Genomic DNA, 57,671 nt, shown 5'->3' on the forward strand with positions numbered 1-57,671 from the left:
CTTGCCGATCGAAGCGCCCGCCTTGGCGAACTCCTCATCGGGAATGCGCGACCGCGTGCCGGCACCGGCCTCCACAACCACCTCAAGACCCAGGCCAGCCAGCCGCTTCACCGTATCGGGCGAGGCCGCGACGCGCGGCTCGTTCGCATCGAGCTCACGAGGGATGAAAACCGTCTGTCCCACCGCATGATCCTTTCGGCTGGAACCTGTTTGCGCAAAATGTCGGCCGGGGCGTCCGGCGACGTCAAAGGCAATGGGGTTTTGGAAAGACTATCGCAGAATGAAGGCGCCGAGGGCCATGATCAGGACGAACAGGACAGTCGCCGAGAAGAAGCCGCCCGCGAAGAAACCGAAAGCCATCGCCAGAAGTATGGCGCCGCAGAAGAGCGATCCGTATTTGGCCAGCATGAGGAAGCCCGCATAGGTGCGGTCGTGCTCGGCATAGTCCATCTTCGCGCCCAGTTCGACAGGACCGGTCGGCGTGTGCTCAGCCATAGGAATACCCCTTCGAAGACATCTTTCAGGCACATAGCGAAAAGCCGCGCCGAGAGCAATGGCGCTATTGCCGCATCGCAGCCGACAACTTCCTCAAGGGAAATTTGAAACAAAGCCGCCCTGCCTTCGGCAGAATCGCCGAACCGCTCCGGCTGCTTGTTTTCGCGCAATCGCGGACGAAGCCGGCTGGCGCGTCAACCGTGCTGGCCGGCTTCAGCCGGCGAGGTGGGGAAACAATCCAAGCAGGCCGGCTATGATCAGATACAGCGCGACGATGTAGTTCAGCAGCCTTGGCATGACCAGGATCAGCACGCCGGCGATCAGCGAGATGAGCGGAGTGAGCGCGAGGGTGGAGATGGTCATATGGGCTTCCTTTCGGCGCTGGCCTGCTGAAGGAGACAAAGCTTCTCATTTGCGCGGACGATTGGCGCCAGCGCGTCAACCAAACGTCGCAGCGACCGAAAAGCTCCATCGGCCCGCGACATTGGCGCAGTGCCGGGGTGCGCGGATGAGCGACATCAGGCGGCTTCGCGGAAATATTTTGCCGTCGGCAGGATGGTCAGCGGCGCCAGTTCGCCCGCGCCCGGCGTTTCGAACAGCATACGCTGCTCCATCGGCGTCGAGCGGAAGAACGGGAAGCGGGAGAAGGAGCGCTCGCGGATCTCTTCGACGTTGGCCCGATAGAGCACGACCTTGTAGTTCAGGCCTGGATAGTCGCGCAATTCACCGATCTGCTCGGAGCAATAGATGCGGCGATAGAAGCCAGCATGCTCGGGGCGGATGGTGGAAAGGCAGTAAGGCGCGTCGAAATAGAAGCAGGCCATGCCGGCAAGACGAAGCGTCAGATAGGGGATCTGGGGATAGGCCCTCGACCAGTCCGGATCGGCCGCAAAGCGGCTCGGATCGGCGAAATGCGCGCCGGCGGCCAGCATCGGCCGCAATATGTCGCCATAGACCGTGGTGGACGGCGATTGCGGTGTCGCGCTGCACGCATGGTGGATGCGTAACGTGCTGACCAGCTCGCCATCGATGTAGATGCCGAATTTCGAGCAGTTCTCGGCTTCGTCGAGGTCGTCATGGATAATATGATCCGGATTCTCCGGAACCATGTCGCTCAAGCGATAGGATTTGTAGCGCAACCGATAGATATCCTCGAGGTCCTCGCCCTTGTCGCAACGGCGATACTCGGTGCGCTCCAGCATTGCCGAAATATTTCTGGCAAAGCTCGACATATTGTCGGAGGAGTTTTCTTCGCTCACGCTTGCCACTTGGCGAAGCGCCGTCAACTTCGCATCCATGAACTAACCCCGTAAATGCCGCCGTGTCTCAACACTACGACGGCACCACGGTATGTAAAGATGAAAATGAGCCGAACGCTCTTTACTGATCGTTAACGTTAACTACCAGCCAAATTTTACTAAAATCAGAACGTTCCGCAGCCGCGTCAGCCGCGAGCCGCCCGTCTGGCACTCTTGATCTCCTTGGCGAAAGGCCAAACCGTGCTCGACATGGTCTCGATACCGGAGGCACTGAGCGCCGAACCGAACAGGAAGCCCTGCACAAGATCCGGCTTGACCTCCAAAGCGAGGATCTTGAGCTGCTCGAAGGTCTCAACGCCTTCGACGGTGACCGAAAGCCCAAGCGGCCGCGACAGATTGACAATGCCCTTCAGCAGCTCCAGCGAGCGCTTGCTCTGGGTGACGTCCATCAGGAAAGAGCGGTCGATCTTGATCTTGTCGAGCGGCAGCTTGTGCAGATAGCTCAGGCTCGAATAGCCGGTACCGAAATCGTCGAGTGCGATGCGCACACCGATCTGCTTCAGTTCCTCGATATATTGGCGTGTCAGCGACTTGTCGTCGAGCAGCGCCGTTTCGGTGACCTCGATCTCCAGCCGGCCGGCGGCAAGGCCGGAGCTGGCCAGCGCGTCGCGAACCTTCTGGATGACGTCCCGGTTGCGAAAATCCTTGGCGGAGAGATTGACCGAGACGCTGGTGTGGTCCGGCCACTTGGCGCATTCGGTGCAGGCTGCCTGCAGCACGAAGGTGCTGATCTCGGAAATGATGCCCATTTCCTCCGCCAGCGGAATGAAGACGCCGGGTGAAATCGGCCCGAGATCGGGATGGTCCCAGCGGCACAGCGCCTCGCAGCTGGCTATGCGCATCGTGTTCATCGCCACGATCGGCTGGTAGACGACGCGCAGGGCCTTGCCTTCCACCGCGCTGCGAAGGTCCGCCTTCATCAGCTGGCGGTTGCGGAAAGCGGCGTCCATGGCGGCCTCGAACAGCCGCCAGCCGTTCTTGCCGAGCTCCTTGGCCTTATAGAGCGCCAGGTCCGCCTTGACGATCATGGCGTCGACGTCGGTATCCCTGACCCGCGACAGCACGGCACCGCCGCTGGCCTGGATACGCAGCCCATGGCCGGCGACGTCCACCTCCCCTTGCAGGGCGGCGAATATCACGTCGAGCTGGCTGGCCAGATGGCTCTCATCCTCGATGCGGTCGAAGAAGATCATGAATTCATCGCCGCCGAAACGGCTGACGGTCAAGCCTGGCCCGGCAATGGCCGCAAGCCGCTCGGCGACCGCGTAGATCAGGCCGTCGCCGATCGGGTGCCCGAGCGTGTCGTTGACGCTCTTGAAATCGTCGAGGTCGAGCACGGCCAGGCCGCAGAGGCGGTCGCGGTCGCCCGACGCCATGGCCTCGCCGACCTGTTCGTGGAAATAGGCGCGGTTGGGCAGGCCGGTGAGACTGTCGTAGCGTGCCATGAAGCGGATCTTGTCTTCCGCCTCGACGCGCGCCGTCACGTCCTCGAAGGTGATGACCCCCAGCTCCTGGCTGCCTTCGCGGGCGGAGAATTCGTAGTGCTGGCCGTTGGCGAGCGAAACGAGCACCTTGCGGTCGCGGCCCTCGCGCAGCGCCCGCGTCAGCTGTGCTTCGATGTAGCGGCAGTCCTTCGGCGCCAGCATGCCGCCGGCGACACCGCGCATCAGCAAGCCATGGATCGAGCGCCCGAGCAGCGCATCGGCCGACTTCAGCGACATCAGATGCGCGGCCTCGGCGTTGGCGACCGCCACCCGGCCGTCCGGGCCAAGCATGACCAGACCGTGCGACATGGTGTTCAGCGCGCGATTGAACCGCTGGGCGAGGCGGTTCGCCTTCTTTTCCTCGGACAAAGCGGCGAAAAGCACCTCGCGGACAAGGTCGGCGAAGCGCTTGATGGCGAACAGGAACGGCGCCGAAAGCAGGCCGAGAATGAAATGATAAGGGTCCCCGCGCAGGATGAAACCCAGCGAAATGGGCCAGGTCATGGTCATGATGAAAATCATCACCATCCTGGGCGAGCCATAATTGCGGCCGGCGATCGACGTGGCGGAGGCGAGCGTCACGCAGACGGCCGCGATCTCGGCGAAGCCGTCATAGGCAAGATAAATGCCGACGAGGCAGAACGTGCCCAGCATGAAACCGTGCATCGAGCCGTAGAGGATGTAGTCGTTCTCGCGGCGGCGCGCTTCTTCCCAGCTCCTGGGCGACGGTGCATTCCGGTATTTTCGGATGTTGCGCAGGCGCAGGAAAGCAACCGTCAGAAAACCAACCGTCACGGCGAGATAGGCCGGATCCCTGGTCTTCCAGTAAACGAGCACCACCAGCAGGGTCTGGGCAAAGAATCCGATCGACAGCGTCAGGCCGTCGCGAAACAAGGTTTCCACGAACGGTATGTAGACGTCGACAGGGATCTCGTTCTTTTTTCTCAGATTCAACGCCTGAATCCCAACCCTGGGGAGTCAAGCAGTGTCATATTCGCCTTAAGAAAGATTTAGAACGGCCGCTTTGCCCGTGCCGTCAAGGCGGGTGACGTTACGGAATGTAGTGAAACTCAAGTTCAGGTAAACAAGCCGTATCCATCACTCGGCGGCTTGGAGTTCTCCCCTCGCCGATATGCCGGACAGGCGCTCGAGCAGCCTTTGGCGCTCACCGGCCGCCTTTTGAGCGCTGGCTTGCCTGACATGGCCGTAGCCGCGGATGAGTGCCGGCACCGAGATGAGGGCCGTGGCGGCCTCGATGTTGCCCGGCGCCAGCGAGTTGGCGACGCGTTGCAGGTCGGCCTCATATTGCGCCAGCAACTGCCGCTCCATGCGCCGTTCGGCGGAATAGCCGAACAGGTCGAACGGCGTCCCGCGCAGGCCTTTCATCGCCGCCAGCATGCGGAACCCCTTCATCATCCAGGGGCCGAAGCTCGATTTCCTCGGTTTGCCGTCATTGCCGCGACGGCCCAGGATGGGCGGCGCCAAATGGAATTCGAGTTTTTCGTAACTCTGGAACTGCTTGCCGAGCTCGGCGGCGAAGGAGCCGTCGGTATAGAGCCGCGCCACCTCGTATTCGTCCTTGATCGCCATCAGCTTGAACAGGTTCCTGGCCGCCGCTTCGGTCACGGCGGTCGAACCGGGCGCGGCCTTGGCTTCGACCGCGCGCAGGGCAGCGATCCTGCCGGCGTAGCGCTTACCATAGGCGGCGTTCTGATAGGCGGAGAGGAAAGCGACCCGGCGGGCAATGATCTCGTCCAGCGTCTGGGCAATCGTGGCGGCTTGGCCGTCCTTGCCCGGCTGGGCGACGAGGCCACGCACGAAATCCGGCTGATGCGCGGCGCGGCGGCCCCAGCGGAAGGCCGCGATGTTCATCCCCACCGCCTCGCCGTTCAATTCGATCGCCTTTTCGACGGCTTGCGCCGAGAGCGGCAGACCGCCATGCTGGAAGGCGAAGCCGAGCATGAACATGTTGGCGCCCAGCGAATTGCCGAACAGGGATGTGGCGGTGCGGGTGGCGTCGAAGAAATGCGCCTTGTCGTCGCCGGCAGCAGTGCGGATCGCCCTCTTCAGGCGCTCGATGGGCAGCGAGAAATCGGCCGAGCGGGCAAACTCGCCCGGCATGATCTCGGCGGTGTTGGCGAGGAAGATGGTGTGGCCCTCGCGCACCGCGGCCAGAACCTTCTTGGCGCCCGACACGACGAGATCGCAGCCGAGCACGAGATCGGCCTTGCCGGCCGAGACACGGATGGCGTGGATGTCATCGGGCGTGCGGGCGATGCGGACATGGGTAAACACCGAGCCGCCCTTCTGGGCAAGGCCGGCCATGTCGATCATGCCGCAGCCCTTGCCTTCGAGATGAGCCGCCATGCCGAGTACGGCGCCGACGGTGACGACGCCGGTGCCGCCGACGCCGTCGATGATCGCCGCCCAGCCCTGTTCGCCGAGCGGGAATTCGGCGGCTGCTGGAACGCCGTCGAGCGGATCGGTCTTGCCGGCGATGCCTTCGGCCTTGCGGATCCTGGCGCCATGCACGGTGACGAAGGACGGGCAGAAGCCATTGACGCAGGAAAAATCCTTGTTGCAGCTCGACTGGTCTATCCGGCGCTTGCGGCCGAACTCGGTCTCCACCGGCTGGATGGAGACGCAGTTCGACTGGACGCCGCAGTCGCCGCAGCCCTCGCAGACCAGTTCGTTGATGAAGACCCGCTTGTCGGGATCGGGAAAGGTGCCGCGCTTGCGGCGACGGCGTTTTTCGGCGGCGCAGGTCTGGTCGTAGAGCAGGATCGATACACCGCTGACGCCACGCAGCTCGCGCTGGACGAGATCGAGATCGTCGCGGTGATGGATGGTGGCGCCGGCCGGGAACTCGACCTTGCCGGCATATTTGTCGGGCTCGTCGGTGACGATGGCGATGCGCTCGACGCCTTCGGCCCGCACCTGCCTGGCGATCATGTCCACCGTCAGGCCGCCTTCATGCGGCTGGCCGCCGGTCATGGCCACCGCATCGTTGTAGAGGATCTTGTAGGTGATATTGGCGCCCGACGACAGCGCGAAGCGGATCGCCAGCGTGCCGGAGTGATTGTAGGTGCCGTCGCCCAGATTCTGGAAAATGTGGTCGCGCTTGGAAAAGGGCGCCTGGCCGACCCACTGCGCCCCCTCGCCGCCCATCGCGGTGAAGCCGACGGTATTCCTGTCCATCCACAGCGCCATGAAATGGCAGCCTATGCCGGCCGCGGCGATCGAGCCGTCCGGCACCTTGGTGGAGGAATTGTGCGGACAGCCGGAACAGAAGAAGGGGGTGCGGGAGCCGATATCCGACGCGTCTGCGAGCATGGCCTGGAACTGGCGCAGCTTCGCCACCCGCGCTGAAATCTCTTCCGACGGTCCGATGGTTTTCACGATCCTCTCGCCAAGGGCAATGGCGATCTCGTTGGGGTCGAGCGCGCCCTTGGCCGGAAACAGCCAGTCGCCGCGCTCGTCCTTCTTGCCGACGATGACGGGCTGCGTGGCGGTGCCGTAAAGGTTCTCGCGAAGCTGCACCTCGATCAGCGAACGCTTCTCCTCGACGACGACGATGGTGTCGAGGCCGTGCGCGAAGTCGGCAATGTGCTGGAAATCGAGCGGCCAGGGGCAACCCACCTTGAACAGCCGCACGCCGATGCGGTTGGCGGCCGCCTCGTCGATGCCGATATCCTCCAGCGCCTGGCGCACGTCGAGATAGCTCTTGCCGATGGTGGCGATGCCGATCCTGGGGTTGCGGCCGCCCGAATAGACGATCTTGTTCAGCCCGTTGGCATGGATGAAGGCGGACGCCGCGGCCCGCTTGTACTCATGCAGCCGCTCCTCCTGGCCGAGCATGTCGATCTCGTGGCGGATGTTGAGGCCGCCGGGCGGCATGTCGAATTCGGGGATGACGATGTTCAGCCGCTCGATCGAGGCATCGACCGAGGCCGTCGATTCGATGTTGTCCTTGACGCATTTGATAGCCGCCCATGTGCCGGCGAAGCGCGACATGGCAAAGCCGTAGAGCCCGTAATCGATTATCTCCTGGACGCCGGCCGGATTGAGGATCGGCACCATGGAGTCGACGAACAGGAATTCGGTAGCATGCGCGTTGGTCGAGGATTCGGCCATGTGGTCGTCGCCCATCAAAGCGAGCACGCCGCCATGTTTCGACGAGCCGGCCAGATTGGCGTGGCGGAAGACGTCGCCGGAGCGATCGACTCCCGGACCCTTGCCGTACCAGACCGAAAAAACGCCGTCATGGGTGCCCTCGCCCAGCAGTTCCGTCTGCTGCGATCCCCAGCAGGCGGTGGCGGCGAGTTCCTCGTTAAGGCCGGGCTGGAAGACGATGTCGGCCTGGGCGAGCTGTTTTTTCGCCTTCCACAGCTGCATGTCGAGGCCGCCCAGCGGCGAACCGCGATAGCCGGAGACGAAGCCGGCCGTGTTCAGGCCCGCGCGGCGGTCGCGCTCGCGCTGCATCAGCAGCATGCGAATGACCGCCTGCGCGCCGGACAGGAAGATGCGCTCCTTCCCCAGGTCGAACTTGTCGTCGAGCGCGACGTCGTGCAGCGTCATCAGGCATTTCCTCTGCGGAGGCCGCGTGGGCGGCAGGCAGCCAGCGTCGGGATCGGATGACGCATCCTTTCTCCCCTTGCAAGACAGGTCAAACGAAATCGGACGTGCCAGGCAACGCGCAACGAACGATCCGCCGTCATCTCTTGCCTGGTATGAAATCGCTCCGCGAGCAACGTCCGGCGCACGAAAATTTCGCTTTTCTTCGGGCTTGGCGGCGAGCGTCAGGTGCCCTTGGAACAGTCCGGCTTCGGCTCGCCCGGCAGCTTGCCGTCGGGATGGCCGACGAGATCGGGATTGGCGGTGTAGAGTTGGTCGATGACGAGCGGCCGGTCGGGCAGGATGGACTGGTCTTCGGTGGACATCAGCGTGGTGTCGATCTTCTGCAGGACCGCGCCGTCGGAGCCCTTGATGCTGATGGCAATCGTATAGGGCTTGTTCTTGACGACGCAGGTCAAAGCCGGGCTCTCCAACGTCACCTTGTCGAGCTTGGGCCAGACCTTCTGCTCGACCACCAACGGCGCACCGCCGGCCGGATCCTGGAAGCTGGCGACCGCGACCTGGCCCTCTCCCATCGGCTGCAAGGGCCGCAGCGTCACGACATAGGTCGCCCGGGCGAGACGGTAGTTGAAGACGAATATCTTGCCTGAAATCTCGAACAACCTGCCTTCACCGTCCTTGCCGGTGTCGCGGCAGGCGCCGAGCGCCATCGCCGCGATCAGCGCCATGCCGAGCAGGGCTGAACGAGAGCTAATCCTGGACATTGTTGACCTCATTGGCCGCCCTGCGGCGGCGATAGTGACGGCTTGCCTTCTGGCGGTTGCCGCAGACCGCCATGTCGCACCAAAGGCGGCTGGAATTGCGGCTCCGGTCAACGAACAACCAGGAGCAATTGGGACAGATCCTGAGCCTCGCGACGGTGTCCTCGCGCAGCAGCGACAGGGCGGAAACCGCCAGTGCCGCCTCGAAAGCGATCGGCGTTGCCGGATCGCCGAACGGTTTTCCGGGCGTTGCGATCTCGGTCCGGCTGCCGGCAAGACCGTCAGCGCAGGCTCCCAGCAAGCCGGAGAGATGATCGGTAGCGACGGCGCCCTTCGACACGGCGTGGCGAAACAACCGGTCCGTCGCCTCGCGGATCGCCAGCACGACAGGCGCGATTGCAGCCGGCGCGAAGACCGCCAGCCGCCTGCCGCCAAGCTCGGCGGCGCGAAAGCCGCTTGCCGCGTCCGCGAAGCGGGCGATCTCGCGCCGATCATCAAAACGGTCGAAGGTCCTCTCCGGATCGGCGCGCAGCACGACGGTGTTCGCCGTGTCGAGCGCGAGCAGGCCGCCGGTGAAGCGGTGGGGGATCCAGGATACCGTCATGGCCGAAATCTAACCGATAAATCGCGTTTGACAAGTTAGAATCGCCGATGCAAGTCTTGCTCAGGGGTGGTATCGCCGCTCTTTGTTGGAGCGCTTCGTTGTCCCAAAACCGCCGTGTACTTTGGGCGACATGCTCCGAGGGTTTCGCATGCTGTATTTCTTCCAGCAGGTCCTGAACGGGCTGCATTCGGGGGCGCTCTATGCGCTGCTGGCGTTCGGCTATGTGCTGACCAACGGCATCCTGCACCGCACCAACCTGGCCTATGGCGCGCTGTTCGCCTTTTGCGGGCAGACGATGATCCTGACCGCCGCCTTCGGCTACCAGGTGCTGTGGCTGACGCTGACGGCGGCGGTGGGGCTCGGCGTCGCGGCGGCTTTCCTCTATGCCGCGCTCATAAGCCACGTCCTGTCGCGCAGCGTCTTCGAACCGCTGGCCGACCGCTCGCCCAACGCGATCGTGGTGACCACGCTCGGCATCTTGCTGGTTTTGTCGGAAGCAAGCCGCATTGCCGCCGACACGCATGATCTGTGGCTGCCGCCTATGCTGGCGCAGCCTGTCGTTTTCGCACAGAATGCCGGCTTCAAGGCGACATTGACGCTGATCCAACTGCTCGACTGCGCCGTGGTGCTGGCCGCGGTAGCGCTTGCGGCATGGGCCTTTGCCCATTCGAATTTCGGCCGGCGCTGGCGCGCCGTCTCCGACGATCCCAAGGCGGCCGCCATGTGCGGTGTCGACGTGCGCGCCGTGTTCCGCCACGCCGTGCTTTTCGGTGGCTTTTGCGCCGCGCTCGCCGGCGTCATGGCCGGCCTCTACTACGGCAATGTCAGTTTCGGATCCGGCCTTGTCTACGGGCTGAAGATCCTGTTCGTGACGGCGGTCGGCGGCTATCTCTCGCCGCCGCGGGCGGCCCTGGGCGCTGCCGCTTTCGGCATGGCCGAATCGCTATGGGCCGGCTATTTCCCCGTGGAATGGCGCGACGCGTGGATGTACCTGTTCCTCGTCGCCATGCTGGTGCTGATCGGCGCCGGTCGCGACCAGACCAAGATCGCGTGATCCGCATCAGACTTTGGTTGCATGACGCGCGCCTCCAATAGCTTGTTTCGGGTGCGAAACGGTCGCCTTTAATGCTTTGATTTTTACCCGCGAACCCTGCCGGCGGCCGGTTCCGGTTTTCCGAGCCGTGCGCCGCCGGCCGGCGCTTTGTCCGCTCCCTCGTCTCACAACCGCGTTGCCGGCGTCGCTCCTGTGTTGACCCGTCCTGCCACGCACGGCATACGGTTAGGCCACAGCGGCGCGGCGTAAAATAACGGGGAGCCGTCGCGCCTCGGACAACAAGGGAGGAATGCATGGCAGGGCTTCTCGCTCTATCCAGGGCGATCGATCGCGTGAACGAGTTCATCGGCAAATGGATATCGTGGCTGATCCTGCTGGCGATCCTGGTGAGCGCCGCCAACGCGACCATCCGCAAGGTGTTCGACATCTCATCGAATGCGTGGCTGGAGCTGCAATGGTACCTGTTCGGCGCCGCCTTCATGCTGGCGGCGGCCTATACGCTGAAGCAGAACGACCATATCCGCATCGACATCGTCTACGGCCTGTTCCCGCGCCGCGTGCAGCACTGGATCGACCTTCTCGGCCACGTCTTCTTCCTGATGCCGTTCGTGACGCTGATGGTGATCTATTTCGTCCCCTACGTGTCGCTTTCGTTCCGCAGCGGCGAAATGTCGAACAATTCCGGCGGGCTGATCATCTGGCCGGCAAAGGCGATCCTCCTGGTCGGCTTCTTCCTGCTGGCGCTGCAGGGCATCTCCGAAATCATCAAGAAGATCGCCATCATGCGCGGCGACATGGACGACCCCACTCCGTTCATATCCGCGCATGAGCAGGCGGAACTCGAAGCCAAGGCACTGGCAGACGAGGCTAAGGCGCTTGGCGAGGTACGCTCGTGATCGAGTTCATCGCCCAGAACATGGCGCCGATCATGTTCGCCTCGCTGGTCCTCTTCCTGCTGATCGGCTATCCCGTCGCTTTCTCGCTCGCCGCCAACGGGCTTTTGTTCTTCTTCATCGGCGTGCTGGTCTCGCCCTATTCGGGCGGCTCGATCAACCTCGCCTGGCCGCTGCTGCATGCCTTGCCGGATAATTTCTACGGCAGTCGGGTGATGTCGAACGACACGCTGCTGGCGATTCCGTTCTTCACCTTCATGGGCATCGTGCTCGAGCGATCGGGCATGGCGGAAGACCTGCTCGATACGATCGGCCAGTTGTTCGGGCCGATCCGCGGCGGGCTTGCCTATGCCGTGATCTTCGTCGGCGCGCTGCTGGCCGCCACGACCGGCGTGGTGGCCGCATCCGTGATCGCCATGGGGCTGATCTCGCTGCCGATCATGCTGCGCTACGGCTATGATCGCCGGCTGGCGTCCGGCGTCATCGCCGCTTCCGGAACGCTCGCTCAGATCATCCCGCCGTCACTGGTGCTGATCGTGCTCGCCGACCAGCTCGGCCGCTCGGTCGGCGACATGTATGCGGGCGCGCTGATCCCCGGCATCGTGCTGACCAGCCTCTACATGCTCTATATCCTGGTCATGACGATCGTGCGGCCGAATTCGATGCCGGCGCTGCCGCTGGAAGCACGCACGCTCGGCCACGGCGTCGTGTCGCTGCTGGTGGCGCTGCTGGCAACGGTGGCGATCTCCTACGCGGCCTACCGCTATCTCGCACCGACCCACGGCGACAATGCCGACATTCTCGGCGCCAGCATCGGCGTGGCCGTGATCTATATCGTTGCGATCGCCGACCAGCGCCTGAAAATCAACATGATGTCGCGGCTGGCGCAGCAGGTCGTGATCGTGCTGATCCCGCCATTGGCGTTGATCTTCCTGGTGCTGGGCACCATTTTTCTTGGCATCGCCACTCCAACCGAGGGCGGCGCCATGGGCGCTGTCGGCGCGCTGGCAATGGCGGCGATCAAAGGTCGGCTGTCGCTCGACGTGGTCAAGCAGGCGCTCGCTTCGACGACAAGGCTGTCGTCCTTCGTGCTGTTCATCCTGATCGGCGCGCGCGTCTTCTCCCTCACCTTCTACGGCGTCAACGGCCATATCTGGGTCGAGCATCTCTTGACCTCGCTGCCGGGCGGCGAGGTCGGCTTCCTGATCGGCGTCAACATCCTGGTCTTCGTGCTTGCCTTCTTCCTCGATTTCTTCGAGCTGGCCTTCATCATCGTGCCGCTGCTGGCGCCGGCCGCCGACAAGCTCGGCATCGACCTGATCTGGTTCGGCGTGCTCCTGGGCGTGAACATGCAGACCAGCTTCATGCATCCGCCCTTCGGCTTCGCGCTGTTCTACCTGCGCTCGGTCGCCGCCCGGGTGCCCTATCTCGACCGCTTGACCGGCAAGCAGATCGCGCCGGTGACAACGGGCCAGATCTATTGGGGCGCCGTGCCGTTCGTCTGCATCCAGGTGATCATGATCGGGCTCACCATCGCCTTCCCGCAAATGGTGATGCACTACAAGGGCACAGCGGTCGATTCCGGTACGATCGACTATACGGTGCCGGGGGTGCCGGGACTGACGCCGCTCGGCACGCCGCCGGCCGGGACCGGCACCGCGCCCGGCAACGGCGCCGCGCCGCCCGCCGCGCCTGCCGCGCCCGACTTGTCGCAGCCGCCGAACTTCGGCGACACGACGCCCGCCAAACCGGCGGCACCACAGCCGGACCTGTCGAAGCCGCCGAGCTTCAACTGATGCCGGAGGTCGCAAAACCATGAAAGCGGTGCGGCTGGAATCGGTTGGCAGCATCACGCTGCGCGAGGTCGCCAAGCCCGTTCCCGGGCCTGACGATCTGCTGGTGCGCATCGAGGCCTGTGGGGTCTGCGGCACCGACCGGCATCTTTTCCACGGCGAGTTTCCCTGCAGACCGCCAGTGACGCCCGGACATGAGTTCTCCGGTATCGTCGAGGCGATGGGACCTTCCGTGAGCGGCTTCTCGATCGGCGACCGCGTCACCGGTGATCCCAACATCGCTTGCGGACGCTGCCGCCATTGCCATGCCGGCCGCGTCAATTTGTGCAGCAATCTCAATGCCATCGGCATCCATCGCGACGGCGGCTTCGCCGACTACGTCGTGCTGCCGCAGAAACAGGCCTTCATCCTGCCCGCGGACTTGAAGCCAACGCATGGCGCCTTCTGCGAGCCGCTCGGCTGCTGCCTGCATGGCATCGACCTGGCCCAGATCAGACCGGGCTCCTCTGTCGCCATACTTGGCGGCGGCGTGATCGGCCTGCTCACCGTGCAACTGGCAAGGCTTGCGGGAGCGACCACCATCATCCTGTCGACGCGCCAGGCTTCGCGGCGCGCGCTGGCGAAAGAGCTCGGCGCGACGGCAACGGTCGACGCAAGCGCAGCCGACGTCATCGATGCCATCGCCGGTCCAGCCGGACTGGTGCCCGGCGGCGTCGACGTGGTGCTCGAATGTGCCGGTGTCCAGGAAACGGTCGAGCAGTCGCTGCGGCTGGCGAGGGCCGGCGGCACGGTCGTCATTGTCGGCGTGGTGCCGCAAGGCATGAAGGCGGCGTTCGAGCCCTTCGATCTTCTGTTTCGCGAGTTGAAGGTTCTCGGCTCCTTCCTCAATCCCTACACGCACCGCCGCGCCGCCGAGCTGATCGCTTCGGGCGCGATCGAGATCGACCGGCTGATCTCCCGGCAGGTGCCGCTGGAAGAGGCGGCCACGGTGATCGCCAACCCGCCTGCCGTCGGCGAGGTCAAGGTGGTGGTGGTGCCGGGCGGAGCCTAAAGTCTTGCAACGTTGGCCACTGGCGAGACCGTCGATGACAGCTCCCCTCTCCCCGTCACTCTACGGGGAGAGGATGCCGGCAGGCAGGTGAGAGGCAGCGCCAATGGTGGATGGATAAGACACGAGGGTTGGCCTTCAGCCCCTAAAGCGCGTCGCGCTGAAACGGATTCAGGCGACGCGCTTCAAGTCTCTGTTTGATGCATGTCGATGTCCCGGAACCGCTGCACGCTTCTGGGCGACATGCATTAGACCTAAGCCCGGGCGATTCAATCGCCGAAGCCGGCGCTGCCCCTCATCCCCCTGCCGGGACCTTCTCCCCGTGTAGTGACGGGGAGAAGGGACCAATCCCTACCTACAGCTTGCCGTTGCGCTGCTGGACCATCATGAAGGTGTCGTAATTATACTCGGCCACCTGCGCCCAGAGATAATGCTCCTTACGGAAGCCCTTGATGGATTCCCAGATCTTCTTGAACGGGGCGTTCGAGGCTTCCATTTCGGCATAGACCTCATTGGCCTTCTCGAAGCAGGCGGCCATGATCTCCTGGCTGAACGGACGCAGTTTGGCGCCGCCTGCCACCAGCCGCTTCACCGCCGCAGGATTGAGGTAGTCGTATTTCTGCAGCATGTTGGCATCGGCGGCTTGCGCGGCGGTATGCAGCAGCGACTTGTAAGTCGGCGAAAGTTCTTCGTATTTCGCCTTGTTGAACATCAGGTGGACGGTCGGACCGCCTTCCCACCAGCCTGGATAGTAGTAGTAGGGCGCGACCTTATAGAAGCCGAGCTTCTCGTCGTCATAGGGGCCGACCCATTCGGCTGCGTCGATGGTGCCCTTTTCGAGCGCCGGGTAGATGTCGCCACCGGCGATCTGCTGCGGCACGACGCCGAGCTTCTGCACAACCTTGCCGGCGAAGCCGCCGATGCGCATCTTGAGGCCGGAAAGGTCGGCCACCGTGTTGATCTCCTTGCGGAACCAGCCGCCCATCTGCACGCCGGTATTGCCGCCAGGCAGGCCGAACAAGCCTTGCGTGGCGAGAAATTCGTTGAACAGGTCGATGCCGCCGCCATGATAGTGCCAGGCATTCATGCCGCGCGCGTTGAGCGAGAACGGAACCGCCGCGCCTAGCGCCCAGGTCGGGTCCTTGCCCCAGTAATAGTATGCCACCGTGTGGCAGGCCTCGACCGTGCCGGCGGTGGTGGCATCGGCCGCCTGAAGGCCGGGCACCAGTTCGCCAGCGGCGAAGACCTGTATCTGGAAATTGCCGTCGGTAGCTTCCGAAAGCATCTTGGAGAAGACCTCGGCGCCGCCATAGATCGTGTCGAGCGATTTGGGAAAGGACGACGCCAGCCGCCACGTCACCTTTGGATTGGACTGGGCTATGGCCGGCGCGGCGAGCGTGGCGGCGGCCGCGGCGGCGCCAACGCCGGTCGTCCCGGCCTTGCGGATGAATGAACGACGATCCATGAAGTCCTCCCTTTTGGATCAACAAAACCGACGTGCGGGGATGCTTGATGCCCCCGCACGGCTGGGCGAAACAATACACGGGCAAGGAGTCGAGTCCAGCGTGGCGGCCCGATTTGACGGCGTGTGCGCAGGGCCTTGCAACTATAGTCTAACGGGCCGTTTGGTGGCCCATCCGACAGACCGAAACTTGTCATGGAAAAATGTGCTGGGATCGCCTATTTTGAAGCCAGGATTCCCCGGCCCAGATGGAAAACAAAGCCAAAATGCAGCAGCCGCTCGTCGCCATATCGACCGACGTCCGTCAATTCGACAACTACACCTGGCATGCCGCCCCACAGCAATATCTGGAGGCGGCGATCGCCGGCGCCGGCGTGTTCCCGGTGCTGGTGCCTTCGTTCGGCGAGCGCCTCGATTTCGATGAGCTGCTGTCGTCGGTCGACGGCGTCATGCTGACCGGCTCGAAATCCAACGTGAACCCCTCGCTCTATGGCGGCGATGCCAGCGAGGCGAACGGCCCCTATGACCCGGCACGCGATGCCACCACCTTGCCGCTGATCCGCAAGGCGATCGAGCGTGGCGTGCCGCTGCTTGCCATCTGCCGCGGCATCCAGGAGCTGAACGTGGCGCTGGGCGGCACGCTGGGCACCGAGATCCAGGAGCGTGAAGGCTCGCTCGACCACCGCGCGCCGGTGAGCGATATCCAGGACGAACGTTTCGCGATTCACCAGACCGTTTCGATCAAGGCGGGCAGCTGTCTCGCCGGCGTGTTCGGCGCCGGGGCCATCAAAGTCAACTCGTTGCACCGCCAGGCAATCGACCGGCTTGGTTCAAAGCTCGATATCGAGGCTGTCGCCGCTGACGGCACGGTCGAGGCGGTCTCCGTAAAGAATGCCCGCGCTTTCGCGGTGGGCGTCCAGTGGCATCCCGAATACTGGGTCAAGTCGGACAGCAACTCGGCCAAGATCTTCCGCGCCTTCGGCGATGCGGTTCGCCTGCATGCGGCTGCCAAAGCCGGCGCCCGCGCGGCGGCGGAATAATCAGTCGTCGGTGCTCGGGTCCCAGGCCGCCGCCAGCGACAGCAGCGGCAGCGCGGGGGCGTAGGATTCGAAGCCGTCGCCATCGGCGACCGCGAAGGTGACGATCGGATCGACGCCGTTGGCGCTGAAGGCGACCGTGCCGTCCTCCTGCTCGCGCCAGAATTTCGCCCGCTCTATGCCTGGCATGAGCCGGCGGCAGTTCGGAGCCACCGTCAAAAGCGACAGGCCGTCCGAGACGGTGGCGCCGCGTTTGATTGCGCAAACCCCCTCATCACCATTGGCGACCAGCCTGTAGGTGTCGGGCGGCGCGGCCTCTTCAGCCACGCTTTCGCCAGTGCCGCCATGAAACAGCTGAACGCCGCCAAACAGGGCGGCGGCTCCGATCAGTGCGGAAAGCGTTTTCATGCTGACCCTCATCCATGCGTACGGACAGGATGAAGAATGATTTCAAAGGGTTAAGCTGACGTTAATAAATATGGCAGCCCGACCGCTCAGCCGCGCGCCTTCACATGCGCCGTCTCGGGCACGGGTGTGATCGACCGGCGCTCGCTGAACCAGGACACCAGATTGTCGACGCAAAGATCCGCCATGGCGCGACGTGTGTGCTCCGAGGCCGAGCCGACATGCGGCAACAGGCTGGCATTGGTCGCGTCAAGCAGCGCCTGTGGCACGTTCGGCTCGTCGGCGAAGACATCGAGCCCGGCGGCCGCGATAGTGCCCTTGGCCAGGGCTGTCGCAAGCGCCGCCTCGTCCACCGTGCTGCCGCGCCCGATATTGACGAAGACGCCGTTGGCGCCAAGCGCCGACAGGATCTCGGCATCGACCGCCTTTTCCGTCGAGGCGCCGCCCGGGACCACCGAAATCAGTGTGTCGACTGCTTCGGCGAGGCCCTTCAGCGTCGGGTGGTAGGGATAGGACAGGCCCTCGACCCGGCGCCGATTGTGATAGGCGACGGGCAATCCGAACGCCTCCAGCCGGCGGGCAATGGCGAGCCCGATACGGCCCATGCCGAAAATGCCGGCGCTGCGGCCGCGCAAGGTAAGCCGGCTCAGGGGATAGTTGCCCTTGCGCTGCCAGCTGCCGTCGCGCAGCCAGGTTTCGGCGCGCGGCAGGTCGCGCACGGTGTTGATCAGCAGGCCGATGGCGGTGTCGGCGACCTCCTCGGTCAGCACATCCGGCGTGTTGGTGACCATGATGCCATGATCGCCAGCGTGGCGGGCATCGACCGAATCATAGCCGACGCCGAAACTGGCGATGATCTCAAGCTTCGGCAATGCATCCATGAGGGCCGCGCTGATGCCGCCGAACGAGGCGATGGCGCGCACGTTGTCACGCATCTCATCGGTGACCAGGGAGGGGTCGGCGCGCTCGATCCCGACACGCCTGAATGTCCGGTCGATGCGTTCGACCGCATGGTCGTTGAAATGCCCCGGCACCAGGATGGCGACGGCTTGCAGTTGCTCGGGCTTTGTCATACGCGCTCCACCGGCTTGCCGGTCGACTGTCGCACATGCAGTTCCGGCTTGATCAGTTCCTGCGAGGGCCGCACCGTCTGCCCGTTCAGCTTGTCGAGAAGGGCGCTGGCGGCGCGGCGGCCAACCTCGCGCTGACCGTTCCATACCGTGGTCAGCGCCGGCGTGGCGATTGCCGCCTCCTCGAGATCGTCGTAGCCGGTGACCGATATGTCCAGGCCGGGCACCAGGCCGGCGCGCGCGATGCCGTTCATCAGGCCGATGGCGACGAGGTCGTTCCAGCAGCAGGCGGCTGTCGGCTTGTCCTTCAGGGCCAGGAACTGTCCGGCGGCCTCGAAGCCGGCCTGTTTGGTGCGCGGGCCGGGGATGCGCCAGGCCGGCCGCACTTCCAGCCCGGCGGCCTCCATGGCGTTGACATAGCCCTGGTAGCGGTCGCGGCCGGTCGAGGTCTGGTCGGTGCCGCCGATCATGGCGATGCGCTTGTGGCCGAGCGAAATCAGGTGATTGGTGGCAAGCCCGGTGCCATAGGCATCGTCGCCGCGAAACACCGGCACGTCGGCGCCCTCGACGGTGCGCGCGATCAGCACCGCCGGCAGGCCGTTTTCCTCGGCCATCAGAATATCCGAGGCCGGAGTGCCGATGGCCGGCGACATGATGACCCCGTCGGCGCCCAGCTGCAAAAGCGTGTCGATGAAGGTGCGCTGCTTCTCGAGCTGGTCGTAGTGATTGGACAGGATGAAGGTCTGGCGGCTGCGGTCGAGCTCGCTTTCGATCGAGCGCAGGATCTCGGCGAAGAACGGGTTCATGATGTCGTGCACGACGACGCCGACAATGCCTGACCGCGAGGTGCGCAGGCTGGCGGCGCGGCGGTTGTAGATGTAGCCGATGGCGCGGGCATGCTCCTTGATGCGGTCGCGAGTGCCGCCTGCGACCAGCGGGCTGTCGCGCAGCGCCAGCGATACCGTGGCCGTGGACACGCCGAGCGCGTCCGCGATCGTCGACAGCTTGATCTTCTGTGCCAGCCTTCCGCTCCCCGCCGTTTTTTTAAACTGTTTAAAGGCGGCCTTATGCCATCCTTCGGGGTTAAATCAAAGTTTTTTTGCCAGCGCTTCCGCCTCGACGTCCAGCACCGCGCGATTGCGCAAGCGCAGCCGGTGCTCGCGATGGACGATGTAGAGACCACTGGCGACGATGACGGCGGCGCCGACGAGCGTCCAGCGGTCGGGGAACTGCTTGAAGACGATGAGCCCGGAAAGGATCATCCACACCATCTGCGAATAGGGATAGGGGGCGAGCGCGGTGGTGGTGGCCATGCGATAGGCCTGCACCAGAAGCCAGTGACCGACGCCGCCGAACACGCCGAGCATGAGCAGGATGAACCAGTGCCAGCCATCGTGCGGCAGGGAAAACGAGAACGGCAGCATGGGCAGGAGCACCACCGCCGGGGCCAGCGCCGAAAACAGGATGAGGCTTTCCGATGTCTCGGTCGCCGACATGCGTCGGGTCATGATCACATAGAAGCAGTTCGACAGCATCGAGCCGAGCGCGAAGAGGTGTCCGATGCCGAAAACGCCGACTCCCGGCCTTGTGATGATCAGAACCCCGGCGAAAGCGGCCAGGATCGCCAGCCACCGCCGCCAGCCCGCCCATTCGCCAAGCAGCGGCCCGGCAAGTGCGGTGATGACCATCGGCCCGAAGAAATAGATCGACGTCGTCTCGGCCAGTTGCAGGGACCGCAGCGCCAGCACGTTGAAGATGGTCGAGCCGAACAGGAACAGCCCGCGCAGGACATGTGCCGGCAGGTTGACCGGACGGAACCGCGCCGGTTCGCGCCAGCCGCGCAACAGCGCGCCGACCAGCACGACATGCACGGCAAAGCGCACCCAGGCGACGACAAGCGCGGAGACGCCGGCCAGGACGAGATATTTGCTGCTGGTGTCGAGAAAGGTGAAGAAGACATAGGTGGACAGCATGCACAGGATCGCCACCGGCGGCGTCGCGCTTTCTGAAGATGTTTGGGGAGCACTCACTTGCAGGCCGAATGGAAAGCTGGGCTGAGGCCCACCTTTGCGGCAATTGCGGGCGTGCGGCAAGCCAAAAGCGGCTGGCACAACAAGACGCGCCGACAGGCTCAGGCCGGCGCCATCAGGGGTGCATGCGAGCACCCTTGGTGATCTTGTCGACCGTCTTCTTGTCGGCGCGCAATGCAATGCCGGCGATCCTGGCATCGTCGGGTGCGAACTGGGCGAATACCGCGCGGTTGGCCGCGTCAAAGCCGGTCGAGAACATTTCCTCGACATAAAGCGAGGTGGTCACACCCCGCTCCAGGGCGCGGCGGTGGATTGCGCCGAGTGTCGTCTGGTCGGCGCACAGCACGATGACCGGCTGGATCGACAGCGGGTTGTAGACATTGCCGGCGCGGTCACGATAGGGCTCGCCGATGATATCGGGGAACTGCGCGACGACGCCGCTGGTCAGGAAAGCGGTGACGTTGAGTTTTTGCCAGACCGGCAGATCATCCCTGAGCACGATTACAAATTTCGTATCGAACATGAGACAGTGACCATTCGGGGGTTATGCCCTTTCTAGGCGAAAGGAAGCGATGTCGCTCGATCTAGGCAGTCAGGCGTTCCAGGGTCTTGGACGTTTGTGCGCGGAGGCTGCGGAAAACTGCATCATTGCTGCCCGCGATCCTGCCGGCATGGAGCGCATCGAGGCGCGGTTCCACGGCAGCGCCTTCGACCTGCATCGCCACGACACCTATGCGATCGGGGTAACGCTGCAAGGCGTGCAGAGCTTTCGCTATCGCGGTGCGGTGCGGCATAGCCTGCCCGGCCAGATCATCGTCCTGCATCCCGACGAACTGCACGATGGCGGCGCCGGAACCGAGGACGGGCTGCGCTACAGGATCCTCTATCTGGAACCGTCACTGATGCTGGACTGCCTCGGCGGCGCATCTCTGCCTTTCGTCAGGGAGGCCGTGGTGGCGGACGAACGCCTGCGCGCGACCTTGCTTTCGGCGCTGGGTCCACTGGAAGAGGAACTCGACGAGCTGTTCGTCGCCGACTTCCTGGCGCAAATGATGCAAGGGCTCGCCAGCCATGCCGGCCAGCCGGCGAGAGCGGTGCGGGGAACGGCTTGGCGGGCGGCCGCGCTGGCGCGCGACTATCTCACGGAAAACTCTGCCCGGCCCGTGCGATCCGACGAGCTGGAGGCGGTTACCGGGTTCGACCGCTATGCCTTGTCCAGGCATTTCCGTGCCGCTTTCTCCACCAGCCCGCATCGTTTCCTTTTGATGCGCCGGCTTCAGCGCGCGCGGCGTATGATCGCCGTCGGCGAGCCGCTGGCGCAGATCGCGGCCGAAGCCGGTTTCAGCGACCAAAGCCATTTCAACAGGCAATTCAAGAAGGCATTCGGCATGACGCCGGGACGCTGGTGTTCGCTGATCCGCGGGTCCGCCGCGGCCTGATCGCCGGAATCGGCGGTCAGTCGTCCAACTCGGCGTCCTCATCGATCAAGGCCAGTTCCTCGTTCGAGAGATTGGCCTCGATGCGGGCAAGAAATTTGAACAGCGCCTTCTGTTCCTTCTTGTCGAGGCCCTTCAGCGCCTGCTTCTCGGTCTTCTTGACGGACTTTTCGATGGCGCGGATGGTCTCGCGGCCGGTGTCGGTGAGGAAGATATGCGCCTGGCGGGCATCGGCGTCGGAGGCGCGCTTTTGCAGGAAGCCCTGTGCCTGCAGCCGGTTGATGGTCTTGGTTATGGTGGGCGGCCGCACGCCGAGACGCCCGGCCAGATTGCCCGGCGTCTGGCCATCCTCGCGGTCGAGCGCCAGCATGATCTGGTCCTGGCCGGCATAGAAGCCGTGCGCCAGCAGCCGCGCCGCAAGCGCTGTTCTTGCCAGCCTTGCCGCCGAATGCAGCCGGCTCATTGTCGCAGTCTTGTCCGCCTTGGCCATGGTCATCCCTCTTCGGCCATACCGGTGCGGGCAGCATAGACGCAGCCGGCCGGTTGGCAATCGACGATCAAAAAGATTCCGGCGCCTGAAACAGCTTTGCCGGCAAGCATTGCGGTGTCCGCCGTGGCTAATGCCAGATGATTATTTCAGTTAGATGACAAACGACTTTTCGCGAAAGCGATTGCGGTGGATCGGCTCGGCATGATCGTCCACAGGCTCCTTTTGCGCACGAATATCGCACAGTCCGCGGGGCGTCGCGCTCCGGCCGTTTCGAGGAGACCTTGGCCTATGGTTCGGGCCGCAGCCATTTGCGGTTTGCCTCGTGCAAAAGCCAGCCGCACATCCTATATGGAACCGACAATCCCTTTCGAGGCCGAGATCTTTCAAGGCCCATCCATTCGAGGCAAGCCATGAGCGACGCACAGACGCAGATTCCCGTAACTGTTCTGACCGGCTATCTCGGCGCCGGCAAGACGACGCTGCTGAACCGCATCCTGTCGGAAAACCACGGCAGGCGCTACGCCGTGATCGTCAACGAATTCGGCGAGATCGGCATCGACAACGACCTGATCGTGGAATCCGACGAGGAAATCTACGAGATGAACAATGGCTGCGTCTGCTGCACGGTGCGTGGCGACCTGATCCGCGTGGTCGAAGGCCTGATGCGCCGGCCCGGCCGCTTCGACGCCATTGTGGTGGAGACCACGGGTCTCGCCGATCCGGTGCCGGTGGCGCAGACCTTCTTCATGGACGACGACGTGCGCTCCAAGACCAAGCTCGACGCGGTGGTGGCGCTGGTCGACGCCAAGCACCTGCCGCTCAGGCTGAAGGATTCCAAAGAAGCCGAGGACCAGATCGCCTTCGCCGACGTCGTGGTGCTCAACAAGACCGACCTCGTCACATCAGAAGAACTGGCCAAGGTCGAAGCGACGATCCGCGCCATCAACCCGGCGGCAAGGATTCATCGCACCACCCGCGCTGGCGTGGCGCTGTCGGAAGTGCTCGACCGCGGCGCCTTCGACCTGTCCAAGGCGCTGGAGAACGACCCGCATTTCCTCGAGGCGCATGACGACCACCATGATCATCACCATCACGATCATGACGGGCACGATCACGACCACGATGGGCACCACCATCACGCGCACCCCTCCGACATCCATGACGTGACGGTGCAGTCGGTTTCGCTGCGCGGGGGCGAGATGGATCCGAAGAAATTTTTCCCCTGGATCGAGAAGGTCACCCAGATTGAGGGACCGAACATCCTGCGCCTGAAAGGCATCATCGCCTTGAAGGGCGACGACGAGCGCTACGTCATCCAGGGCGTGCACATGATCATCGAGGGCGACCACCAGCGCGCCTGGAAAGACGGCGAGAAGCATGAGAGCCGGCTGGTGTTCATCGGCCGCGAACTGGACGCCGAACGGCTGAGGAAGAGCTTCGAGGCCTGCCAGGCCTAAGTCTCGGTGGCGGCGTGCGCTGCTCGCGGCTTGCGGGTGAAGGCGGCGGCATTCTGCTCATCATCGATGCCAAGGGCGAGCGGGCCTCAACGTGGCATGTCGGCTATGGCGCCGAGCGCCTCACCGGATCGGATCCGACCCTGGTGATGCCATGACATCATTCGCAGCCGATCTTCGAGCCAAGGGGCTGCTTTTGACGCCCGCCTCCTCATCACTTTGCTGATCCTGACGGTTGTCGGAACCGCAAACGTCGAGTAAGCCGCCTCTGCAATTTCATTCAGCCCACAAAGAAGCTCATGCCAACCGTCGCCCCGCTTGATCTCGAAGGCCATTGCGTCGCCGCCGTCTTCCTTGGCGACGTGCCGCATTTCGCGATGGCCGACGGCACCGTCCATCGGCTCGACAATGGCCACAAGACGGTGCAGGCCAATGACGGGCTGCTCGCAGCTTTCCATGACGCGGCCAACGACCGGCTGCTCACCGGCGGCGAGGATGGCAAGGTGTTCGCCGTCAAAGCCGGCGGTGACGTGAGCGAACTCGCCAGCGCGGGCAAGAAGTGGGTCACCAGCGTCGCCGCTGGCCCGCAAGGCGCCATCGCCTATGCTACAGGCAAGACCGCCTATGTGCGCTTTGCCGACGGCCGGACAAAAGAGTTCGCCCATCCGCGTTCGGTCGAGGGGCTGGCCTTCTCGCCCAAGGGCATGCGCTTCGGCGTCGCGCGCTACAATGGCGCGACGCTGCATTTCCCGGCCGCCGAGGGCAAGCCGGTGGAGCTCGAATGGGCCGGCGCCCATACCGGCATCACCTTCTCGCCGGATGGCGCCTTCCTCGTCACCACCATGCAGGAAAACGCATTGCACGGCTGGAAGCTGGCGGACGGCAAGCACATGCGCATGAGCGGCTATCCCGCCAAGGTCAAAAGCCTGTCATGGAGCGTGAAAGGCAAGTGGCTGGCGAGTTCCGGCGCGCCGGCGGCGATCGTCTGGCCGTTTTCAGGCAAGGACGGGCCGATGGGCAAGGCGCCGCTGGAACTCGGCACGCGCGGCAACGCGATGGTGACCTCAGTCGCCTGCCATCCAAGCCAGGATGTCGTCGCCATCGGCTATGAGGACGGCATGGTGATGGCGGTGCGTTTTTCCGACGCCAAGGAGGTGCTGTTGCGCCGCCCCGGCAAGGGTGCCATCACCTCGATGATGTGGGACAGGGAGGAACGCCGCATCGCTTTCGGCAGTGCCGCCGGCGACTGCGGCGTTATCGACATCACGGGTTAAGGGAGTAGGGGAGTAGGGGAACAACGAGCGAGGACAGGAAGTGCCGTTGTGGGCACTGACGTCTTTCCACGGCCCTGCCCTACTGCGCTACTGCCTTATTCCCCACCAGAGGGGTTTTTCGTGCACAGCAGCGACTCGTCGAAAACGTCCATTGGCGGCGTCAGCCGCGACCGCATTGCGGCATTGCGCGACACCGAGGGCGCCGCCTTCCGCAAGGCGCGGCCGAAATCGCAGGCCAAGGCCGGCAACGGCATGCCCGGCTTCTTCGGCGGGGTGCCGATGCACTGGATGAACGACTGGCCGACGCCGTTTCCGATCCTGGTCGAGAGCGCCAGAGGCGCTACGATCACCGACATCGACGGCAACAGGCTCGACGATTTCTGCCTCGGCGACACCGGATCGATGTTCGGCCATTCGCCGCCGGCGGTAGCGCGCGCCATCCGACGGCAGGCCGGGCGCGGCCTGACATACATGCTGCCTTCGGAAGATGCGCTCGCCATCGGACCGCTGTTGCAAAAGCGCTTCGGCCTGCCGTTCTGGCAGATCGCCACGACGGCGACCGATGCCAACCGCTTCGCGCTGCGCGTTGCCCGCGCCGTCGCCGGGCGAGAAAAGATCTTGGTCTTCAACGGCTGCTATCACGGCTCGGTCGACGAGACGATGGTGCGGCTGATCGACGGCAAGCCAGCCAATCGGCCGGGATTGGCCGGCGAATTCCGCGACCTGACCCGCACCGCCAAGATCATCGAGTTCAACGACGTTGCCGCGCTGGAGGCGGCGCTCAGGGACCAGGATGTCGCCTGCGTCATCACCGAACCGGTGCTGACCAATTCCTGCATGGTGCTGGCCGATCCCGGTTTCCACGAGGCGTTGCGAAAGCTGACGCGCGCGGCGGGCACGCTGCTTCTGATCGACGAGACGCATACGATCTCGACCGGCCCAGGCGGCTATACCGGGAAATACGGACTGGAGCCGGATTTCTTCGTGTTGGGCAAGCCGATCGCCGGCGGCGTGCCGGCAAGCGTCTGGGGCATGAGCGACGAGGTCGCCTCGCGCTACGCCGACTACAACAGGGCGAAAGAGCCGGGTTATTCCGGCATGGGGACGACGCTCTCGGCCAACCCGTTGCAATTCGCGGCCATGCGCGCCGCCCTCGAAGAGGTGATGACCAAAGAAAATTATGACCGCATGGAGCATCTGGCGCGGCGGCTCGATGCCGGGCTGACCGCGGTCATCGACCGCTACCGCCTGCCATGGCATGTCGCTCGCGTCGGTGCCCGCGTCGAATTCATCTGCGCGCCCGGCCCGCTGCGCACTGGTGCCGAGGCGGAAGCCGCGCATGCGCCGGAACTCGAAGCCGCCATCCATGTCGCGCTGGTCAATCGCGGCGTGCTGATTGCGCCCTTCCACAACATGATGCTGATCTCGCCGGCGACGTCAGGCGCCCAAGTCAACCGGCTGATCACCGCCTTCGGCGCGGTTGCGGCGGAGCTTGCGGCATGAGAAAAGCGGCCATGGATAGTGCCACCGTGACCTCACCTTCCGGCTCCTCGCCCACCGAAGCGCAGGCCTTTCTCGACGCCCATCCCGAGATCGAAGCCTTCGACATCGTGCTGACCGATGCCAACGGCGTCGGCCGCGGCAAGATCGTGCGCCGGCACGAGCTGAAAGCCATCTTCGAAGGCGGCCGGCACATGCCGATCTCGATCCTCGGCCTCGACATCACCGGCGAGGACGTGCACGAAACCGGACTGATCTGGACCACCGGCGACGGCGATCTGCGCGCCTGGCCGATTCCTGGCACGCTGGTGCCGCTCCACGGCACCAACCCGCCGCGCGGCCAGGTGCTGATGGCGATGTATCATCTCGACGGCGCGCCGATGGCATCGGACCCACGGCTGGCGCTGGCAAGGCAGGTCGACATATTGGCGTCCAAGGGGTTGTACCCGGCCGGCGCCTTCGAGCTCGAATTTTTTCTCCTCGCCAACGAGCGCGACAGCGACGGCAAGGTGCAGCCGGCGCGCGCCGTGCTGGACGGCCGCGTCTCGGGCAAGACCGAGGTCTACTCGGTCGACCATCTGCACGGCATGGAGCCGCTGTTCTCCGACATCTATGCCGCGGCCAAGGCACAGGGCATTCCGGCGGAGACCGTGATCTCCGAATATGCGCCCGGCCAGTACGAGTTGACGCTCAACTACCGCAAGGACGTGATGCGGGCGGCTGACGACCTCGTCATGCTGAAACGGCTGGTGCGGGCGCAGGCGCGTCGCCATGGCGTCACCGCTTGCTTCATGGCCAAGCCGATCGAGAAATATGCCGGCTCCGGCATGCATTTCCACGTCTCGCTGCAGGACAAGTCTGGCCGAAACGTTTTTTCGGAGGCCGGCGGCGAGAGCTGGTCGCTGCCGCTGCTGCGCGGGCTGGGCGGCCTGATCCAGACCATGGCGGAATCGATGCTGGTGTTTGCGCCGCACGCCAATTCCTGGCGGCGCTTCGTCTCGCAATCCTATGCGCCGGTGGCTCCGACCTGGGGCGTCAACAACCGGTCGGTGGCGCTGCGCGTGCCGGCGGGCGACGCCAGGAACCGGCGCATCGAGCATCGGCCGTCGGGCGTCGACGCCAACCCGTATCTGATCGCGGCAACCGTGCTTGCCGGCATCGTCAAGGGGCTCGACGAAGGCCTCGATCCTGGCCCCGAGACGACCGGAAACGGTTATGAGGCGGCGGTGACGCGCACGACCATGCCGGTCGACTGGCGCGCCGCCATCGAAGCGGCCAAGGCGTCCAGCTTCCTAAAAGGCGCGCTTGGCGAAGACCTGCACCGCACCTTCGTGGCGATCAAGCAGTCCGAATACCTGCGCGTGGCGCGCACGGTCAGCGAGCTGGACTATCACCTCTATCTGCACGAGGTCTGATGCCATGGTGATTCGCGCGGCGATCACTTTTTCGCCGCCGCCCTCAAATTAGGTGGCGCAGCGCCGTTTCGGAACATATCATGAACGTATGAGCGCGCTCACCATCCGCGAAAAGCTTGCGATCCTGTCCGATGCGGCCAAATATGACGCTTCCTGCGCCTCATCAGGCGCGGCGAAAAAGGATTCGCTGAAATCCGGCGGCATCGGCTCCACCGAAGGCATGGGCATCTGCCATTCCTACGCACCCGATGGCCGCTGCATTTCGCTGTTGAAAGTCCTGCTCACCAATTTTTGCATCTATGATTGCAGCTATTGCATCAACCGCTCTTCCTCCAATGTGCGCCGCGCCCGCTTCAGCATCGACGAAGTGGTCAAGCTGACCATGGATTTCTACCGACGCAACTATATCGAGGGCTTGTTCCTGTCCTCAGGCGTCATCCGCTCGCCTGATGAAACCATGGGCGAGATGGTCGAAGTGGCGCGGAAGCTGCGGCTGGAAGAGAAGTTCTCGGGTTATATTCACCTGAAAACCATCCCGGAAACTTCGACGGAACTGATCGAGAAGGCAGGGCTCTATGCCGACCGGCTGTCGATCAATGTCGAGCTCCCCACCGATGAGGGTGTGAAGCGACTGGCGCCCGAAAAGAAGCCGGAAACCATCCGCCTTTCCATGGCCAGGCTGCGCCGGAAGATGGAAGAAAAAGCCGAGCCGACGCTGACCAAAAAGCGCGAACGTTTCGCGCCGGGCGGCCAGTCGACGCAGATGATCATCGGCGCCGACAAGACCTCGGACGACGGCATCCTGCACACCAGCGCCCGACTCTACGGCAGCTACCACCTGCGGCGGGTCTATTATTCGGCCTTCAGCCCGATCCCGGATTCCTCGTCGTCGCTGCCGCTGCAGAAGCCTCCGTTGATGCGCGAACACCGACTTTACCAGGCCGACTGGCTGATGCGGTTCTATGGGTTCTCGCAGCCCGAAATCCTGGCCGGCAGCCGCGACGGCATGCTTGACCTCACGATCGACCCGAAGCTTGCCTGGGCGCTGCGCAACCGAGGACGCTTTCCGGTCGACGTCAACCGCGCCGATCGCGAGGTGCTGCTGCGCGTTCCAGGTCTCGGCGCCAAGGTGGTCGCAAAAATCCTGGAGACCCGCCGCCACCGACGGCTGCGGCTCGAGGATGTCGGCCGGCTCTGCCATTCCATCGCCAAGCTCCGGCCCTTCATCGTCGCAGAAGGCTGGTCGCCAGGCGCGCTGACCGACGAGGCCGGCCTGCGCGGCAAGATCGTGCAATCCTGCGAACAACTGGCGCTGTTTTGACCATGCAGCCCGGTGAACTCGATCTCACCCGCCACAGCGTTTGGCTCGAAAGCGAGACCGACTTCGCCGGCTGGCGCGACGCGGCGCGAGGGCTGGCACTGAACGAGGTCAGGCCCGAGGACATCAGCTGGCATGTCGCAGCCGGTTCCGATCGGCCCTTGAGCGATTTGCCAAACGTGCCGCAGGGCGCACAACTCGTGGTTCCGCGCGATTTCATCGGCCATGCCGAAACCGCCTTCTGCCATTCCGACCCCGGCCGGTTTGCCTTTCTCTACCGGCTGCTGTGGCGGTTGCGCACTGAACCCAAGCTTCTGGCGATTGCATCGGATCCCGACATCAGGCGGCTTGAGACTATGGAAAAGGCGGTGCGGCGCGACAGCCACAAGATGCATGCCTTCGTCCGCTTCCGAAAGATCGGTGATGGCGACGAAGAGCACTACGTCGCCTGGTTCGAGCCCGATCATTACATCGTCGAGCGCAATGCCGATTTCTTCGTGCGGCGTTTCACCGGCATGCACTGGACGATTCTGACGCCCTATGCATCCGCAGACTGGGATGGCGAGAGGCTCGCGATCGGGCCGGGGGCGGTCAAGGGCGATGCGCCCACGCAGGACGACACCGAAGCCCTGTGGCGCACCTATTTCGAGAACATCTTCAACCCGGCGCGGCTCAAGGTGAAAGCCATGCAGAAGGAGATGCCGAAGAAATATTGGCGGAACCTTCCCGAGGCCTCGCTCATTCCTGATTTGATCGCAGGAGCGGACAAGGCCGCTATAGCCATGATTGCCAGAATGCCGACGGCACCCGCGCCGCACCACGTCAAGATTCAGGCGCGGCATTGGCCAAAGCGTCAGCCGGTCGACCTCCCGGAGGACGACGACGCCAAGACGATTGCCGAACTGCGCGAAGCGGCGAAAGGCTGCCGTCGCTGTCCGCTCTGGCGTGACGCGACGCAGACCGTGTTCGGCGAAGGGCCTGACGGCGCCAAGGTGATTTTCGTCGGCGAGCAGCCCGGCGATCAGGAAGATCTCGCCGGCGCTCCTTTCGTCGGCCCGGCCGGAAGGGTGCTCGACGCCATACTGAACGACGCCGGAGTCGACCGCCAAAAAGTCTACGTCACCAACGCGGTCAAGCATTTCAAGTTCGAGCCGCGCGGCAAGCGTCGCATCCATTCCAAGCCGAACGCGGGTGAGGTTCAGGCGTGCCGCTGGTGGCTCGACCAGGAGTTCGGACTGATCAAACCGAACCTTGCCGTGGCGCTTGGCGCAACGGCGGCATTGTCGCTGCTGGGCAAGGCGGTTCCGGTGACGAAGATGCGCGGCCGGGCGATCGAGCGGGAAGATGGCATGCGTGTGTTCATCACCATCCATCCCTCCTTCATCCTGCGCATCCGTGACCGTGCGGACAAGGAGGCCGAGCGCGAACGGTTCCTTGACGACATGAAGCAGGTGAAGCGGCTGATGGCTGCCTGATCCGAGCGATTAACGGATCAGGATCGCCCGGAGATCGTTGACATTGGTGCCGGTCGGGCCAGGAACGAACAGATCGCCGACCGCGTTGAAAGCCGTCCAGGCGTTGTTGCCTGCCAGCATCGCCTTGGCGTCGATGCCGACCGCGCGCATGCGCGAGACCGTGGAACCATCGGCGAAGGCGCCGGCATTGTCCTCCGAGCCGTCGATGCCGTCGGTGTCGGCGGCCAGGGCGTCGATGCCTTTGACATCATTGATGCCGATGGCGAAGGCGAGCAGGAATTCGGAGTTGCGGCCGCCTTTCCCCTTGGCACGCAGCGTCACCGTGGTCTCACCGCCGGACAGGATCAGCACCGGCTTTGAGAAAGGCCGGTTGCGTGTCGCCACTTCGCGCGCGATGGCGGCGTGAACCCCGCCCACCTCGCGGGCTTCGCCTTCGATGGCATCTGAGAGAATGACAGCCTCGATGCACTGTCGGCCCGCTTCCGCTGCGGCTGCTTCGAGCGACACGCCGGCGGAGGCGATCAGATGCACCTCGTTGCGCGAAAAGCGCTCATCCCCGGGAACTGGTGCATCGGCGGCCGGTGAATTGATATGCGCCATGACTGAGGCCGGCAGGTTCATGCCGTAGGCTGATATCGAGGCCAGCGCATCCGCCCGGCTGCCGGTATCGGGAACGGTCGGGCCGGAGGCGACCAGCGCCGGATTGTCGCCGGGAATATCGGAAACCACCAGCGACACCATTTTTGCCGGCCAGGCGGCGGCGGCCAGCCGGCCTCCCTTGATGGTGGAAAGATGCTTGCGGATGGTGTTCATCGCCGCGATCGGCGCGCCCGACGCCAGCAGCGCCTCGTTGACGGCGATCTCGTCGGCCAATGTCAGGCCGGTTGCGGGTGACGGCAGCAGCGCCGAACCGCCGCCGGAAATCAGCGCCACGACCAGATCGTCTGATGTCAGCCCTTGCACCTTCTCAAGCAGCCGCCGCGAAGCTTCGAGCCCGGCGGCGTCCGGCACCGGATGCGCCGCCTCGATGACCTCGATGCGCTCGCATTTCGCGCCATAGCCGTAGCGGGTGACGACCAGTCCTTCGATCGGGCCGTCCCATGCTTTCTCGAAGGCCGCCGCCATCTGCGCCGAGCCCTTGCCGGCGCCGATGACGATGGTGCGGCCCTTGGGCCTGACCGGCAAATGATCGCGGATGGTGCGCTCCGGATCGGCGGCGGCGACGGCCGCGTCGAAGATTGAAACGAGAAAGGATTTGGGGTCGAACAAGGTCATCCTCTGGCGCCATCGGCGTCTTTCGAATTGAGCAACCGTCGGCGCTGCCCCTCACCGTCTCCCCGTAAAGAGACGGGGAGAGAGGGTCGCCGGCGCTGGTGAGCATTCCTTCTCCCCGTCACTATACGGGGAGAAGGTGCCGTCAGGCGGATGAGGGGCGGCGTCAACGTCACGATTTTTCCTCGGGTGGCAGCGAAAACTCGCGCTTGTCGATGCCCAAATGATCACACAGAGCATCGACCACCACGCCATGATCCTCGCGCTCTGGCAGGCCCGATACAGCGATGACGCCGATGACGCCGGCGCCCTTCACAGTCACAGGGAAGCCGCCGCCAGCCAGCACGTAGTCGGCACTATCCAGCCCCTCACCGATCTTGAAAGTACGATCGGGACGCTGCTGTTCCAGCACCATGCGGTAGGTGCTTTTCAGGAACCGCCTGACGACATTGATCTTGCGCCGCGCCCAGTCGGGGTTGGAAGCGTTCGAGCCCGGCATTGCGGCATAGAACAGCGGCCGGTCGAAGGTCCTGATATCGACGATGATCGGGAGTTTTTCGGCGAGCGCCCGGTCGCGGATCGCGGCGCCGATACTGAACGCGACCGCCTCGTCGAAGGCGGGAAAGACAAGGACTTCCTCCTGTCTCTTGATCAGAGCGATGTCTTCGGCAACGGCCATGTCGTTCCCCTGTCAACGTCGCCGCACGCTTTGACCGATGGTTGCCGCTGGGTCAAGGAACTTGTCGACACATCCTAAATCGCTATGTCGCTCTTGGCAGCCCGTCCCGACACATAGACTTCGCGCACGGCGCGGTCATCGCCCAGCGTCTGCAAAAGAAAGAGTTCCTGCGCCAGCGTCTCGGTGGTCTCCATCCTTAGCCGCATTGCCGGCGTCGCTCTGGCATCCAGCACAACGATATCGGCGTCGGTGCCTTCATCCAGCGTGCCAATCTTGTCGGCCACCGACAGCGCTTCGGCATTGCCGCGCGTGACCTGCCAGAAGGACTGGAACGGGTTCAGCTTCTCGCCGTTCAGCGCGATCACCTTGTAGCCCTCGTCCATGGTGCGAAGCATGGAATAGTTGGTGCCGCCGCCGACATCGGTGGCGGCGGCGATGCGGAGGGCTTTATCGCGGGTGCGGTAGCGCTGATAATCGAAGAGGCCGGAGCCGAGAAACAGGTTCGAGGTCGGGCAGAACACGGCTACGGAGCCTGAGTCCGAAAGCGCGTCCGCCTCCCGCTCCGACAGATGGATACAATGGCCGAGCAGGCTCTTTCCCCCCAACAGCCCGTAATGCTCGTAGACGTCGGTGTAATCGCGCGACCAGGGATAGAGCTCTTGCGTGAAGGCGATCTCGGCATGGTTTTCAGACAAATGCGTCTGGATATGCAGGTCGGGATGTTCGCGGCATAGTGCGCCGGCCATCTCCATCTGCTCCGGCGACGAGGTGATCGCGAAGCGAGGGGTGATGGCATAAAGTTGCCGGCCCTTGCCGTGCCACTCCCTGATCAGCGCCTTGCTGTCGTGATAGCCCGATTGCGGCGTGTCGAGCACGCCATCGGGCGCATTGCGATCCATCATCACCTTGCCGGCGATGTTGAGCATGTTGCGGTCATGCGATTCGGCGAAGAAGGCTTCGGCGGACGCCTTGTGCACCGAGCAGTAGGCGACCACCGTCGTCGTGCCGTGGCGCACCATCTCGTCGAGGAACAGCCGTGCGACGCGCCGGCCATGCTGCGCGTTGGCGAATTTCGTCTCCTCCGGGAAGGTGTAGGCGTTCAGCCAGTCGAGCAGTTCGGCGCCGTAGGAGGCGATGATCTGCATCTGCGGGAAATGCACATGGGCATCGATGAAGCCCGGCAGCAGCAGATGCGGCCGGTGATCAATCCTTCTCGCTGTCTCGCCTGCCTGCCTTTCAACATCGGCGTAAGCGCCGGCGGCGACGATCCTGCCGTCGCGGATCAGCAGGCCGCCATCCTCCTCGTAGCGCCAGGCGGAATGATCATCGATGGTTTCGGGCCAGCGCACGAAGGACAGCGTGCGGCCACGCAGAAGCGTCGATGTCATGCTTATTTCCCCGCGCCTTCGAACCAGGCCACCAGCAGCGCCCGCTCCTTGTCTGTGATCTGGCTGACATTGGCGGGCGGCATGGCATGGCTGCGGCCGGCCTGCAGATAGATCTCGCGGGCATGCTCGGCGATGTTGGCGTCGGTATCCAGCATCACGCCCTTGGGCGCATGGTAGATGCCCTCATAGACCGGCTCTTGGGCATGGCACATCGAGCAGCGGCCGAGCACGGTGTCGCGCACCGCCGGGAAATGGGCCGAGGCGACATAGATTTGCGCCGAGGCGGACGCCTTCGGTTCGCCGGTCAGCACCTTCGGCACGGTGGACAGCCAGACGATAACGAGGAACAGGACAAGGGCGCCCAGCCAGGTCCAGTGCGGGTTGCCGGCGCGCTTGTGAACGGTGTTGAAGTAATGGCGGATCAGCACGCCGATGATGAACACCAGAGAGGCGATGATCCAGTTGAACTCAGTGCCGAACGCCAGGGGATAATGGTTCGACAGCATCAGGAACAACACCGGCAGCGTCAGATAGTTGTTGTGGAGCGAGCGCTGCTTGGCGATCTTGCCGTATTTCGGATCCGGCTTGCGGCCGGCGATGAGGTCGGCGACGACGATCTTCTGGTTGGGGATGATGACCATGAAGACATTGGCCGACATGATCGTGGCGGTGATGGCGCCCAGATGCAGGAAAGCGGCGCGGCCGGTGAACAGATGGGTCAGCCCCCAGGCGATGAACACCAGCACGCAATAGAGCACCAGCATGAGGCCGGTATCGCTCTTGCCCAGCGGCGAACGGCAGAGCAGGTCATAGACCACCCAGCCGACGCCGATCGTCGCCATCGACAGGAGGATGCCGACCGGTACAGACATCGGCAGCACGTTGGGATCGATCAGGAACAGGTCGGCCCCGGCATAGTAGACCACGCACAGCATGGCGAAGCCGGACAGCCAGGTGGCGTAGGATTCCCATTTGAACCAGGTGAGGTGTTCCGGCATCTCGGCCGGCGCCACCAGGTATTTCTGGATGTGGTAGAAGCCGCCGCCATGCACCTGCCACTCCTCGCCGAAGGCGCCGGCAGGCATGCCCGGTCGCTGGCGCAAACCGAGATCGAGCGCGACGAAATAGAAGGACGAGCCGATCCAGGCGATGCCGGTGATGACGTGCAGCCAGCGCACGGCAAAGCTCAGCCAGTCCCAGAAAATAGCGAAATCCATCATTGAAGTCGTCCCTGCCGATGAAGCGACTTTACGGTGTGGCGCGCAAACGGAAAGAGGCGAGGTGTGCGATGACTTTCAAAAAAAATTGGAAAATACTAGGTTGCTCCCACGCCGCTTGATTGAAAGCCACTGAACCGCATGGCCTATCTCGACAACATCGCCGTCTTCGTCCGCGTGGTCGAGCTCGGCAATCTGTCGGCGGCCGGGCGCGACATGCGCATTTCGCCGGCGGTTGCTTCCAACCGCATCAAGGAGTTGGAGAAGCACCTTGGTGTGCGGCTGTTCAACCGCACGACACGACAATTGATGCCGACCGAGCATGGCACGGTGTTCTACACCGGCGCCAAGCAGGTGCTGGAAGCGATCACCGAGGCGGAGGCCGCGGTCTCGGCCCTTTCCGGCCAGCCGCGCGGCACCATCCGCGTGACCGCGCCGCTCGGCCTCGGCCGCCGCCTGGTCGCCTCGGGCATTCCCGATTTCCACGACAAATATCCTGATATCGAGGTGCGGCTGAGGCTCTCGGACCACAATGTCGATATCATGAAAGAGGGCATCGACGTCGCCTTCCGGCTCGGTATCATCGAGGATTCCAGCCTCAGGATGCGCGGCATCATGGAATGCGAGCGGGTGCTGGTCGCAGCGCCCAAATATCTGGAGGCGCGCGGAGAGCCGGCCGAGCCGCAAGAACTGATCAGCAGGAAGCACGATTGCCTGATGCTGCGCTATTCCGGCGCGCGCGAATATGTCTGGACCTTGCAGACGCCGAACGGGCCGCAGAAATTCGAGGTGCACGGGCCTTATGATACGGACGATGGCGACGTGCTGACCGGCTGGGCGCTGTCGGGACGCGGCATCATCAACAAGCCGCGCTTCGAGGTCGAGCCGTTCATCCGCGACCGGCGGCTGAAGATCATCCTGGCCGCCACGCCGCCGACGCCGGTGCAGTTCGCCGCCGTCTATCCGCACAAGAAGCTGCAGGACCCGAAGGTGCGCCTTCTGCTGGATTTCATGGCCGAGCGCTGCCAGCGGCTGATCAAGGATATACTGGCCGGCAAGTGAGCGGCTCCTGGCCCAGTCGAAAGGGTTGCCTTGCGCGAAGGCGAACTTAGGTTCGCGGATGCCGCCTCATGGTCGATGGGCTTTGCGCCGACTGACGAGCTAACCGCAATGCATCTCACCGTTTCGCTCAACATTGCCTCCACGGCCGGGCAGGCCGGCGCGCTCACCTTCAGCGACTTGGCCGGCTTTGCGCAGCGGGCGGAAGCGGCCGGGCTGGACATGATTGTCCTCGACGATACGGCGCCGGACAAGGCCGGGTCCGGCTGCTTGTTCGAAGCGACGACGCTGCTCGCCGCACTGGCGACGGTGACGAGCAGGATCGGGCTGGTCGCCACGGCCTCGACGGTTGCCCACCAGCCCTACAATCTGGCGCGCCGGTTCGCCTCGCTCGATATCATCAGCCACGGCCGCGCCGGTTGGAACGCAACGATGGCGCAGACGCCGCGCGAGGCGACCAATTTCAGCCGTCCAGATGGATTTTCCAGCGACGAGTTTCGCCGCCGCTCCGAGGAATATATCGGCATCGTCCAGGGTTTGTGGAATGGCTGGGAGGCGGACGCGCTGCTGTTCGACAAGAACAGCGGCCGCTTCCACGATCCCGGGAAAATGCACCTGCTCGACCACAAGGGCGAATTCTTCGCCGTGCGCGGACCGCTGAACGTGGCGCGTTCGCCGCAGGACACGCCGGTGCTGGTCCTGTCCGGCCTGGCGGCAGGCGACCTCGACGTTGCCGCGCGCACAGCCGATGTCATCCTGCTGGACGAAAGGCGGGCAGCGCGGCGCAAGGCACGCCATGACGAATTCAGGCGCCGCGTTTCCGCGTCCGGGCGCGAACCGGATGCCGTGAGGATATTGGCTGACATATCCCTCGCCGCCAATGGCGTCGGCGGGCTGGCCGACAGGATGGAGGAAGAATTCCGGGCGAACAATTGCGACGGATTCAACATCCGGCTGTCCGCGCATATTTCAGCGCTCGACGATTTCACCGATCGCGTTCTGCCGGAGCTGCGGCGGCGCGGTTTCTTTCGACAGAGCTATGGGGGCACAACGCTGCGCTCGCATCTGGGACTCAGCGGCGGAGGCGACCGATGACCGCGCGCCAGATGAAGCTCGGCGCCTTTCTGTGGGCGACAGGCCACCATATAGCCGCCTGGCGGCACCCCAAGGCCCATGTGAAGGCCGGGATCGATATCGATCACTACATCGCGCTGGCGCGCATGGCGGAAGCGGCGAAATTCGACCTGCTGTTCTGCGAGGATGCGGCCGGCCTGCGCGAAGCGGACGTCAACATCGCCAGTCAGACCTCGCGCTCGATCGGCTTCGAGCCGATCAGCCTGCTTTCCGCACTCGCCGTCCAGACCAGTCGCATCGGCCTCGTCTCCACCGCTTCGACCAGCTACAACGAGCCTTACGGGCTGGCACGAGCCTTCCTGTCGCTCGATCATCTGAGCGGGGGGCGCGCCGGCTGGAACTTGGTCACGTCGGCCAGCCCGATCGAGGCCGCCAATTTCGGCGCGACTGGCTTGCGGCCGCATGCCGACCGCTACGAGCGCGCGCGTGAGTTCGCACGGGTGGTCACCGCGCTCTGGCGCGGTGCTCCCGGCGGAGCTTCCGGCCATGACGGCCAGAGCTTTTCGGTGCGCGACCCACTCGATTTGCCGCATTCGCCCCAGGGCGCGCCGGTCATGGTCCAGGCCGGCGCCTCGGATGTTGGGCGCGACCTCGCCGCCCGCACCGCCGATGTGGTGTTCACGGCCGCGCAGACTTTCGCGGAAGCGAAGGCTTTCTACGACGATCTCAAGGGCCGTCTGGCGGCCTACGGACGCGAACCGGACGACATTAAGATCATGCCCGGCGTCGCCCCGGTGGTGGCGCAAACTGAGGCCGAAGCGCGGACGAAATACGAGGAGCTGCAGGAGCTGATCCCCGACGACGTCGGCGTGGCTCTGCTGTCCAGCTATCTCAGCATCTCCGATCTTCGGCGCTATCCGCTCGACGGGCCACTGCCCGAACTGCCGGATAGCGAAGGCATGAAAAGCCGGCAGGCCCTGGTCATCGAGCAATCGCGCCGCGACGGCCTTTCCATCCGCGAGCTTGCTCGCCATTTCGCCGGTGCACGCGGCCATTGGCGCATCGTGGGCACGCCGGCCCAGGTCGCGGACGAGTTGCAGGCGCGGTTCGAGGGCGGTGCCGCCGACGGTTTCAACGTCATGCCGTCCTGGTTCCCCGGCGAACTCGATGCCTTTGCCACGCTGGTCGTCCCGGAGCTGCAGCGGCGCGGTCTGTTCCGCAAGGATTACGAAGGCCGCACGCTGCGCGACCATCTGGGCTTGAAACGACCGGTGTAGGCACGACGTAGCCTTAGCCAGCCATGATCCTATCATGCGGCCGTTCGGCATTTGGCGCGGCGCCGCGATTGACCAGCGCGGTCATGATTTCGGCTGCCGCGAGCGCGGCAATGACGGGCGGGCGCTTGTCCTTCACGGCATCACCGCCGATCGGCGAGACGAGGCGGGCAAATTCCGCCTCATTGCCCTCAGTCGACTTCAGGAACCAGTTCCTGAACGTCGCTTTCTTGGTCCTCGAGCCGATCATGCCGACATAGGCCGTGTCGCCACGCTTCAGGGCTTCGGCGACAATCAGGAAGTCCAGCGCATGATCATGGGTGAGGATAGCGAAGGCGCTGCCTGCGGGCGCGTTGCGCACCTCGGCTTCAGGCATCGGGGTCAGCCGCGTCTCGACGGCTTGCGGCATGCCTTCAAGCGCGTCGGCCCGTGTTTCGATGACAACGGCGCGCACAGGGAGAAGGGCGAGCGCGGAGGCCAGCGCCTGACCGACGTGGCCACCGCCGAAAATATAGACATAAGGCAGTGCAGCCTGCTCGACTTCCGCGGCCGAAATCAGTTCCTGCGCCAACGTCGCATCGACGAGGCGGATCGACACTTCGACGCGCCCGCCGCAGCATTGGCCGATCTCCGGGCCGAGCGCCACGTCGAGGATCACGCCGGTATCGGGGCGGGTCTCTTCACCCTCCCCCTTCTTGGGAGGGTCGGACGCCGTCGTCCGTGAGCCTGCGAAAGCCGCTTCCCCACCCAGCATCTGCCGTGCCTTGTCGATGGCCATATATTCGAGCTGGCCGCCGCCGATCGTGCCTGATATCGCCGCTTGCGAGACAAGCATGAAGGCGCCCTTCTCGCGTGGCGTCGAGCCTTTGGTGCCGGCCACTTCAACCAGGGCAACCCGGCCGGCTTGGCCAAGAAAGGCTTTCAGGCTTTGCACTTTCGCGTTCATCTTCACATTCCCTGTCGGGAAATATAGGCTTTTTCGGCCCTTTTTGCACGTTTTGCCGGAGTCAGGCCTTCGCCTCGCTCTTCAGTCGCTCGATTGCCATCAGCACGCGTTCCGGTGTCGCAGGCGCATCGAGACGCGGGCAGATCTTGTGATCGGCAACGCTTGCCACCGCGTCTGACAGCGCATGCAGCACCGACATCCCGAGCGGGAAGGGCGGCTCGCCGACCGCCTTGGAGCGATGGATCGTCGGCTCACCGGCCTCCGGCCAGTCGGCCAGCGTCACGTTGAAGATCTTTGGCCGGTCCGACGCCAGCGGGATTTTGTAAGTCGATGGCGCATGCGTGCGCAGCCGGCCCTTGTCATCCCACCAGAGTTCCTCGGTCGTCAGCCAGCCCATGCCCTGGATAAAGCCGCCCTCGACCTGGCCGAGGTCGATGGCGCGGTTCAGCGAGCGGCCGGTCTCGTGCAGGATGTCGGTGCGCTCGACCACATATTCGCCGGTCAGCGTGTCGACCGAGACTTCCGAGCACGAGGCGCCATAGGCGAAATAATAGAAGGGACGGCCCTCGCCCTTGTCGCGGTCCCAGTGGATCTTCGGCGTCTTGTAAAAGCCGGCCGCCGAAAGCTGGATGCGGGCCATATAGGCCTGCTTGACGAGGTCGGCGAAAGGTATCTCCTGGTTGCCGATGCGCACTCTGTTGGGCAGGAACAGCACCTGGTCGCGCGGCACCTGGTATTTCTCGGCGGCGAAATCGGTCAGCCGGTCCTTGATCTGGCGGGCGCCGTTCTGCGCCGCCATTCCGTTGAGGTCGGTGCCGGACGACGCGGCGGTGGCCGAGGTGTTCGGCACCTTGCCCGTGGTCGTCGCGGTGATCTTCACCTGGTCGAGATCGATCTGGAACTCTTGCGCCACCACTTGCGCCACCTTGACGTTGAGGCCCTGCCCCATCTCGGTGCCGCCATGGTTCAGATGCACCGAACCGTCGGTGTAGACATGCACCAGCGCGCCGGCCTGGTTGTAGTGGGTAGCGGTAAACGAGATGCCGAACTTGACCGGCGTCAGTGCGAGGCCACGCTTGATGAGGCGGCTGTTGTTGTTGAAGGCCGAGATCTCGCGCCGGCGCCTTGCATAGCTGGCGCTTTCTTCCAGTTCCGCGACGATGCGGTGGATGATGTTGTCCTCGACCACCTGATGGTAAGGCGTGACGTTGCGGTCGGTGGTGCCGTAGAAATTCCGCTTGCGGATGTCGAGCGGGTCCTTGCCTAGGGCGAACGCCACCTCGTCGATGATGCGCTCGGCGCCGACCATGCCTTGCGGGCCGCCGAAGCCGCGAAAGGCGGTGTTCGAGACCGTGTTGGTATAGAGCGGCGCCGACTGCGCATGCACCGCCGGCCAGAAATAAGTGTTGTCGCAGTGGAACAGCGCGCGGTCGGTAACAGGGCCGGAAAGGTCCGCAGAAAAGCCGCAGCGCGCCGCGAACATGAAGTCAACGCCGAGGATATTGCCCTCATCGTCGAAGCCGGCTTCATAGTCGATGAGGAAATCGTGCCGCTTGCCGGTAGCGATCATGTCGTCATCGCGATCCGGCCGGATTTTCACCGCCCGGTGATGCTTCTTGGCGGCGATCGCGGCCAGCGCTGCAAACTGGTTGCCCTGCGTTTCCTTGCCGCCGAAGCCGCCGCCCATGCGGCGCATTTCCACAGTAATGGCGTTGCTCGGCACGCCGAGGGCATGACCAACCATGTGCTGGACTTCGCTCGGATGCTGGGTCGAGGAATAGATGGTGACGTCCTGATCCTCACCCGGAACCGCCATCGCGATATGGCCTTCGAGGTAGAAATGCTCCTGGCCGCCGACGCGCATCTTTCCTTTCAGCCGGCGGGGGGCCTGACGGATCGCAGCAGCCGCGTCGCCGCGTTTCAGCGTCAGAGGCGGCGTGACGAGTTTGTCCTTGCTCGGATCGAGCGCGCCGATGTCGGTGACGAAAGGCAATTCCTCGTATTCGACCCTTGCCAGCCTCGTGGCGCGCCGCGCCTGCTCGCGCGTCTCGGCAATCACGCAGAAAATCGGCTGGCCGAAAAACTGCACCTTGCCGTCTGCGAGTATCGGCTCGTCATGGCGGCCGGTCGGCGAAATATCGTTCTCGCCCGGCACATCTTTTGCCGTCAGCACATCGACGACGCCCGGCGCGGCGCGCACCGCCGAAAGGTCCATCTGGACGATGGTGGCATGGGTCGCCGTGGAAAGGCCGAGGCAGCCATGCAGCGTGCCCGCCGGTTCGGGCATATCGTCGATATAGACGGCGCTGCCGCTGACATGCTTGTGCGCGGAATCATGACGCTGGTCGGTAGCGACGCCGCCGACGATCTTCTCGGCCTTTAGATTTGATGTGGCGTGCTTGTTCATCATGCCGCCTCGTTGCGCGACACCTGGAATGGTGCCCTGGTGCCGGTGGTTTCGACAAAGAAACGCAACAAAAGGTTTTTCGCCGCCAAAGCCCGATATTCAGCGCTTGCCCGCATGTCGGTGAGCGGCGTGAAATCCGTTGCGTATTCGGCCATCGCCGCCTCGACTGTTTCTTCGGTCCAGGGCTTGCCGAGCAGAGCCTTCTCGACCGCCGCCGCCCGCTTCGGCGTCGCCGCCATGCCGCCATAGGCGATGCGAATATCCGCAACCGTGCGGTCCTCGGCCAAGACCAGAAAGAACGCGCCGAGTGCGGCGGTGATATCCTCGTCGCGGCGCTTGGTGATCTTGTAGACGGCGAACTTCGTTTCGTTTGTCGGCACCGGTACATGCACGGCCTCGACGAACTCGCCGGCCTGCCGGTCCTGCTTGCCATAGGCGATGAAGAAATCCTCGAGCGGGAGCGTGCGCCGCTTGCTTCCACGGCGCAGCGTCAGCCGCGCGCCGAGCGCAATGAATGGCGGCGGCGTGTCGCCGATCGGCGAGCCGTTGGCGATGTTGCCGCCGATCGTGCCCATGTTGCGCACCTGTTCGCCGCCGATGCGATCGAACAATGGCCCGAGCGCCGGGATGCGTTTAGACAGCATCGCGAAGGCATCGGAATAGGTGACGCCGGCGCCGATCGAGATCACGCCCTTGTCCTCGACAATGGCGCACAGTCCGTCGAGATAGCCTATGAAGATGACGGGCGAAATATCGCGCATGTGCTTGGTCACCCAGAGACCGACGTCGGTCGAGCCGGCGACGATGGTGGCGCCCGGTTCCTTGTCGAGCACGGCGGCGAAATCGTCCACGTCAGCCGGCACGACGAGCCGCGCCTTGCCGGCGCCGATCTCGATCCGTGCCCCGTCGCGCATCGCCTCCAGCCTGGCCGTGATCGACCGACGCTCCAACGCCAGCGGATCCTGCTGCGCTTTGCCGTAGCTGGAGATGGCGCGGGCCGCTCGCATGATCGCCTCATAGCCGGTGCAGCGGCAGAGATTGCCCTGCAAGGCCTTTTCGATAGCCGCGTCCGACGGGTCCGGCGATTTCATCCACAGGCCGTAGAGCGACATGACGAAGCCCGGCGTGCAGAAGCCGCATTGCGAGCCGTGGAAATCCACCATCGCCTGCTGCACCGGGTGCAACTGGCCCGGCGCTCCACGGAGATGCTCGACCGTCACGACATGAGTGCCGTCCAGAGAACCCAGGAAGCGGATGCAGGCGTTGACGCTTTCATAGACCAGTTCGCCGGCGGAAAGCCTGCCGACCAGCACGGTGCAAGCGCCGCAATCGCCCTCCGCGCAACCTTCCTTGGTGCCGCGCAGCGACCGGTCGAGCCGCAGCCAGTCGAGCAAGGTCGCGTCAGGCGCCACGGACGACAGTACGACCTCCCTGCCGTTGAGGATAAAGCGGATGTCGTTGCGGATCTTGACCTCGGCCACGTCTCAGCTCCCCCTGTAAGTCGAATAGCCATAGGGCGAGACGAGCAGCGGCACATGATAGTGCACGGCATCCGCCATGCCGAAGCGGATCGGCACGGCGTCGAGAAAGGCCGGCTCGGGCAGTTTCGTTCCCTGGCGCCGCAGATAGTCGCCAGCGGCGAAAACCAGCTCGTATTCGCCGGTCTGGAAATCCGCGCCGGCCAAAAGCGGTGCGTCGCAGCGGCCGTCGGCGTTGGTGGCGACCGTCTTCAGATGCGTCCTGGTAGAACCATCGATACGATAGAGCGCGATCGACAATCCCGCTGCGGGCTTGCCTGTCGCAGTGTCGAGGACATGGGTCGTCAGACGCCCGCCATCGGCTTTCGACGTTTCTGCCATTGCCCGCCTCCCATTCCAATACGAACAAACCGGCCGGTACAGCCAAACATTACTGATGAATTGTGCGCCAATTAAAGGCGATGCATAAGTCCCGGTCGAGCGGAGTGCGACAAAAACACTTTCAAAAATTTTCGGGGGAATGCGAGAAGCACCCTTTCGATATCCTGATCATACTTCGGGCGATGCCCCGCGGGAGGGACGATGCGTTACACCAGAGACATGCGCGGTTACGGAGCCAATCCGCCGGATCCGAAATGGCCCGGCGGCGCGCATGTGGCCGTGCAGTTCGTCGTCAATTACGAAGAAGGCGGCGAAAACTGCGTCCTGCATGGCGACAAGGCTTCGGAAGCCTTCCTGTCGGAAATCGTTGGCGCGGCTCCCTGGGCCGGCCAACGCCATTGGAACATGGAATCGATCTACGAATATGGGGCGCGGGCAGGCTTCTGGCGGTTGCTTCGCCTGTTCACCGAGGCCGAGGTGCCGGTGACGTGTTACGGCGTCGCCACGGCACTCGCCCGCTCGCCCGACCAGGTGACCGCGATGCAGGATGCCGGCTGGGAGATCGCCTCGCACGGGCTGAAATGGATCGACTACCGCGACCACAGCGCGGAGGACGAGCGCCGCGACCTCAAGGAGGCGATCCGGCTGCACTACGAAGTGACAGGCGCGCGTCCGACAGGCTGGTACACCGGCCGGACGTCGGTCAACACCGTGCGGCTGGTGGCGGAGGAAGGCGGCTTCGACTACGTCTCCGACACTTATGACGACGAGCTGCCCTACTGGTTCGCGGATGAAGGAACCGACAGGCCGCAGCTCATCATCCCCTACACGCTCGATGCCAACGACATGCGCTTCGCCACGCCGCAGGGCTTCAATTCGGGCGACCAGTTCTTCGCCTATCTGAAGGACAGTTTCGACACGCTCTATGCCGAAGGCAAGGCTGGGCGGCCGCGCATGATGAATATCGGCCTGCACTGCCGCCTTGTCGGGCGGCCGGGGCGGGCGGCGGCGCTGAAGCGCTTCGTCGACTATGTGAAGTCGCACGACAAGGTCTGGCTGGCGCGGCGCGTCGACATCGCCAGGCATTGGCGCGAGACCCACCCATACAAGCCGCCGGTGCTGCGCCCTTCGAGGATGGAATTCGAAGCCTTCGTGCATGCTTTCGGCGGCGTTTTCGAACATTCGCCGTGGATCGCCGAGCGCGCCTACGAGCTGGAACTTGGCCCGGCGCACGACAGCGCCGGCGGTCTGCACAATGCGCTCTGCCGCGTCTTCCGCGCCGCAAGCGAAACGGAGCGGCTCGGCGTGCTCAACGCCCATCCTGACCTTGCCGGGAAACTGGCAACGGCCAGGCGGCTCACGGCTGAATCGGCCAGGGAGCAGGCTTCGGCCGGCCTCGATGAGCTGACCGACAAGGAGCGCGAGCTGTTTTCCAAACTTAACGCCGCCTACGTCACCACCTTCGGCTTCCCGTTCATCGTCGCGGTGAAGGGCAAGACCAGGCAAGAAATCCTGGCGGAGTTCGAAAGGCGCATCGGCAACAGCCGCGGCGTCGAATTCGAGACCGCCTGCAAACAAGTCGAGCGCATCGCGCTCTTCCGCCTCAAGGACATGCTTCCGCAATAGGTTTGAACCCATGGATACGATCAGGATGCCCGAGCGAACCTATTATGCTCCACATGGCGGCCATTCCGGCCAGAGTGAGCTTCTGACCGGCCGCGCCGTCTTCACCGAGGCCTATGCCGTCATCCCCAAGGGCGTGATGCAGGACATCGTCACCAGCGCCCTGCCATTCTGGGACAAGACCCGCGTCTGGATATTGTCGAGGCCGCTGTCGGGCTTTGCCGAGACGTTTTCGCAGTACATCGTCGAGGTCGCGCCCGGCGGCGGCAGCGACCGGCCGGAACCCGATGCCGGCGCCGAGGGCGCCTTGTTCGTGGTCGAAGGCGAACTGACCGTCCTGCTTGCCGGCGAAAGACATGTCTTGCAGCCGGGCGGCTTCGCCTTCCTGCCGCCGTCGAGCGGCTGGACCGTTCGCAACGAGGCCAAGGCCGATGTCCGTTTCCACTGGATTCGCAAGGCCTACGAGGTAGTCGACGGCCTCGAGGTCCCGCAAGCCTTCTTCACCAACGAGCAGGACATCGGGCCGACGCCGATGCCCGGTACCGACGGCCGTTGGGCGACGACGCGCTTCGTCGATCCGGCCGACATGCGCCACGACATGCACATGACCATCGTCACGCTCGAACCGGGTGCGGTCATTCCGTTCGCCGAGACGCATGTGATGGAACACGGGCTCTATGTGCTGGAAGGCAAGGCCGTCTACCGGCTCAACCAGGACTGGGTCGAGGTGGAAGCCGGCGACTATATGTGGCTGCGCGCCTTCTGTCCGCAGGCCTGCTATGCCGGCGGACCGGGAAAATTCCGCTATCTGCTGTACAAGGACGTCAACCGGCACGCCAAGCTCGGCGGTGCCGGGATCGCGGGGCGTGCGCCGTGACCCGCATCGTCGCGCGGCCGCTGACCCGCGAGGGCTTTGCCCCGTTCGGCGATGTCATCGACATGGGCGGCGACAACCATTACCCGATCAATGGCGGCAAGGCCGAGCGCTACCATGATCTGGCGACCGCCGAGGCGGTAGGGCCGAACGCCCGCGTGCTGATCTCGATGGTGCGCGGCATGCCCTACGAATTGCCGCTGACGCTGCGCATGGTCGAGCGTCACCCGCTCGGCAGCCAGGCCTTTGTCCCGCTGTCGCCACGACCGTTCCTGGTCGTCGTCTGCCATGACGGCAAGGACGGTCCGGGGGAGCCGCATGCCTTCATCACCGCGCCCGGGCAGGGCATCAATTACCGCCGCAATCTCTGGCATGGCGTGCTGACGCCGATCGGCGAGCCCCAGGATTTCCTGATCGTCGACCGTGGCGGCGACGGCTCCAACCTCGAAGAATTCCATTTTTCGCACGCCTACGAGATTCATCTCGCCGACGAGACCCTGTGATGACCGACATTTCGTTGATCGACCGCCTGCTCGATGTCATCGAGCACGACATCGTGCCGAAGACGGAGGAAGGCGTCGCCCATGGCAACAAGCTGTTCGGCGCGGCGATCCTGAAGAAAGGCGATCGCTCGCTGGTGCTGGCCGAGACCAACAACGAGATCGAAAACCCGCTCTGGCATGGCGAAGTGCACTGCCTGAAACGCTTCTACGAAATGCCCAAAGCCGAACGTGTCGACACGAAGGACGCCATCTTCCTGGCCACGCACGAACCCTGCTCGCTCTGCCTGTCGGCGATCACCTGGACTGGCTTCGACAATTTCTACTACCTTTTCTCTCATGAGGACTCGCGCGACAGCTTCGCCATCCCGCACGATCTGAAAATCCTGAAAGAGGTCTTCACCCTCGATCCCGGCGGCTACAATGCCGAGAACGCCTATTGGAAGAGTTTTTCCATACCCAGGCTGGTGCGGGCACTGCCCGAGGCGGAACGCGCGCGGCTGGAGGCGCGCATAGGCAAGATTGCAGCACTTTATGACGCGCTCTCTGGCGACTATCAGGCGAACAAGGCCGAGAATGACATTCCGCTGAACTGAGGGCACCAAGCAGCGGTACAGGTCGCATATTTCGCTGCTCCAGTCGCGAATGGCGATTGAAAATCGCCGCGTAGCGGGGCGTTATGCCAGCCCATGAAAACCGTCACCGAATTTCCCCGCAAGGTCGTCGAATTCCCCGATATGGGCATCGTCATGCCCGATGGCTGCCGGCTGTCGGCGCGGGTTTGGATGCCGGAGGACGCTGGCGACGATCCGGTGCCTGTCATCCTCGAGCACCTGCCTTACCGCAAGCGTGACGGCACCATCTTTCGCGACCAGCTGACGCATCCCTATTTCGCCGGCCACGGCTATGCCTCGATCCGCGTCGACATGCGCGGCAATGGCGATTCCGAAGGGCTGATGGATGACGAATATTCCGAGCAGGAATTGCAGGATGCCTGCGACGTCATCGCCTGGGCGGCGGCCCAACCCTGGTGCAACGGCAATGTCGGCATGATGGGCATTTCCTGGGGCGGCTTCAACTGCCTGCAGGTGGCGGCCATGCAGCCGCCGGCGCTCAAGGCGGTGATCAGCCTGTGCTCGACCGTCGATCGCTACGCCGACGACATCCATTACAAGGGCGGCTGCCTGCTGCTGGAAAATTTCGGCTGGGCCTCGACGATGCTGTCCTATTCGTCACGGCCGCCGGACCCGCTGATCGCGGGCGACAACAGATGGCGCGACCTGTGGCTGACACGGCTTGAGAACCAGGCCTTCCTTTTGCCGCTGTGGCTCAGCCACCAGCACCGCGACGCCTACTGGAAACGCGGCTCGATCTGCGAGGACTTCTCCGCCGTCAAAGCCGCGGTGCTGTCGATCGGTGGCTGGCATGACGGTTACCGCAACACCATCTCGCATCTCGTCGCCAACATCGAGGCGCCGGTCAAAGGCATCGTCGGCCCGTGGATCCACAAATACCCGCATTATGCCGCGCCCCAGCCGGCAATCGGCTTCCTGCAGGAAGCGCTGCGCTGGTGGGATCGCTGGCTGAAGGGCATAGAGACCGGCGTCGAGGCCGACCCGGCCTACCGCGCCTATGTGATGGACAGCATGCGGCCAGCGCGCTGGCATCCGGAACGGCCGGGCCGCTGGGTGGCGGAGCGGCAGTGGCCTTCGCCCGACATCAAGACGCAAACGATCGAGTTGGTCCCGGCGGGCGGTAAATCCGCCACCGTCGCTTCGCCGCAAAGCTGCGGGCTGGCCGGCGGTGAGTATTTCCCGTTCACCTTCGGCCCGGAATTGCCGGGCGACCAGCGCCCCGACGACGCGCTGTCGGTGTGTTTCGACCAGCCGGAACTCGCCGAGGCGATCGACATCGTCGGCGCGCCGGAAGTCGAGGTCCGGCTATGCTGCGACCGCCCGCAGGCCAACATCGCGGTGCGGCTCTGCGACGTGCATCCCGATGGCGCCTCCGAGCTGATCTCCTATGGCGTGCTCAACCTCACGCATCACCTCTCGCACGAATTCCCGCAAGCGCTTGTCCCAGGCGAGAGCGTTTCGGCACGCGTCGTGCTCGACCAGTGCGCCTATCGCGTGCCGGCCGGCCACCATTTGCGCATAGCCGTCTCGAACGCCTATTGGCCCATGATCTGGCCCTCGCCGGAGCCGGTCCGCCTAAGCCTGTCGGCGGCGACGCTGAAGCTGCCGCTGCGCCCGCTGGCGACAAGCGACGAGGTCACGTTCGCCGCGCCGGAGGCCGCTTCCCCCTGGGCAACCGAGACCATCCGCCCGGCCAATTCGGAACGCCGCGTCGACCGCGACGAGAAGACCGGCATCGTCACGCTTTCCATAGAAGACGATTTCGGCGAGGTGCGCGATCTTGCACATGGCCTGGCGAACGGCAGCATCGCCCGCGAGACCTGGACGATCCACCCGGACGATCCGTTGTCGGCCGGGGGACGCACGCATTGGACGCAAACGCTGTCGCGAAGCGGATGGTCGGTGCGCACCGAAACATCGGCCGAAATACGCTCGGACGCCAAAAACTTCATCGTAAGCGCCCGAATTGAAGCTTACGAAGGCGAAAAACTCGTCTTCCAACGCGATTTCGAACAGGCGGTTCCCCGCTCGCTTGTTTGAGCGGCAAGGCATTGGTCCAATTGCGACGTGCCATTTACGCCACGGCATGTCGCATTCGGTCTTGCTTACCGCTTTCCCTTGCGGTCATTATTCCCCTCACAAGAAACAAGAAAACGACCACTAAGGTCGAACCAACAGAGTGAGGAACTCAAAATGTCAAACGAACTGGAATTCCTTAGCCGACGTGTCGCTTCAGGCAAGCTCAGCCGTCGTGATTTTCTCGGCCGGGCGGCAGCGCTCGGCGTCACCGCGACCTTCGCCAACTCGCTGCTTTCGAGCGCGGCGCGAGCAGCCGGCCCGGTCAAGGGCGGCACGCTCAAGGCAGGCCTGGTTGGCGGCGAGTCCACCAACAGCCTGGATCCAGCCCTGTTCATGACGCAGGTGCCGTTCGCCTTCGGCAAGATGTGGGGCGAACTGATCGTCGAGCTTTCCCCCGAGGGCAAGCTCGAGAACCGCATCGCCGAGGAGATCGGCTCGTCCGACGATGCCAAGGTCTGGACGCTGAAGATCCGCGACGGGGTCGAATTCCACAATGGCAAGACGGTGACAGCCGAAGACGTCGCCGCCACGCTCGAGCGCCATTCGGACGAGAAGTCGAAGTCCGGCGCGCTCGGCTACATGAAAGGCATCGAAAGCATCAAGGCCAGCGGCAAGGAAGTGGTGCTGACGCTGAAGGAGGCCAATGCCGATCTGCCCTACCTGCTCAGCGACTACCACCTGATCGTCCAGCCCAATGGCGGCAAGGACAAGGCCGATGCCGGCATCTCGGCGGGGCCCTACAAGGTCACCACCAACGAGCCCGGCGTGCGCCATGGCGGCGAGCGCTTCGCCAATTACTGGCAGGGCGACAAGATGGGCCATGCCGACCAGATCGAGATCATCGTCATCAACGACGCCACGGCACGTACGGCAGCCCTGCAGGGCGGCCAGGTCAACATGGTCAACCGCGTCGAGCCGAAGATCGTCGACCTGATCAAGCGCGTGCCGGGCGTCACCATCCGCAACCATGCGGGACCGGGCCACTACGTCTTCATCATGCACTGCAATACGGCGCCCTTCGACAACAACGACCTCAGGATGGCGCTGAAGCTGGCGATCGACCGCGAAGAAATGCTGAAGAAGGTGCTGCGCGGTTACGGTTCGCTCGGCAATGATTTCCCGATCAATGCCTCCTACCCGCTGTTCACCGAGATCGAGCAGCGGACATACGATCCGGACAAAGCCAAGTTCCACTACAAGAAGTCGGGGCATGACGGCACGGTGCTGCTCAGGACCTCCGACGTCGCCTTCCCCGGCGCCGTCGACGCGTCCCAGCTTTTCCAGCAGAGCGCCGCCAAGGCCGGCATCAAGATCGAGCTCAAGCGCGAGCCGGGCGACGGCTACTGGAACGAGGTCTGGAACAAGCAGCCCTTCTGCGCCTCCTATTGGGGCGGACGCTCGACCCAGGACCAGATGTACTCGACCGCGTACCTGTCGACCGCCGACTGGAACGACACGCGTTTCAAGCGCCCGGATTTCGACAAGATGGTGCTGGCGGCGCGCGCCGAGCTGGACGAGGCCAAGCGCAAGGCGATGTATCACGACATGGCCGTCATGGTGCGCGACGAAGGCGGCCTGATCCTGCCGATGTTCAACCAGTTCATCGACGCCACCGGCGCCAAGGTGGGCGGCTGGGTGGACGATCCGCACCAGGAGTTGATGAATGGCTACGCCCTGGCAAAGTGCTGGCTCGAAGCCTGAGCCGGCTCTGCCCAGATGTCCTCACCTATTGTGAAACTGGTGGCCCAGCGCGTCGCGCTGGGCATCCTCCTTTTGCTGGCCGTCTCGGTCCTGATCTTCGCCGGCACACAGATCCTGCCCGGCGACGTCGCGCAAGCCATCCTGGGGCAGTCGGCGACACCGGAATCGCTCGCCAATCTGCGTGAGCAGCTTGGTCTCAACGACCCGGCCTATATCAGGTATTTCCGCTGGCTCGGCGGCGTTTTGACCGGCGATCTCGGGACCGCCATGTCGAGCGGACAGGACATCGCGACATCGATCAAAGGCCGGCTGTGGAACACGCTGTTCCTCGCCTTCTGGGCGGCGATCGTGGCCATTCCCCTAGCCTTAACGCTTGGCCTGATCGCGGTGCGCTACCGCAATGGCTGGGTCGACAAGCTGATCTCGGGACTGGCGCTCGCCTCGACCTCCTTCCCGGAATTCTTCATCGGCTACTTGCTGGTCTTCTACTTCGCGGTTCAGCATCAGTGGTTCCCCGCCATCTCGACCGTTTATGACGGCATGCCTTTCGGTGAACGCATGCAGGCGATCGCGCTGCCGGCGGCGGCGCTGACGCTGGTGGTGCTTGCCCATATGATGCGCATGACGCGCGCGGCGATCCTAAACGTCATGCAATCGGCCTATGTGGAGACCGCCGAGCTCAAGGGGCTCTCGGCTTTCGCGGTCATCCGCAAACATGCCTTCCCGAACGCCATCGCGCCGATCATCAACGTCGTCATGCTCAACCTCGCCTATCTGATCGTCGGCGTGGTCGTGGTCGAAGTGATCTTCGTCTATCCCGGCATGGGGCAGTATCTGGTCGATCACGTCACCAAGCGCGACGTGCCGGTGGTGCAGGCGGTCGGACTGATCTTCGCCGCCGTCTACATCGGCCTCAACATCGTCGCGGATATAGCGGCCATCGTCGCCAATCCGCGCCTGAGGCATCCCAAATGAAGAGGGCGGGCATGCTCGACATCAAACGCATCCCCGTGCCCGCACTGGTCGGCCTGGTGCTGACGGCCCTGTTCGTGCTGGCGGCCATCTTCGCGCCCTGGCTTGCGCCGCACGGCAATGGCGAGATCGTCGGCGACGTCTGGGAGCCGATGTCGGCGGCGCATTGGCTGGGCACCGACAATCTTGGCCGCGATCTGCTGTCGCGCATGATCTATGGTGCGCGCATCACCCTGTTCATCGCGGTGCTCGCCACGGTGTTGTCGTTTTCGCTCGGCGCCATTCTCGGCTTTTCGGCGGCGGTGTTCGGCGGCTGGTTCGACACGCTGCTGTCGCGCCTCGTCGATCTCCTGATGTCGATCCCGACGCTGATCATGGGCCTTGTCGTGCTCTCGGTGCTGCCGACAAACCTGGTGACGCTGATCCTGGTGATGGGCATTCTCGACTCGACCCGAGTCTACCGCCTGTCGCGCGCGGTCGCCGTCGACATCAACGTCATGGACTATGTCGAAGCCGCCAAGCTGCGCGGCGAAGGCAGCGCCTGGATCATCTTCCGTGAGATCCTGCCCAATGCGCTGTCGCCGCTGGTCTCGGAACTCGGCTTGCGCTTCATCTATGCCGTACTGTTCCTGTCGACACTCTCCTTTCTTGGCCTCGGCGTACAGCCGCCGGATGCCGACTGGGGCGGCATGGTCAAGGAAAACAAGGACGGCATCGTCTTCGGCATTGCCGCGGCGCTCATACCGGCGGCCGCGATCGCGGCGCTTGCGATCTCGGTCAATCTCGTTGCCGACTGGGTGCTCAACCGCACGACAAGCCTGAAGGGAGGACGCGGATGATGGCCGACAGCAAAGCGAAGTCCGGCCCGCTCCTCGATATCCGCAACCTGCGCATCGAGGCCATGGTCTATCCACCAGGGGAAGCGCCAAGGACCATTACGCTCGTCCATGACGTCTCGCTGACGCTGGAGAAGGGCAAGGTGCTCGGCCTGATCGGCGAATCCGGCGCCGGCAAGTCGACCATCGGCCTGTCTTCGATGGGTTACGGACGCGGCGGCGTGCGCATCACCGGCGGCGAGGTGCTGCTCAACGGCCGCGACATCCTCAAGGGCGGCAAGGAAGGTTTCCGCAAGCTGCGCGGCCGCGAGGTCTGCTATGTCGCGCAGTCCGCGGCAGCGGCGTTCAACCCGGCGCACAGGTTGATGGACCAGGTTGTCGAAGCCACCCTCCTGCACGGCAGGGCGACGCGCGCGGAGGCCGAGAAACGCGCCGTCGCGCTGTTCAAGAAGCTGAGCCTGCCCAATCCCGAAACCATCGGCGAACGTTTCCCGCACCAGGTCTCCGGCGGCCAGTTGCAGCGCGTGATGACGGCGATGGCGCTGTGCTCGGAACCGGACCTGATCGTCTTCGACGAGCCGACGACGGCGCTCGACGTGACGACGCAGATCGATGTGCTGTCGGCGATCAAGGACGCCATCCGCGACACGCATGTGGCCGCGCTCTACATCACCCACGACCTCGCCGTCGTCGCCCAGGTGTCGGACGAGATCATGGTGCTGCGTCACGGCCGGCTGGTCGAATGGGGCGGCACCCGCCAGATCATCAAGGAACCGCGCCAGGAATACACCAACGCTCTGGTGTCCGTGCACGAGATCGAACACGCCGAGCAGAAGCCCGGCGCCTCGCCATTCCTGTCCGTGAAGAACGTCACCGCCGCGTATGGCGGCGGCCATGTCAAGGTGCTGAAGAACGTCTCCGTCGATATCTATCCCGGCCAGACGCTGGCAGTGGTCGGCGAGTCCGGCTCCGGCAAGTCGACGCTGGCCCGCGCCATCACAGGGCTCCTGCCGCCCGAACAGGGCACGGTGACCTTCGACGGGCGCCCGCTGGCCAACCGGCTTGCCGACCGGCCGAAGGAGGATCTGCGGCAGCTGCAGATGATTTACCAGATGGCCGACGTGGCCATGAACCCGCGCCAGACCGTCGGCACCATCATCGGCCGGCCGCTGGAGTTCTATTTCGGTATGCGGGGACGTGAGCGCGACCGGCGCGTCGCCGAATTGCTCGACGAGATCGAGATGGGCAAAGGCTTCATCGACCGCTATCCGGCGGAACTGTCGGGCGGCCAGAAGCAGCGCGTCTGCATCGCCCGCTCGCTCGCCGCCAAACCGAAGCTGATCATCTGCGACGAGGTGACCTCGGCGCTCGACCCGCTGGTGGCCAACGGCATTCTCAAGCTTTTGTTGAACCTGCAGCAGCACGAGAAGGTCGCATATCTCTTCATTACCCACGACCTTGCGACGGTAAGGTCGATCGCCGATTCGATCGCGGTGATGTATCGCGGCGAGGTGGTCCGTTACGGTTCCAAAAGCCAGGTGCTCACACCGCCTTTCGATGCCTATACCGACCTCCTGTTGTCCTCGGTTCCGGAAATGGAGATTGGCTGGCTGGAAAAGGCGATCAAGGGGCGACGCATGGCGAGCGCCGGGAACTAGCTAGCGGTTCGCCAGTCAAGAAGATGACGAACGTCATCCGCATGCAACACTGGAGGGCCACACGTCCTTCGGAGGGCAGCGCCTGTGTGCGGTTATTTCAAAAAGGGGTAGGACATGAAGACTGAACTCGACCATCTCGCTGAACTCGCCGGCCAGGGCCGGATATCGCGGCGTGACTTTCTGGGCCGCACCGCGGCACTGGGCGTGTCGGCGGCGCTGGCAACGACGCTGGCCGGGAAAGCCTTCGCACAGACCCCGGTCAAGGGCGGCATTCTCAAGGCCGGCCTGCAGGGCGGCGAATCCACCAACAGCCTCGATCCGGCGCTGAATCTAAGCCAGGTCACCTTCAGCTTCGGCAAGCAGTGGGGCGAATATCTGGTCCGCCTCACCCCCGACAACAAATTGGTCAACCTGATCGCCGAGGACATCGGCGCTTCCCCGGATGCCAAGACCTGGACGATCAAGATCCGCGACGGCATCGAGTTCCACAATGGCAAGACGGTCGGCGCGGAGGATGTCGCGGCCACCATCGAGCGCCACGCCGACGAGAAGTCGAAGTCGGGCGCACTCGGCATTCTCAAGAACATCAAGGGCATCAAGGCCAGCGGCAAGGAGGTCGTCGTCACGCTTGCCGACGCCGATGCCGACTTCCCCTATCTGATGGCCGACTATCATCTCGTCATCCAGCCCAATGGCGGCAAGGACGATCCGAACGCGGGCATCAGCGCCGGCCCCTATAAGGTGACCGTCAACCAGCCGGGCGTGCGTCATGGCGGCGAGCGCTTCGCCAATTACTGGCAGGGCGACAAGGCGGGCCATGCCGACCAGGTCGAGATCGTCGTCATCAACGATGCGACGGCGCGGCTGGCCGCGCTGCAGGGCGGCCAGGTGCACATGATCAACCGCGTCGAGCCCAAGGTGGTCGATCTCGTCAAGCGCATCCCCGGCGTCAGCATCGAGAACGTTTCGGGCAAGGGCTATTACCCGTTCAACATGTTCTGCGACACCGCGCCCTTCGACAATGGCGATCTCAGGATGGCGCTCAAGCTCGCCATGGACCGCGACGAGATGCTGGAAAAGATCCTGCGCGGCTATGGTTCGGTTGGCAACGACTTCCCGATCAACGAGGCCTATCCGCTGTTTTCGGCCATAGAACAGCGCAAGTTCGACCCGGAAAAGGCTGCAGCGCTCTACAAGAAGTCGGGCCACAACGGCTCGATCCTGCTGCGCACCTCCGACGTCGCCTTCCCCGGGGCCGTCGATGCGGCACAGCTCTATCAGCAGAGTGCCGCCAAGGCAGGCATCAAGATCGAGATCAAGCGCGAGCCGGGCGACGGCTATTGGTCGGAGGTCTGGAACAAGCAACCTTTCTCGCTGTCTTACTGGGGCGGGCGTGCCACGCAGGACCAGATGTATTCCACCGGCTATGTGTCGAGCGCCGACTGGAACGACACGCGTTTCAAGCGGCCCGAGTTCGACAAGATGCTGTTTGCGGCGCGCGGGGAGCTCGACCAGGAAAAGCGCAAGGCGATCTATCACGACATGGCCGTGCTGATGCGCGACGAAGGCGGATTGATCGTGCCTTTCTTCAACCAGTTCATCGACGCCGCCACCAACAAGGTCGGCGGCTTCGCCAAGAGCCCGATCGGCGAGATGATGGACGGCTACGCGCTTGGCGAATGCTGGCTGAACGCCTGACATCAGGTCCCTGCCGAAAGCGCCGCGTGTCCGTGCGACACGCGGCGCGCTCGTTTCACCCGACAATCGCATGGAGCAGCTCGTGGCGCTCAAGACCAAACTGTTGCTGATCATCCTCGACGGCGTGCCGTACCGGAACTGGCGCCGGCTGATGGGCAATCTCGAAGGCTGGGTGCAGTCGGGCGAAGCGCGGGTATGGAAGATGCGCTCGGTGCTGCCATCGACCTCGGCCTGCTGCTACGCTTCGATCCATACCGGGGTGCCGCCGCAGGCACATGGCATTCTTTCCAACGAGAACCGCTTCCGCGTCAGCCAGCCCGACATCTTCTCGGAGGTCACCAAGGCCGGCGGCACAACCGGCGCGGTCACCCACTCCTACTGGTCGGAGTTCTTCCGTTCCTACCCGTTCGACCTCGTCGAGGACATGGAGTATGACGAGCCGGGCGGGCCGATCACGCATGGCCGCTTCCACACCATGACCGGCTACAACGCGCGCAACCAGATGACGCCGAGCGATGTCGACCTGTTCGCGACGCTGACCATGCTGAGCAGCCGCCACGGCATAGACTACGGCATCCTGCATACCTGCACGCTGGACTCGATGGGCCATCGTTTCGGCCATGACTGCCATGAAATGGACCATGCCTGCTACGCGATGGATGGCATGCTGGCCGCATTCCTGCCGCGCTGGCGCGATGCCGGCTATGAGGTGATCGTCACCGCCGATCATGGCCAGACCGACCGCGGCCACCATGGCGGCCATGATGACGAGATGCAGGATTTCGCGCTGTACTATTTCGGCGGCGGCAACGGACCGGATGCCGACACGCTGCTCGACCAATTGCAGATGGCACCGACGGTTCTGAGCCGGCTTGGCGTGCCGGTCCCGGCGACGATGAAGGCGAAGCCTTTCCTGCGCTAGCTCCCCTTCTCCCCTTGTGGGAGAAGGTGTCGCCGCAGGCGACGGATGAGGGGTTTTCCAGGGAACGCCAACGCCCCGTTCCGCTGGAACACCCCTCATCCGTCTCGGCGCTGCACGCCGATCCACCTTCTCCCACAAGGGGAGAAGGAAAAGCACACCTACTGGCAACGCTCATCTTCTTCGGTTAGCCTTCGCAAATTCCTTGGCGGAGGATGAACCTTTTTGGACCGATCAGCGACAGAGCAGGCAGGAGCCAGGCGGCTCGATCGGCCATGACGGCCGCGATGGAAACCGATCGCGCGCTTGTCGAGCGGGTCGCGAAGGGCGACCGGGCCGCTGTGCGGCTCCTGTTCCTGCGCCACCACGCGCGGATATACCGCTTCGTGGCGCGCCAGACGGGATCGGAAATGATGGCTGACGATATCGCGAACGAGGTGTTCCTCGAACTGTGGCGCCAGGCGCCGGGTTTCGAGGGACGTTCCGAGGTCTCGACGTGGCTGCTCGGCATCGCCCGCTTCAAGGCGCTGTCCCTGTTGCGCAGGAAGAAGGAAGACTGGATCGACGACGAGGCCGCCGCCGCGGTGCCCGACAGCGCCGATACGCCCG

The 57,671-nt window shown here is 63.9% G+C and carries 49 protein-coding genes and 2 pseudogenes (1 of these 51 running past the window's edge); 28 read left to right on the forward strand and 23 right to left on the reverse strand.

The annotated features are described in order from the left end of the window. The 8 genes and pseudogenes from LB566_RS28070 to LB566_RS28105 form a co-directional block, all read right to left on the reverse strand. A pseudogene (locus LB566_RS28070) lies at positions 1-183 on the reverse strand (NAD(P)(+) transhydrogenase (Re/Si-specific) subunit alpha); the annotation flags it as partial. 87 nt (positions 184-270) lie between these two features. Next, positions 271-495 (reverse strand): aa3-type cytochrome c oxidase subunit IV, encoded by a 225-nt coding sequence (locus LB566_RS28075; RefSeq protein ID WP_140550322.1) that lies wholly within the window; start codon positions 493-495, stop codon positions 271-273. A 213-nt stretch (positions 496-708) separates the two neighbouring features. Next, positions 709-858 (reverse strand): DUF3096 domain-containing protein, encoded by a 150-nt coding sequence (locus LB566_RS28080; protein WP_140550323.1) that lies wholly within the window; start codon positions 856-858, stop codon positions 709-711. A 155-nt stretch (positions 859-1,013) separates the two neighbouring features. Then, positions 1,014-1,793: an N-acyl amino acid synthase FeeM domain-containing protein gene (locus LB566_RS28085; RefSeq protein ID WP_140550324.1), complete on the reverse strand. Its 780-nt coding sequence runs from the start codon at positions 1,791-1,793 to the stop codon at positions 1,014-1,016. Between the two features lie 146 nt (positions 1,794-1,939). Then, entirely contained in the window at positions 1,940-4,252 is a 2,313-nt protein-coding gene (locus LB566_RS28090) for a putative bifunctional diguanylate cyclase/phosphodiesterase (RefSeq protein ID WP_224629185.1), read from the reverse strand. 144 nt (positions 4,253-4,396) lie between these two features. Beyond that, entirely contained in the window at positions 4,397-7,876 is a 3,480-nt protein-coding gene (locus LB566_RS28095) for an indolepyruvate ferredoxin oxidoreductase family protein (RefSeq protein WP_224629186.1), read from the reverse strand. Positions 7,877-8,097: 221 nt separating this feature from the next. Continuing rightward, on the reverse strand, positions 8,098-8,637 hold the full coding sequence (locus LB566_RS28100; RefSeq protein ID WP_411910518.1) for a hypothetical protein: 540 nt from the start codon (positions 8,635-8,637) through the stop codon (positions 8,098-8,100). Further along, positions 8,624-9,238 (reverse strand): CGNR zinc finger domain-containing protein, encoded by a 615-nt coding sequence (locus tag LB566_RS28105; protein ID WP_224629188.1) that lies wholly within the window; start codon positions 9,236-9,238, stop codon positions 8,624-8,626. The genes LB566_RS28100 and LB566_RS28105 overlap by 14 nt, the downstream gene beginning before the upstream one ends. Before the next feature lie 148 nt (positions 9,239-9,386). On the opposite strand from LB566_RS28105, the gene LB566_RS28110 reads away from it, so the two are divergent. The 4 genes from LB566_RS28110 (at position 9,387) to LB566_RS28125 (ending at position 14,029) form a co-directional block, all read left to right on the forward strand. Next, entirely contained in the window at positions 9,387-10,292 is a 906-nt protein-coding gene (locus LB566_RS28110) for a branched-chain amino acid ABC transporter permease (RefSeq protein ID WP_140550329.1), read from the forward strand. Positions 10,293-10,585: 293 nt separating this feature from the next. Further along, on the forward strand, positions 10,586-11,188 hold the full coding sequence (locus tag LB566_RS28115; protein WP_224629189.1) for a TRAP transporter small permease subunit: 603 nt from the start codon (positions 10,586-10,588) through the stop codon (positions 11,186-11,188). Beyond that, the gene (locus LB566_RS28120) at positions 11,185-12,981 is read left to right on the forward strand and encodes a TRAP transporter large permease subunit (protein WP_224629190.1); all 1,797 of its coding nucleotides are present in this window, start codon (positions 11,185-11,187) and stop codon (positions 12,979-12,981) included. The genes LB566_RS28115 and LB566_RS28120 overlap by 4 nt, the downstream gene beginning before the upstream one ends. A 19-nt stretch (positions 12,982-13,000) precedes the next feature. Next, positions 13,001-14,029, forward strand: a complete 1,029-nt coding sequence (locus LB566_RS28125; protein ID WP_224629191.1) for a zinc-dependent alcohol dehydrogenase family protein — start codon at positions 13,001-13,003, stop codon at positions 14,027-14,029. A 352-nt stretch (positions 14,030-14,381) separates the two neighbouring features. Here LB566_RS28125 and LB566_RS28130 read toward each other — a convergent pair whose 3' ends face one another. Beyond that, entirely contained in the window at positions 14,382-15,491 is a 1,110-nt protein-coding gene (locus LB566_RS28130; protein ID WP_140550332.1) for a TRAP transporter substrate-binding protein, read from the reverse strand. Between the two features lie 245 nt (positions 15,492-15,736). Here LB566_RS28130 and LB566_RS28135 point away from each other — a divergent pair, with 245 nt between their 5' ends. Next, the gene (locus LB566_RS28135; RefSeq protein WP_224629192.1) at positions 15,737-16,528 is read left to right on the forward strand and encodes a gamma-glutamyl-gamma-aminobutyrate hydrolase family protein; all 792 of its coding nucleotides are present in this window, start codon (positions 15,737-15,739) and stop codon (positions 16,526-16,528) included. On the opposite strand, the gene LB566_RS28140 is transcribed toward LB566_RS28135, so the two are convergent. The 5 genes from LB566_RS28140 to LB566_RS28160 all read right to left on the reverse strand — a co-directional run bounded on the left by LB566_RS28140 (position 16,529) and on the right by LB566_RS28160 (position 20,553). Next, the gene (locus LB566_RS28140) at positions 16,529-16,933 is read right to left on the reverse strand and encodes a hypothetical protein (protein ID WP_224629193.1); all 405 of its coding nucleotides are present in this window, start codon (positions 16,931-16,933) and stop codon (positions 16,529-16,531) included. It abuts the gene before it with no gap. 86 nt (positions 16,934-17,019) lie between these two features. Then, positions 17,020-18,003 carry a 2-hydroxyacid dehydrogenase gene (locus tag LB566_RS28145; protein WP_224629195.1) on the reverse strand — a complete coding sequence of 328 codons (984 nt, stop codon included), beginning with the start codon at positions 18,001-18,003 and terminating at the stop codon, positions 17,020-17,022. After that, positions 18,000-19,022: a LacI family DNA-binding transcriptional regulator gene (locus LB566_RS28150; protein WP_140550335.1), complete on the reverse strand. Its 1,023-nt coding sequence runs from the start codon at positions 19,020-19,022 to the stop codon at positions 18,000-18,002. Before LB566_RS28150 ends, LB566_RS28145 begins: the two co-directional genes overlap by 4 nt. A gap of 66 nt (positions 19,023-19,088) precedes the next feature. Next, positions 19,089-19,973 (reverse strand): DMT family transporter, encoded by an 885-nt coding sequence (locus LB566_RS28155; protein ID WP_181172428.1) that lies wholly within the window; start codon positions 19,971-19,973, stop codon positions 19,089-19,091. Between the two features lie 172 nt (positions 19,974-20,145). Then, positions 20,146-20,553, reverse strand: coding sequence for a DUF2000 family protein (locus tag LB566_RS28160; RefSeq protein ID WP_224629196.1), 408 nt, complete (start codon positions 20,551-20,553; stop codon positions 20,146-20,148). 49 nt (positions 20,554-20,602) lie between these two features. Here LB566_RS28160 and LB566_RS28165 point away from each other — a divergent pair, with 49 nt between their 5' ends. Then, entirely contained in the window at positions 20,603-21,469 is an 867-nt protein-coding gene (locus tag LB566_RS28165) for an AraC family transcriptional regulator (RefSeq protein WP_224629197.1), read from the forward strand. A 16-nt stretch (positions 21,470-21,485) separates the two neighbouring features. Here LB566_RS28165 and LB566_RS28170 read toward each other — a convergent pair whose 3' ends face one another. After that, positions 21,486-21,956 carry a MarR family winged helix-turn-helix transcriptional regulator gene (locus LB566_RS28170; RefSeq protein WP_140550339.1) on the reverse strand — a complete coding sequence of 157 codons (471 nt, stop codon included), beginning with the start codon at positions 21,954-21,956 and terminating at the stop codon, positions 21,486-21,488. A 410-nt stretch (positions 21,957-22,366) separates the two neighbouring features. Between LB566_RS28170 and LB566_RS28175 the strand changes: the two genes are divergently transcribed. The 7 genes and pseudogenes from LB566_RS28175 to LB566_RS28205 all read left to right on the forward strand — a co-directional run bounded on the left by LB566_RS28175 (position 22,367) and on the right by LB566_RS28205 (position 30,392). Next, on the forward strand, positions 22,367-23,413 hold the full coding sequence (locus LB566_RS28175; protein WP_224629198.1) for a CobW family GTP-binding protein: 1,047 nt from the start codon (positions 22,367-22,369) through the stop codon (positions 23,411-23,413). Next, positions 23,395-23,636 (forward strand): annotated as a pseudogene (locus LB566_RS28180) (hypothetical protein); the annotation flags it as partial. The gene LB566_RS28175 and the pseudogene LB566_RS28180, both read left to right, overlap by 19 nt. Positions 23,637-23,709: 73 nt before the next feature. Then, positions 23,710-24,684, forward strand: coding sequence for a WD40 repeat domain-containing protein (locus LB566_RS28185; protein ID WP_224629199.1), 975 nt, complete (start codon positions 23,710-23,712; stop codon positions 24,682-24,684). A 120-nt stretch (positions 24,685-24,804) separates the two neighbouring features. Then, entirely contained in the window at positions 24,805-26,187 is a 1,383-nt protein-coding gene (locus tag LB566_RS28190; protein WP_224629200.1) for an aspartate aminotransferase family protein, read from the forward strand. 11 nt (positions 26,188-26,198) lie between these two features. Continuing rightward, positions 26,199-27,599, forward strand: a complete 1,401-nt coding sequence (locus LB566_RS28195) for a glutamine synthetase family protein (RefSeq protein ID WP_224629282.1) — start codon at positions 26,199-26,201, stop codon at positions 27,597-27,599. 88 nt (positions 27,600-27,687) lie between these two features. Then, positions 27,688-28,920: a putative DNA modification/repair radical SAM protein gene (locus LB566_RS28200; RefSeq protein WP_224629201.1), complete on the forward strand. Its 1,233-nt coding sequence runs from the start codon at positions 27,688-27,690 to the stop codon at positions 28,918-28,920. 2 nt (positions 28,921-28,922) lie between these two features. Beyond that, positions 28,923-30,392: a UdgX family uracil-DNA binding protein gene (locus tag LB566_RS28205; protein WP_224629202.1), complete on the forward strand. Its 1,470-nt coding sequence runs from the start codon at positions 28,923-28,925 to the stop codon at positions 30,390-30,392. A 9-nt stretch (positions 30,393-30,401) separates the two neighbouring features. Here the strand turns inward: LB566_RS28205 and LB566_RS28210 are convergent, their stop codons facing one another. The 4 genes from LB566_RS28210 to LB566_RS28225 all read right to left on the reverse strand — a co-directional run bounded on the left by LB566_RS28210 (position 30,402) and on the right by LB566_RS28225 (position 34,951). Then, a complete protein-coding gene (locus tag LB566_RS28210; RefSeq protein ID WP_224629203.1) occupies positions 30,402-31,667 on the reverse strand; it encodes a glycerate kinase in 1,266 nt (421 codons plus the stop codon). Between the two features lie 169 nt (positions 31,668-31,836). After that, the gene (locus LB566_RS28215; protein WP_224629204.1) at positions 31,837-32,343 is read right to left on the reverse strand and encodes a heme-degrading domain-containing protein; all 507 of its coding nucleotides are present in this window, start codon (positions 32,341-32,343) and stop codon (positions 31,837-31,839) included. Positions 32,344-32,417: 74 nt separating this feature from the next. Beyond that, positions 32,418-33,731, reverse strand: a complete 1,314-nt coding sequence (guaD, locus tag LB566_RS28220) for a guanine deaminase (protein ID WP_224629206.1) — start codon at positions 33,729-33,731, stop codon at positions 32,418-32,420. Between the two features lie 2 nt (positions 33,732-33,733). Beyond that, positions 33,734-34,951, reverse strand: coding sequence for a urate hydroxylase PuuD (locus LB566_RS28225; protein ID WP_224629208.1), 1,218 nt, complete (start codon positions 34,949-34,951; stop codon positions 33,734-33,736). Positions 34,952-35,089: 138 nt separating this feature from the next. On the opposite strand from LB566_RS28225, the gene LB566_RS28230 reads away from it, so the two are divergent. From LB566_RS28230 to LB566_RS28240, 3 genes are all read left to right on the forward strand, one after another. After that, positions 35,090-36,010, forward strand: coding sequence for a LysR family transcriptional regulator (locus LB566_RS28230; RefSeq protein WP_140550348.1), 921 nt, complete (start codon positions 35,090-35,092; stop codon positions 36,008-36,010). A 108-nt stretch (positions 36,011-36,118) separates the two neighbouring features. Continuing rightward, a complete protein-coding gene (locus LB566_RS28235) occupies positions 36,119-37,102 on the forward strand; it encodes an LLM class flavin-dependent oxidoreductase (protein WP_224629210.1) in 984 nt (327 codons plus the stop codon). Further along, complete coding sequence (locus tag LB566_RS28240) at positions 37,099-38,358, forward strand: LLM class flavin-dependent oxidoreductase (RefSeq protein WP_224629211.1); 1,260 nt, start codon at positions 37,099-37,101, stop codon at positions 38,356-38,358. Before LB566_RS28235 ends, LB566_RS28240 begins: the two co-directional genes overlap by 4 nt. A 13-nt stretch (positions 38,359-38,371) precedes the next feature. On the opposite strand, the gene xdhC is transcribed toward LB566_RS28240, so the two are convergent. The 4 genes from xdhC to uraH form a co-directional block, all read right to left on the reverse strand. Next, a complete protein-coding gene (gene xdhC / locus LB566_RS28245) occupies positions 38,372-39,301 on the reverse strand; it encodes a xanthine dehydrogenase accessory protein XdhC (RefSeq protein ID WP_224629214.1) in 930 nt (309 codons plus the stop codon). Positions 39,302-39,362: 61 nt separating this feature from the next. Beyond that, positions 39,363-41,708: a xanthine dehydrogenase molybdopterin binding subunit gene (xdhB, locus tag LB566_RS28250; protein WP_224629283.1), complete on the reverse strand. Its 2,346-nt coding sequence runs from the start codon at positions 41,706-41,708 to the stop codon at positions 39,363-39,365. Continuing rightward, positions 41,708-43,189, reverse strand: a complete 1,482-nt coding sequence (gene xdhA, locus LB566_RS28255) for a xanthine dehydrogenase small subunit (protein ID WP_224629216.1) — start codon at positions 43,187-43,189, stop codon at positions 41,708-41,710. The genes xdhB and xdhA overlap by 1 nt, the downstream gene beginning before the upstream one ends. 3 nt (positions 43,190-43,192) lie before the next feature. Beyond that, on the reverse strand, positions 43,193-43,567 hold the full coding sequence (gene uraH, locus LB566_RS28260; RefSeq protein WP_224629218.1) for a hydroxyisourate hydrolase: 375 nt from the start codon (positions 43,565-43,567) through the stop codon (positions 43,193-43,195). Positions 43,568-43,768: 201 nt separating this feature from the next. Here uraH and puuE point away from each other — a divergent pair, with 201 nt between their 5' ends. The 12 genes from puuE to LB566_RS28320 form a co-directional block, all read left to right on the forward strand. Then, a complete protein-coding gene (puuE, locus tag LB566_RS28265) occupies positions 43,769-45,193 on the forward strand; it encodes an allantoinase PuuE (protein WP_224629220.1) in 1,425 nt (474 codons plus the stop codon). Positions 45,194-45,203: 10 nt separating this feature from the next. After that, positions 45,204-46,067 carry a bifunctional allantoicase/(S)-ureidoglycine aminohydrolase gene (locus tag LB566_RS28270; protein WP_224629223.1) on the forward strand — a complete coding sequence of 288 codons (864 nt, stop codon included), beginning with the start codon at positions 45,204-45,206 and terminating at the stop codon, positions 46,065-46,067. Further along, on the forward strand, positions 46,064-46,567 hold the full coding sequence (locus LB566_RS28275) for an ureidoglycolate lyase (protein ID WP_224629225.1): 504 nt from the start codon (positions 46,064-46,066) through the stop codon (positions 46,565-46,567). Before LB566_RS28270 ends, LB566_RS28275 begins: the two co-directional genes overlap by 4 nt. Next, the gene (locus LB566_RS28280) at positions 46,567-47,160 is read left to right on the forward strand and encodes a nucleoside deaminase (protein WP_224629228.1); all 594 of its coding nucleotides are present in this window, start codon (positions 46,567-46,569) and stop codon (positions 47,158-47,160) included. Before LB566_RS28275 ends, LB566_RS28280 begins: the two co-directional genes overlap by 1 nt. A 93-nt stretch (positions 47,161-47,253) precedes the next feature. Next, positions 47,254-49,239, forward strand: coding sequence for a CocE/NonD family hydrolase (locus LB566_RS28285; protein WP_224629230.1), 1,986 nt, complete (start codon positions 47,254-47,256; stop codon positions 49,237-49,239). Positions 49,240-49,392: 153 nt separating this feature from the next. Further along, positions 49,393-50,979: an ABC transporter substrate-binding protein gene (locus LB566_RS28290; RefSeq protein WP_140550359.1), complete on the forward strand. Its 1,587-nt coding sequence runs from the start codon at positions 49,393-49,395 to the stop codon at positions 50,977-50,979. A 15-nt stretch (positions 50,980-50,994) separates the two neighbouring features. Further along, positions 50,995-51,954, forward strand: a complete 960-nt coding sequence (locus LB566_RS28295) for an ABC transporter permease (protein WP_140550360.1) — start codon at positions 50,995-50,997, stop codon at positions 51,952-51,954. A gap of 11 nt (positions 51,955-51,965) precedes the next feature. Next, positions 51,966-52,790 (forward strand): ABC transporter permease, encoded by an 825-nt coding sequence (locus LB566_RS28300; RefSeq protein ID WP_224629232.1) that lies wholly within the window; start codon positions 51,966-51,968, stop codon positions 52,788-52,790. Then, positions 52,790-54,445, forward strand: a complete 1,656-nt coding sequence (locus tag LB566_RS28305) for an ABC transporter ATP-binding protein (protein WP_224629234.1) — start codon at positions 52,790-52,792, stop codon at positions 54,443-54,445. Before LB566_RS28300 ends, LB566_RS28305 begins: the two co-directional genes overlap by 1 nt. Positions 54,446-54,559: 114 nt before the next feature. Further along, positions 54,560-56,143, forward strand: a complete 1,584-nt coding sequence (locus LB566_RS28310; RefSeq protein ID WP_224629235.1) for an ABC transporter substrate-binding protein — start codon at positions 54,560-54,562, stop codon at positions 56,141-56,143. A gap of 70 nt (positions 56,144-56,213) precedes the next feature. Further along, positions 56,214-57,065, forward strand: a complete 852-nt coding sequence (locus LB566_RS28315; RefSeq protein WP_224629237.1) for an alkaline phosphatase family protein — start codon at positions 56,214-56,216, stop codon at positions 57,063-57,065. 272 nt (positions 57,066-57,337) lie between these two features. Further along, on the forward strand, positions 57,338-57,671 hold the 5' portion of the coding sequence (locus LB566_RS28320; RefSeq protein WP_224629239.1) for a sigma-70 family RNA polymerase sigma factor. Its footprint extends 233 nt past the window's final position; the window shows 334 of its 567 coding nt (coding positions 1-334); its start codon is at positions 57,338-57,340; its stop codon lies off the right edge, out of view.

Origin of the sequence: Mesorhizobium sp. CA13, from assembly GCF_020165235.1 — a bacterium.
Classification (GTDB): domain Bacteria; phylum Pseudomonadota; class Alphaproteobacteria; order Rhizobiales; family Rhizobiaceae; genus Mesorhizobium.

Bases quoted from the DNA above. Each gene is read 5' to 3' on its own strand.
- LB566_RS28075 (WP_140550322.1), bottom strand. From the start codon at position 495: ATGGCTGAGCACACGCCGACCGGTCCTGTCGAACTGGGCGCGAAGATG.
- LB566_RS28080 (WP_140550323.1), bottom strand. From the start codon at position 858: ATGACCATCTCCACCCTCGCGCTCACTCCGCTCATCTCGCTGATCGCC.
- LB566_RS28085 (WP_140550324.1), bottom strand. From the start codon at position 1,793: ATGGATGCGAAGTTGACGGCGCTTCGCCAAGTGGCAAGCGTGAGCGAA.
- LB566_RS28095 (WP_224629186.1), bottom strand. From the start codon at position 7,876: ATGACGCTGCACGACGTCGCGCTCGACGACAAGTTCGACCTGGGGAAG.
- LB566_RS28100 (WP_411910518.1), bottom strand. From the start codon at position 8,637: ATGTCCAGGATTAGCTCTCGTTCAGCCCTGCTCGGCATGGCGCTGATC.
- LB566_RS28105 (WP_224629188.1), bottom strand. From the start codon at position 9,238: ATGACGGTATCCTGGATCCCCCACCGCTTCACCGGCGGCCTGCTCGCG.
- LB566_RS28110 (WP_140550329.1), top strand. From the start codon at position 9,387: ATGCTGTATTTCTTCCAGCAGGTCCTGAACGGGCTGCATTCGGGGGCG.
- LB566_RS28115 (WP_224629189.1), top strand. From the start codon at position 10,586: ATGGCAGGGCTTCTCGCTCTATCCAGGGCGATCGATCGCGTGAACGAG.
- LB566_RS28125 (WP_224629191.1), top strand. From the start codon at position 13,001: ATGAAAGCGGTGCGGCTGGAATCGGTTGGCAGCATCACGCTGCGCGAG.
- LB566_RS28130 (WP_140550332.1), bottom strand. From the start codon at position 15,491: ATGGATCGTCGTTCATTCATCCGCAAGGCCGGGACGACCGGCGTTGGC.
- LB566_RS28135 (WP_224629192.1), top strand. From the start codon at position 15,737: ATGGAAAACAAAGCCAAAATGCAGCAGCCGCTCGTCGCCATATCGACC.
- LB566_RS28140 (WP_224629193.1), bottom strand. From the start codon at position 16,933: ATGAAAACGCTTTCCGCACTGATCGGAGCCGCCGCCCTGTTTGGCGGC.
- LB566_RS28145 (WP_224629195.1), bottom strand. From the start codon at position 18,003: ATGACAAAGCCCGAGCAACTGCAAGCCGTCGCCATCCTGGTGCCGGGG.
- LB566_RS28155 (WP_181172428.1), bottom strand. From the start codon at position 19,973: ATGCTGTCCACCTATGTCTTCTTCACCTTTCTCGACACCAGCAGCAAA.
- LB566_RS28160 (WP_224629196.1), bottom strand. From the start codon at position 20,553: ATGTTCGATACGAAATTTGTAATCGTGCTCAGGGATGATCTGCCGGTC.
- LB566_RS28165 (WP_224629197.1), top strand. From the start codon at position 20,603: ATGTCGCTCGATCTAGGCAGTCAGGCGTTCCAGGGTCTTGGACGTTTG.
- LB566_RS28170 (WP_140550339.1), bottom strand. From the start codon at position 21,956: ATGGCCAAGGCGGACAAGACTGCGACAATGAGCCGGCTGCATTCGGCG.
- LB566_RS28175 (WP_224629198.1), top strand. From the start codon at position 22,367: ATGAGCGACGCACAGACGCAGATTCCCGTAACTGTTCTGACCGGCTAT.
- LB566_RS28185 (WP_224629199.1), top strand. From the start codon at position 23,710: ATGCCAACCGTCGCCCCGCTTGATCTCGAAGGCCATTGCGTCGCCGCC.
- LB566_RS28195 (WP_224629282.1), top strand. From the start codon at position 26,199: ATGGATAGTGCCACCGTGACCTCACCTTCCGGCTCCTCGCCCACCGAA.
- LB566_RS28200 (WP_224629201.1), top strand. From the start codon at position 27,688: ATGAGCGCGCTCACCATCCGCGAAAAGCTTGCGATCCTGTCCGATGCG.
- LB566_RS28205 (WP_224629202.1), top strand. From the start codon at position 28,923: ATGCAGCCCGGTGAACTCGATCTCACCCGCCACAGCGTTTGGCTCGAA.
- LB566_RS28210 (WP_224629203.1), bottom strand. From the start codon at position 31,667: ATGACCTTGTTCGACCCCAAATCCTTTCTCGTTTCAATCTTCGACGCG.
- LB566_RS28215 (WP_224629204.1), bottom strand. From the start codon at position 32,343: ATGGCCGTTGCCGAAGACATCGCTCTGATCAAGAGACAGGAGGAAGTC.
- guaD (WP_224629206.1), bottom strand. From the start codon at position 33,731: ATGACATCGACGCTTCTGCGTGGCCGCACGCTGTCCTTCGTGCGCTGG.
- LB566_RS28225 (WP_224629208.1), bottom strand. From the start codon at position 34,951: ATGATGGATTTCGCTATTTTCTGGGACTGGCTGAGCTTTGCCGTGCGC.
- LB566_RS28230 (WP_140550348.1), top strand. From the start codon at position 35,090: ATGGCCTATCTCGACAACATCGCCGTCTTCGTCCGCGTGGTCGAGCTC.
- LB566_RS28235 (WP_224629210.1), top strand. From the start codon at position 36,119: ATGCATCTCACCGTTTCGCTCAACATTGCCTCCACGGCCGGGCAGGCC.
- LB566_RS28240 (WP_224629211.1), top strand. From the start codon at position 37,099: ATGACCGCGCGCCAGATGAAGCTCGGCGCCTTTCTGTGGGCGACAGGC.
- xdhC (WP_224629214.1), bottom strand. From the start codon at position 39,301: ATGAACGCGAAAGTGCAAAGCCTGAAAGCCTTTCTTGGCCAAGCCGGC.
- xdhB (WP_224629283.1), bottom strand. From the start codon at position 41,708: ATGAACAAGCACGCCACATCAAATCTAAAGGCCGAGAAGATCGTCGGC.
- uraH (WP_224629218.1), bottom strand. From the start codon at position 43,567: ATGGCAGAAACGTCGAAAGCCGATGGCGGGCGTCTGACGACCCATGTC.
- puuE (WP_224629220.1), top strand. From the start codon at position 43,769: ATGCGTTACACCAGAGACATGCGCGGTTACGGAGCCAATCCGCCGGAT.
- LB566_RS28270 (WP_224629223.1), top strand. From the start codon at position 45,204: ATGGATACGATCAGGATGCCCGAGCGAACCTATTATGCTCCACATGGC.
- LB566_RS28280 (WP_224629228.1), top strand. From the start codon at position 46,567: ATGACCGACATTTCGTTGATCGACCGCCTGCTCGATGTCATCGAGCAC.
- LB566_RS28285 (WP_224629230.1), top strand. From the start codon at position 47,254: ATGAAAACCGTCACCGAATTTCCCCGCAAGGTCGTCGAATTCCCCGAT.
- LB566_RS28290 (WP_140550359.1), top strand. From the start codon at position 49,393: ATGTCAAACGAACTGGAATTCCTTAGCCGACGTGTCGCTTCAGGCAAG.
- LB566_RS28295 (WP_140550360.1), top strand. From the start codon at position 50,995: ATGTCCTCACCTATTGTGAAACTGGTGGCCCAGCGCGTCGCGCTGGGC.
- LB566_RS28300 (WP_224629232.1), top strand. From the start codon at position 51,966: ATGCTCGACATCAAACGCATCCCCGTGCCCGCACTGGTCGGCCTGGTG.
- LB566_RS28305 (WP_224629234.1), top strand. From the start codon at position 52,790: ATGGCCGACAGCAAAGCGAAGTCCGGCCCGCTCCTCGATATCCGCAAC.
- LB566_RS28310 (WP_224629235.1), top strand. From the start codon at position 54,560: ATGAAGACTGAACTCGACCATCTCGCTGAACTCGCCGGCCAGGGCCGG.
- LB566_RS28315 (WP_224629237.1), top strand. From the start codon at position 56,214: ATGGAGCAGCTCGTGGCGCTCAAGACCAAACTGTTGCTGATCATCCTC.